57 protein-coding genes (1 of these 57 running past the window's edge) are annotated in these 54419 nt (G+C 66.6%); 26 read left to right on the top strand and 31 right to left on the bottom strand.

Annotation, left to right across the window (positions count from 1 at the left end; all coding sequences use genetic code 11):
- From ACFQ4E_RS12340 to ACFQ4E_RS12315, 6 genes are all read right to left on the bottom strand, one after another.
- Window positions 1-630: the 5' portion of an acetyl-CoA C-acetyltransferase gene (locus ACFQ4E_RS12340; RefSeq protein ID WP_386803972.1), read on the bottom strand. The gene continues 582 nt to the left of window position 1, outside the view; 630 of the gene's 1212 nt are visible here — the first part of the coding sequence; the start codon lies at window positions 628-630; the stop codon falls past the left edge of the window.
- Between the two features lie 13 nt (window positions 631-643).
- Window positions 644-1282, bottom strand: a complete 639-nt coding sequence (locus ACFQ4E_RS12335) for a glutathione S-transferase family protein (protein WP_386803970.1) — start codon at window positions 1280-1282, stop codon at window positions 644-646.
- A gap of 381 nt (window positions 1283-1663) precedes the next feature.
- Window positions 1664-1876 (bottom strand): hypothetical protein, encoded by a 213-nt coding sequence (locus tag ACFQ4E_RS12330; protein ID WP_386803968.1) that lies wholly within the window; start codon window positions 1874-1876, stop codon window positions 1664-1666.
- A gap of 52 nt (window positions 1877-1928) precedes the next feature.
- A complete protein-coding gene (locus ACFQ4E_RS12325; RefSeq protein ID WP_386803966.1) occupies window positions 1929-3710 on the bottom strand; it encodes an acyl-CoA dehydrogenase C-terminal domain-containing protein in 1782 nt (593 codons plus the stop codon).
- Window positions 3711-3729: 19 nt separating this feature from the next.
- Window positions 3730-4158: a MerR family transcriptional regulator gene (locus tag ACFQ4E_RS12320; RefSeq protein WP_386803964.1), complete on the bottom strand. Its 429-nt coding sequence runs from the start codon at window positions 4156-4158 to the stop codon at window positions 3730-3732.
- 195 nt (window positions 4159-4353) lie between these two features.
- Entirely contained in the window at window positions 4354-4725 is a 372-nt protein-coding gene (locus tag ACFQ4E_RS12315) for a MerR family transcriptional regulator (RefSeq protein WP_386803962.1), read from the bottom strand.
- A 126-nt stretch (window positions 4726-4851) separates the two neighbouring features.
- On the opposite strand from ACFQ4E_RS12315, the gene ACFQ4E_RS12310 reads away from it, so the two are divergent.
- The 3 genes from ACFQ4E_RS12310 to ACFQ4E_RS12300 are packed head-to-tail and all read left to right on the top strand — an operon-like array spanning window position 4852 to window position 7101.
- Window positions 4852-5277 carry a PaaI family thioesterase gene (locus ACFQ4E_RS12310; RefSeq protein ID WP_386803960.1) on the top strand — a complete coding sequence of 142 codons (426 nt, stop codon included), beginning with the start codon at window positions 4852-4854 and terminating at the stop codon, window positions 5275-5277.
- Window positions 5274-5783, top strand: a complete 510-nt coding sequence (locus tag ACFQ4E_RS12305; protein ID WP_386803958.1) for a PaaI family thioesterase — start codon at window positions 5274-5276, stop codon at window positions 5781-5783. Before ACFQ4E_RS12310 ends, ACFQ4E_RS12305 begins: the two co-directional genes overlap by 4 nt.
- 4 nt (window positions 5784-5787) lie before the next feature.
- Window positions 5788-7101 (top strand): MATE family efflux transporter, encoded by a 1314-nt coding sequence (locus ACFQ4E_RS12300; RefSeq protein WP_386803956.1) that lies wholly within the window; start codon window positions 5788-5790, stop codon window positions 7099-7101.
- A gap of 2 nt (window positions 7102-7103) precedes the next feature.
- Here the strand turns inward: ACFQ4E_RS12300 and ACFQ4E_RS12295 are convergent, their stop codons facing one another.
- From ACFQ4E_RS12295 to ACFQ4E_RS12285, 3 genes are read right to left on the bottom strand one after another with little or no spacing between them, the layout of a single operon-like run.
- Window positions 7104-8072, bottom strand: a complete 969-nt coding sequence (locus ACFQ4E_RS12295; protein WP_386803954.1) for a threonine ammonia-lyase — start codon at window positions 8070-8072, stop codon at window positions 7104-7106.
- Window positions 8073-8086: 14 nt separating this feature from the next.
- Entirely contained in the window at window positions 8087-8905 is an 819-nt protein-coding gene (locus tag ACFQ4E_RS12290; protein WP_386803952.1) for an alpha/beta fold hydrolase, read from the bottom strand.
- Entirely contained in the window at window positions 8905-9588 is a 684-nt protein-coding gene (locus ACFQ4E_RS12285; protein ID WP_386803949.1) for a haloacid dehalogenase type II, read from the bottom strand. Before ACFQ4E_RS12285 ends, ACFQ4E_RS12290 begins: the two co-directional genes overlap by 1 nt.
- Window positions 9589-9710: 122 nt before the next feature.
- Here ACFQ4E_RS12285 and ACFQ4E_RS12280 point away from each other — a divergent pair, with 122 nt between their 5' ends.
- Window positions 9711-10193 (top strand): hypothetical protein, encoded by a 483-nt coding sequence (locus ACFQ4E_RS12280; RefSeq protein ID WP_386803947.1) that lies wholly within the window; start codon window positions 9711-9713, stop codon window positions 10191-10193.
- Window positions 10194-10210: 17 nt separating this feature from the next.
- Here the strand turns inward: ACFQ4E_RS12280 and ACFQ4E_RS12275 are convergent, their stop codons facing one another.
- From ACFQ4E_RS12275 to ACFQ4E_RS12265, 3 genes are read right to left on the bottom strand one after another with little or no spacing between them, the layout of a single operon-like run.
- A complete protein-coding gene (locus ACFQ4E_RS12275) occupies window positions 10211-10930 on the bottom strand; it encodes a TadE/TadG family type IV pilus assembly protein (protein WP_386803944.1) in 720 nt (239 codons plus the stop codon).
- Window positions 10931-10940: 10 nt separating this feature from the next.
- Entirely contained in the window at window positions 10941-11477 is a 537-nt protein-coding gene (locus ACFQ4E_RS12270; RefSeq protein ID WP_386803942.1) for a TadE/TadG family type IV pilus assembly protein, read from the bottom strand.
- On the bottom strand, window positions 11474-12913 hold the full coding sequence (locus ACFQ4E_RS12265; protein WP_386803939.1) for a Tad domain-containing protein: 1440 nt from the start codon (window positions 12911-12913) through the stop codon (window positions 11474-11476). The genes ACFQ4E_RS12270 and ACFQ4E_RS12265 overlap by 4 nt, the downstream gene beginning before the upstream one ends.
- Before the next feature lie 333 nt (window positions 12914-13246).
- On the opposite strand from ACFQ4E_RS12265, the gene ACFQ4E_RS12260 reads away from it, so the two are divergent.
- The 7 genes from ACFQ4E_RS12260 (at window position 13247) to ACFQ4E_RS12230 (ending at window position 21691) form a co-directional block, all read left to right on the top strand.
- Window positions 13247-14683, top strand: coding sequence for a Glu/Leu/Phe/Val family dehydrogenase (locus ACFQ4E_RS12260; protein ID WP_386803937.1), 1437 nt, complete (start codon window positions 13247-13249; stop codon window positions 14681-14683).
- Between the two features lie 161 nt (window positions 14684-14844).
- Window positions 14845-15246 carry a TadE/TadG family type IV pilus assembly protein gene (locus ACFQ4E_RS12255; protein WP_386803935.1) on the top strand — a complete coding sequence of 134 codons (402 nt, stop codon included), beginning with the start codon at window positions 14845-14847 and terminating at the stop codon, window positions 15244-15246.
- A gap of 3 nt (window positions 15247-15249) precedes the next feature.
- The gene (locus tag ACFQ4E_RS12250) at window positions 15250-16551 is read left to right on the top strand and encodes a TadE/TadG family type IV pilus assembly protein (protein WP_386803933.1); all 1302 of its coding nucleotides are present in this window, start codon (window positions 15250-15252) and stop codon (window positions 16549-16551) included.
- A gap of 88 nt (window positions 16552-16639) precedes the next feature.
- A complete protein-coding gene (locus ACFQ4E_RS12245; RefSeq protein ID WP_386803931.1) occupies window positions 16640-16957 on the top strand; it encodes a hypothetical protein in 318 nt (105 codons plus the stop codon).
- A gap of 77 nt (window positions 16958-17034) precedes the next feature.
- Complete coding sequence (gene dnaG, locus ACFQ4E_RS12240; RefSeq protein ID WP_386803929.1) at window positions 17035-19005, top strand: DNA primase; 1971 nt, start codon at window positions 17035-17037, stop codon at window positions 19003-19005.
- 134 nt (window positions 19006-19139) lie between these two features.
- Complete coding sequence (gene rpoD / locus ACFQ4E_RS12235) at window positions 19140-21122, top strand: RNA polymerase sigma factor RpoD (protein WP_386803928.1); 1983 nt, start codon at window positions 19140-19142, stop codon at window positions 21120-21122.
- A 65-nt stretch (window positions 21123-21187) separates the two neighbouring features.
- Complete coding sequence (locus ACFQ4E_RS12230; RefSeq protein WP_386803926.1) at window positions 21188-21691, top strand: hypothetical protein; 504 nt, start codon at window positions 21188-21190, stop codon at window positions 21689-21691.
- Window positions 21692-21695: 4 nt separating this feature from the next.
- On the opposite strand, the gene ACFQ4E_RS12225 is transcribed toward ACFQ4E_RS12230, so the two are convergent.
- The gene (locus ACFQ4E_RS12225) at window positions 21696-22253 is read right to left on the bottom strand and encodes a DedA family protein (RefSeq protein ID WP_386803924.1); all 558 of its coding nucleotides are present in this window, start codon (window positions 22251-22253) and stop codon (window positions 21696-21698) included.
- 68 nt (window positions 22254-22321) lie between these two features.
- Here ACFQ4E_RS12225 and ACFQ4E_RS12220 point away from each other — a divergent pair, with 68 nt between their 5' ends.
- Window positions 22322-22711 carry a hypothetical protein gene (locus ACFQ4E_RS12220; protein ID WP_386803922.1) on the top strand — a complete coding sequence of 130 codons (390 nt, stop codon included), beginning with the start codon at window positions 22322-22324 and terminating at the stop codon, window positions 22709-22711.
- A 12-nt stretch (window positions 22712-22723) separates the two neighbouring features.
- Here the strand turns inward: ACFQ4E_RS12220 and ACFQ4E_RS12215 are convergent, their stop codons facing one another.
- On the bottom strand, window positions 22724-23401 hold the full coding sequence (locus ACFQ4E_RS12215) for an SDR family oxidoreductase (RefSeq protein ID WP_386803920.1): 678 nt from the start codon (window positions 23399-23401) through the stop codon (window positions 22724-22726).
- 164 nt (window positions 23402-23565) lie between these two features.
- Between ACFQ4E_RS12215 and ACFQ4E_RS12210 the strand changes: the two genes are divergently transcribed.
- Together ACFQ4E_RS12210 and ACFQ4E_RS12205 are read left to right on the top strand one after the other, a co-directional pair.
- Complete coding sequence (locus ACFQ4E_RS12210) at window positions 23566-23817, top strand: hypothetical protein (RefSeq protein ID WP_386803918.1); 252 nt, start codon at window positions 23566-23568, stop codon at window positions 23815-23817.
- Between the two features lie 146 nt (window positions 23818-23963).
- Entirely contained in the window at window positions 23964-24875 is a 912-nt protein-coding gene (locus ACFQ4E_RS12205; RefSeq protein ID WP_386803916.1) for a formate/nitrite transporter family protein, read from the top strand.
- 86 nt (window positions 24876-24961) lie between these two features.
- Here ACFQ4E_RS12205 and ACFQ4E_RS12200 read toward each other — a convergent pair whose 3' ends face one another.
- From ACFQ4E_RS12200 to ACFQ4E_RS12170, 7 genes are all read right to left on the bottom strand, one after another.
- On the bottom strand, window positions 24962-25435 hold the full coding sequence (locus tag ACFQ4E_RS12200) for a hemerythrin domain-containing protein (protein WP_386803914.1): 474 nt from the start codon (window positions 25433-25435) through the stop codon (window positions 24962-24964).
- Between the two features lie 284 nt (window positions 25436-25719).
- Window positions 25720-26649: an AEC family transporter gene (locus ACFQ4E_RS12195; RefSeq protein ID WP_386803911.1), complete on the bottom strand. Its 930-nt coding sequence runs from the start codon at window positions 26647-26649 to the stop codon at window positions 25720-25722.
- Between the two features lie 182 nt (window positions 26650-26831).
- Window positions 26832-27632: an MBL fold metallo-hydrolase gene (locus tag ACFQ4E_RS12190; RefSeq protein ID WP_386803909.1), complete on the bottom strand. Its 801-nt coding sequence runs from the start codon at window positions 27630-27632 to the stop codon at window positions 26832-26834.
- On the bottom strand, window positions 27629-28429 hold the full coding sequence (locus ACFQ4E_RS12185; protein WP_386803907.1) for a TatD family hydrolase: 801 nt from the start codon (window positions 28427-28429) through the stop codon (window positions 27629-27631). Before ACFQ4E_RS12185 ends, ACFQ4E_RS12190 begins: the two co-directional genes overlap by 4 nt.
- A 60-nt stretch (window positions 28430-28489) precedes the next feature.
- Entirely contained in the window at window positions 28490-29362 is an 873-nt protein-coding gene (gene mmsB, locus ACFQ4E_RS12180; protein ID WP_386803905.1) for a 3-hydroxyisobutyrate dehydrogenase, read from the bottom strand.
- Complete coding sequence (locus ACFQ4E_RS12175; RefSeq protein ID WP_386803904.1) at window positions 29359-30417, bottom strand: enoyl-CoA hydratase/isomerase family protein; 1059 nt, start codon at window positions 30415-30417, stop codon at window positions 29359-29361. The genes mmsB and ACFQ4E_RS12175 overlap by 4 nt, the downstream gene beginning before the upstream one ends.
- Window positions 30414-31556 carry an acyl-CoA dehydrogenase family protein gene (locus tag ACFQ4E_RS12170; protein ID WP_386803902.1) on the bottom strand — a complete coding sequence of 381 codons (1143 nt, stop codon included), beginning with the start codon at window positions 31554-31556 and terminating at the stop codon, window positions 30414-30416. Before ACFQ4E_RS12170 ends, ACFQ4E_RS12175 begins: the two co-directional genes overlap by 4 nt.
- A 115-nt stretch (window positions 31557-31671) precedes the next feature.
- Here ACFQ4E_RS12170 and ACFQ4E_RS12165 point away from each other — a divergent pair, with 115 nt between their 5' ends.
- A complete protein-coding gene (locus ACFQ4E_RS12165; RefSeq protein ID WP_386803900.1) occupies window positions 31672-32652 on the top strand; it encodes a glycosyltransferase in 981 nt (326 codons plus the stop codon).
- Here the strand turns inward: ACFQ4E_RS12165 and ACFQ4E_RS12160 are convergent.
- The 3 genes from ACFQ4E_RS12160 to ACFQ4E_RS12150 are packed head-to-tail and all read right to left on the bottom strand — an operon-like array spanning window position 32637 to window position 35804.
- The gene (locus ACFQ4E_RS12160) at window positions 32637-33764 is read right to left on the bottom strand and encodes a carboxylate-amine ligase (RefSeq protein WP_386803898.1); all 1128 of its coding nucleotides are present in this window, start codon (window positions 33762-33764) and stop codon (window positions 32637-32639) included. The two genes, ACFQ4E_RS12165 and ACFQ4E_RS12160, sit on opposite strands and share 16 nt — an antisense overlap.
- Before the next feature lie 46 nt (window positions 33765-33810).
- A complete protein-coding gene (locus tag ACFQ4E_RS12155; protein WP_386803895.1) occupies window positions 33811-34251 on the bottom strand; it encodes a hypothetical protein in 441 nt (146 codons plus the stop codon).
- 53 nt (window positions 34252-34304) lie between these two features.
- Window positions 34305-35804 (bottom strand): CoA-acylating methylmalonate-semialdehyde dehydrogenase, encoded by a 1500-nt coding sequence (locus ACFQ4E_RS12150; RefSeq protein ID WP_386803893.1) that lies wholly within the window; start codon window positions 35802-35804, stop codon window positions 34305-34307.
- Window positions 35805-35918: 114 nt separating this feature from the next.
- Here ACFQ4E_RS12150 and ACFQ4E_RS12145 point away from each other — a divergent pair, with 114 nt between their 5' ends.
- The 3 genes from ACFQ4E_RS12145 (at window position 35919) to coaD (ending at window position 37900) form a co-directional block, all read left to right on the top strand.
- Window positions 35919-36812 (top strand): LysR family transcriptional regulator, encoded by an 894-nt coding sequence (locus tag ACFQ4E_RS12145; RefSeq protein ID WP_386803891.1) that lies wholly within the window; start codon window positions 35919-35921, stop codon window positions 36810-36812.
- Between the two features lie 67 nt (window positions 36813-36879).
- On the top strand, window positions 36880-37317 hold the full coding sequence (locus tag ACFQ4E_RS12140) for a CBS domain-containing protein (protein WP_386803888.1): 438 nt from the start codon (window positions 36880-36882) through the stop codon (window positions 37315-37317).
- A gap of 91 nt (window positions 37318-37408) precedes the next feature.
- Window positions 37409-37900: a pantetheine-phosphate adenylyltransferase gene (gene coaD / locus ACFQ4E_RS12135; RefSeq protein ID WP_386803886.1), complete on the top strand. Its 492-nt coding sequence runs from the start codon at window positions 37409-37411 to the stop codon at window positions 37898-37900.
- A gap of 83 nt (window positions 37901-37983) precedes the next feature.
- Here the strand turns inward: coaD and ACFQ4E_RS12130 are convergent, their stop codons facing one another.
- From ACFQ4E_RS12130 to ACFQ4E_RS12120, 3 genes are all read right to left on the bottom strand, one after another.
- The gene (locus ACFQ4E_RS12130) at window positions 37984-39231 is read right to left on the bottom strand and encodes a saccharopine dehydrogenase family protein (RefSeq protein WP_386803884.1); all 1248 of its coding nucleotides are present in this window, start codon (window positions 39229-39231) and stop codon (window positions 37984-37986) included.
- A 33-nt stretch (window positions 39232-39264) separates the two neighbouring features.
- Entirely contained in the window at window positions 39265-40359 is a 1095-nt protein-coding gene (locus ACFQ4E_RS12125; RefSeq protein ID WP_386803998.1) for a carboxynorspermidine decarboxylase, read from the bottom strand.
- 76 nt (window positions 40360-40435) lie between these two features.
- Window positions 40436-41203 (bottom strand): M48 family metallopeptidase, encoded by a 768-nt coding sequence (locus tag ACFQ4E_RS12120; RefSeq protein WP_386803882.1) that lies wholly within the window; start codon window positions 41201-41203, stop codon window positions 40436-40438.
- Window positions 41204-41320: 117 nt separating this feature from the next.
- Between ACFQ4E_RS12120 and ACFQ4E_RS12115 the strand changes: the two genes are divergently transcribed.
- Both ACFQ4E_RS12115 and ACFQ4E_RS12110 read left to right on the top strand, forming a co-directional pair.
- A complete protein-coding gene (locus tag ACFQ4E_RS12115) occupies window positions 41321-42091 on the top strand; it encodes an SDR family NAD(P)-dependent oxidoreductase (RefSeq protein WP_386803880.1) in 771 nt (256 codons plus the stop codon).
- Window positions 42092-42228: 137 nt separating this feature from the next.
- Window positions 42229-42618: a response regulator gene (locus ACFQ4E_RS12110; protein WP_386803877.1), complete on the top strand. Its 390-nt coding sequence runs from the start codon at window positions 42229-42231 to the stop codon at window positions 42616-42618.
- A 387-nt stretch (window positions 42619-43005) separates the two neighbouring features.
- Here ACFQ4E_RS12110 and ACFQ4E_RS12105 read toward each other — a convergent pair whose 3' ends face one another.
- A complete protein-coding gene (locus ACFQ4E_RS12105; protein ID WP_386803875.1) occupies window positions 43006-43407 on the bottom strand; it encodes a response regulator in 402 nt (133 codons plus the stop codon).
- A gap of 52 nt (window positions 43408-43459) precedes the next feature.
- Complete coding sequence (locus ACFQ4E_RS12100; protein ID WP_386803873.1) at window positions 43460-45397, bottom strand: ATP-binding protein; 1938 nt, start codon at window positions 45395-45397, stop codon at window positions 43460-43462.
- Window positions 45398-45482: 85 nt separating this feature from the next.
- Here ACFQ4E_RS12100 and ACFQ4E_RS12095 point away from each other — a divergent pair, with 85 nt between their 5' ends.
- Complete coding sequence (locus ACFQ4E_RS12095) at window positions 45483-46838, top strand: ABC transporter substrate-binding protein (protein ID WP_386803871.1); 1356 nt, start codon at window positions 45483-45485, stop codon at window positions 46836-46838.
- Between the two features lie 112 nt (window positions 46839-46950).
- Window positions 46951-48060 carry a TRAP transporter substrate-binding protein gene (locus ACFQ4E_RS12090; protein WP_386803869.1) on the top strand — a complete coding sequence of 370 codons (1110 nt, stop codon included), beginning with the start codon at window positions 46951-46953 and terminating at the stop codon, window positions 48058-48060.
- Between the two features lie 77 nt (window positions 48061-48137).
- On the opposite strand, the gene ACFQ4E_RS12085 is transcribed toward ACFQ4E_RS12090, so the two are convergent.
- Both ACFQ4E_RS12085 and ACFQ4E_RS12080 read right to left on the bottom strand, forming a co-directional pair.
- Window positions 48138-50165: a TRAP transporter large permease gene (locus ACFQ4E_RS12085; protein WP_386803867.1), complete on the bottom strand. Its 2028-nt coding sequence runs from the start codon at window positions 50163-50165 to the stop codon at window positions 48138-48140.
- Window position 50166: 1 nt separating this feature from the next.
- Window positions 50167-50733 carry a TRAP transporter small permease subunit gene (locus ACFQ4E_RS12080; protein WP_386803865.1) on the bottom strand — a complete coding sequence of 189 codons (567 nt, stop codon included), beginning with the start codon at window positions 50731-50733 and terminating at the stop codon, window positions 50167-50169.
- Window positions 50734-50978: 245 nt separating this feature from the next.
- Here ACFQ4E_RS12080 and ACFQ4E_RS12075 point away from each other — a divergent pair, with 245 nt between their 5' ends.
- The 4 genes from ACFQ4E_RS12075 to ACFQ4E_RS12060 form a co-directional block, all read left to right on the top strand.
- Complete coding sequence (locus ACFQ4E_RS12075; protein WP_386803863.1) at window positions 50979-52112, top strand: ABC transporter substrate-binding protein; 1134 nt, start codon at window positions 50979-50981, stop codon at window positions 52110-52112.
- A 42-nt stretch (window positions 52113-52154) separates the two neighbouring features.
- The gene (locus tag ACFQ4E_RS12070; protein WP_386803861.1) at window positions 52155-53075 is read left to right on the top strand and encodes a branched-chain amino acid ABC transporter permease; all 921 of its coding nucleotides are present in this window, start codon (window positions 52155-52157) and stop codon (window positions 53073-53075) included.
- Complete coding sequence (locus tag ACFQ4E_RS12065; protein WP_386803859.1) at window positions 53072-54052, top strand: branched-chain amino acid ABC transporter permease; 981 nt, start codon at window positions 53072-53074, stop codon at window positions 54050-54052. The genes ACFQ4E_RS12070 and ACFQ4E_RS12065 overlap by 4 nt, the downstream gene beginning before the upstream one ends.
- A partial coding sequence (locus ACFQ4E_RS12060) for an ATP-binding cassette domain-containing protein (RefSeq protein WP_386803858.1) occupies window positions 54045-54419 on the top strand: 375 nt, incomplete at its 3' end. The genes ACFQ4E_RS12065 and ACFQ4E_RS12060, both read left to right, overlap by 8 nt.

Genomic DNA, 54419 nt, shown 5'->3' with positions numbered 1-54419 from the left:
GGGGCGCATGTATTCGTCGCGCTCGAGGATCGGCAGGCCGTTGATGTCGCGCACCACATGGATCGACTTCTCGAACCGGTTGTCGGCCCAGGCCGCGGCGGCGCGCTTCTGGCTTTCGACCGCGAAGGCGTCGGCGTCGTCGCGCGAGATGCCGTATTCGGTGGCGATGATGTCGGCCGAGATGCCCTGCGGCACGAAATAGCGCTCCATCGCGACCGACGGATCGACCGCGACGGCGGCGCCGTCCGAGCCCATGGCGACGCGGCTCATCATCTCGACGCCGCCCGCGATATAGGCCTCGCCGCCGCCGCCCCGGACCTGGTTCGCCGCGAGGTTCACGGCTTCCATGCCGGAGGCACAGAAGCGGTTGATCGAGAGGCCCGGAATGCGCTCGTCGAGATCGGAGGCGAGGACCGCGGTGCGCGCAAGGCAGCCGCCCTGTTCGCCGACCTGCGTGGCATTGCCCCAGATCACGTCCTCGACCGCATGGCCCTCGAGCCCGTTGCGGGCCTTGAGACCGTTCAGGATCTCGGCCGAGAGCCGCACGCTCGTCACCTCGTGCAGGCTGCCGTCCTTGCGGCCCTTGCCGCGCGGCGTGCGGATGGCGTCGTAGATATAGGCGTCGGTCATGTCGTCTCCTTCCTCAGGCCCGGTCGGCGGGGGAGCCGGGCATCAGCTCGTAGGGGTGTTTCCAGCCGGGCTGCTGCGAGAGCCGCGTCAGCCAGGCGTCGATATGGGGCCAGTCCTTGCGGTCGAAGCCGAAGGGTTCCGGGTAGTAGAGGTAGCCGCAGCAGGAGAGATCCGCATTCGTGACGCTGCGGCCAACGATCCAGTCACGTCCCGTCAGATGCTGGTCGAGCACCTTGTAGGCGGCATTGAGCCGGCCCTGCATGAACTCGATCACCGGCTGCGGGCGCTTCTCCTCGGGCAGGAAATTCATCAGGAAGCGGGTCATGCCCGCCTGGCTCGAGAGCTTGTGGTTGTCCCAGAACATCCAGCGTAGAACGTCGCGGCGCTCGGCCGCGTCGGCGCCGCCGAACCGGCCGGTCTTCTCGGTCACGTAGGTCTGGATCACCCCGGACTGGGTGAGGCGCAAATCGCCGTCGACCATGACCGGCACTTCGCCCATCGCGTTCAGATCGCGGCGATACGCGTCGGTGCGGGTCGCGCCGTTGAAGAAATCGACGAACACGGGCACCCAGTCGAGACCGGAAAACTCCAGCGCCAGCGCCGCCTTGTAGGCGTTGCCGCTCTCGCCGAAGCAGTGAAGCTGGATGGTCATGAGCGCCTGCCTTTCGTTGCGGGATTTGGGTCGCGTCGGGATGCGTATTTGGAAAAAGAAGAAACGCAGAGAGGGCGCGGCTGGTAACCGAGGATTAATGCGCCGCCATTTAGGCTGGTTCCGCGGTACAGGCTGGCGAGCCGATGACCGCAAAAGGAGAAGCGGCGCGCCGCCCGGTCACAGGGTAAATCCCGCGACGGCCCGGCATCGTGCGCACGTATCGGGGCAGGCCGGGACGCGACCCGTTGGGCGCACCCCGGTGCTGCTTCTTCTTTTTCCAAATACGCAGCACGCGCTCTGCCCTGGGCACGGCGCCGGGCAAAAGCGGTCGCGGTTCGGGTTGCCTGTCGCATCGCTCCTCCCAAAGCGCCGCGCGTCGTCTCAGCGCTTGCGGCTGTCGAGCTCGGCATTGAAGAGCCGCAGCCGGTGTCCCAGCGCCTCGTCATCGGTGACGCTGTCGAAATGTTCGAAAAGAAAGCTCAGCGCCTCGCCCTCGTCGAGACCCGCCTCCGCCGCGAAGCGCTTGAGGCGGCGGTAGCCGTCCTCGGTCATCGCGACGGGAAATCGGCGGGTCAGGCGGAAGCGTTTCGGCATGGGCTCTCTCTTCGGACAGGGTGGGGTGCGCGGTCTCCCGCGCACCTTCCGCTCAGAAGTTGGCCGCGTCCAGTTCCATCACCGGCTCGGCACCCGACTCGATGCGCTTGAGATGCATCCCGGTCGCGGGCAGCTGGCGCGCCATGTAGTAGCGTCCGGTGGCGATCTTGGTGCGGTAGAAAGCTTCGTCCGATGCGCCGGCCTCCAGCGACTTCCGCGCCGCGCGCGCCATCTGCGCCCACATCAGGCCAAGGCAGACATGGCCGAAGAGGTGCAGGAAGTCGTAGCTGCCCGAGAGCGCCGCGTTGGGGTTCTTCATGCCTTGCTGCATGAAGAACATCCCCGCCGCCTGCAGGTCCTTCGACGCGGCCTTCAGCGGTTCGCGGAAATCGCGGTCGAACGCCTCGTCCTCGCCTTTGGTCTCGGCGATGAAGGTTTTCACCAGCTCGAAGAAGGCCATCACATGCTTGCCGCCATCGGCGCCGAGCTTGCGGCCCACGAGGTCGAGCGACTGGATGCCGTTGGTGCCCTCGTAAATCATGGTGATCCGGGCGTCGCGGACGAACTGCTCCAGACCCCATTCGGTGGTGAAGCCCGAGCCGCCGAGCGTCTGCTGCGCGAGCACCGTGGTCTCGAAGCCCTTGTCGGTCAGGAAGCCCTTGATGACCGGCGTCAGGAGCGAGATCAGGCCTTCGGCCGCGGCATCCTCGTTGCGATGCGCGCGGTCGATCATCATCGCGCCCCAGAAGGCGAAGGCGCGGGCGCCCTCGATGAAGCTCTTCTGGTGCAGGAGGTTCCGACGCACGTCGGGATGCACGATGATCGGGTCGGCGGGCTTGTCGGGTGCCGCGACGCCGGTGACGGCCCGGCCCTGCAGGCGCTCCTGGGCGAAGGCCAGCGCGTTCTGATAGGCGACGACGCCCTGCGCGTAGCCCTGGAGGCCGACGCCCAGACGGGCTTCGTTCATCATCGTGAACATCGCGCGCATGCCCTTGTGCAGCTCGCCCACGAGGAAGCCCTTGGCGCCGTCATAGTTCATCACGCAGGTGGCGTTGCCGTGGATGCCCATCTTGCTCTCGAGGCCGCCGCAGGACACCGCGTTGCGGTCGCCGAGGCTGCCATCCTCGTTCACCATGAATTTCGGCACGATGAAGAGGGAGATGCCCTTCACGCCCTCGGGGCCGCCGGGGACCTTGGCGAGCACCAGGTGGATGATGTTCTTCGACAGGTCATGCTCGCCCGCCGAGATCCAGATCTTCGAGCCGGTGATGGCGTAAGAGCCGTCGTCCTGCGGCTCGGCCTTGGTGCGGATGAGGCCCAGATCGGTGCCGCAATGGGGCTCGGTCAGGTTCATGGTGCCCGACCATTCGCCGTCGATCATCTTCGGCAGGTAGACGGCCTTGAGCTCGTCGGAGGCATGCGCATGGATCGCCGAATAGGCGCCGTGGGTCAGGCCCTGGTACATGTTGAAGGCCATGTTCGAGCTGACGAACATCTCGCCGGTGGCGCAGTTCATCAGGTAGGGCATGCCCTGGCCGCCATATTCGGGATCGGCATCGAGGCCCATCCAGCCGCCTGCGCGCATCTGCTCGTAGGCGTCGTCGAAGCCCTCGGGCGTGCGGACGACGCCGTTCTCGAGCGAGCACCCCTGTTCGTCGCCGACCTTGTTCAGCGGCGCCAGCACCTGCTCGGAGAGCTTGCCGGCCTCTTCGAGGATCGCCTGAGTGGTCTCGCGGTCGAGCTCGTCATAGCCGGGGATGTCGGTCTCGGCGATCTTGAGAAGATCGTGCAGAACGAACTGCATGTCCTTCACGGGGGCATTGTAGATCGGCATGTCGGGGGTCCTCCTGGGATTATTCTGCGGCGTTCTGGGTCTCGGCGGGGGCGTTCAGGATACGCTCGACCCAGGCGATCTGATCCTCAAGCTCGGAGATCGCGGAATTGAGCTCGTCGCGCTGGGCGATCATCTCGCCGAGCCGGTCCTTGGCCATGTCGTAGGTACGGGCGAGCTGCGTGCGCTGCTGGTCGCCCATGTGGTAGAGATCGAGCAGCTGGCGGATGTCCTCGAGGCTGAAGCCGAAGCGCTTGCCGCGCAGGATCAGCGTCAGCCGGGCGCGGTCGCGCCGGGTGAAGAGACGGCGCTGGCCCCGGCGGATCGGGAACAGCAATTCCTTCTGCTCGTAGAAGCGCAGCGTGCGCGGCGTGACGTCGAACGCATCGCACATTTCGCGGATGCTCAACGTCTCTTCGGTCTGGTCAGTCATGTCGGTCATGTCGGTCATGTCATCAAGCCCTCATCGCGGATGCGCTGCATGTCCGCGCTGCAGGGTCGATTTACAAGAATGGATTACGTTTACGTAACTCATACGTCGCGTCACTTTTGCGCTGACGTAAGATCACCCAAGCTGACGCAGGGTCATCGGTAATTTTCTGACGCGGAAAAGCCGGTCGGGGAGGGCGCTCGCGGTGCCCGGAGATCACTCTCCGAGGGTGGTGGCGACCTCTTCACGGAGCTTCGAGAGCTCGTCCATCGCCGCGTCGAGCTGGCGGCGCTGCTCGCGCAGCTCGTCCATCTGGCGGTCGGCAAGCTCGATCCACGCCCGCATCTGGGCCTCGTTGCCCTCGTGCTCGTAGATCAGCAGCCACTGGCGAATATCCTCGAGCTGGAAGCCAAACTTGCGGCCCCTGAGGATCAGGGTCATCCGCGCCACCTCGCGCGGGCCGTACCAGCGCGCGCGCCCGTCGCGCTCCGGTTGCAGAAGCTCGATATACTCGTAATACCGCAGGGTTCTCGGAGTGACGTCGAACTTGGCGCACATCTCCTTGAAGCTGAGGCGTCGCTCACTCATGGGGGTGTCCTCCGCAGGGGCCTGACACAGACAATAGGCTGGGCTCCGGGCGTCGGCAACACCGCCCGGCTTGCACCCGTCCGGCAGCCGGGCGCATAAAGGCGCCGAACAATGCAGGAGGTGCCGATGGCCGCCGACAAGACCCGGATCGCGGAGCAGTTCATCCAGTCGATCCCCCACGCCCGGGCCCTCGGCATGTCGATCGAGGAGATCGGCGACGGGTACGCGCGGATCGCGATGCCCTACGATCCGCGCCTGATCGGCGATCCGCAGACGGGCGTGATCCATGGCGGCGCGGTCTCGGCGCTGATGGACACCTGCGGCGGGGCCTGCGTGATGAGCCATCCCGACGCGCCGGGCGGCACCGCCACGATCGACCTGCGCATCGACTACATGCGCGCGGCCCGGCCTGGCCAGACGATCCTCGCCGAGGCGCGCTGCACCCATATCACCCGCACCGTCGCCTTCGTGCGCGCCACCGCCTTCGACGACGACCGCGAAAATCCGGTCGCCACCGCGACCGGCGCCTTCACCGTGGAGCAGCCGCGATGAGCCGTCCGACCCCGGAACCCGTCGCCGTCGTCAAGCAACGCCGCGACGCCGCGCTGCGCGCCCTGGCCGAGGGCGTGCCCTATATCGCCTTCATGGGCATCCAGTTCGATCGCCGGGGCGACGAGCTGACCGCCGTTCTGCCGTTTCGCGACGACCTGATCGGCAATCCGATCCTGCCCGCGATCCATGGCGGGGTGACGGCGGCCTTTCTCGAGGTCACGGCGCTGGTGTCGCTGAGCTACCAGTGGCTCTGGGAGGATATCGAGTCGGGCGCGCTGGAACTGGCCTCGCTCGAGGCCGGAAAGCTGCCGCGCCTGCCGAAGACCATCGACTTCACCACCGATTACCTCCGCTCGGGCCTGCCGCGCGATGCCTATGCGCGCGCGCATGTCACCCGCTCGGGCCGCCGCTACGCCAGCGTCAAGGTCACGGCGTGGCAGGACAACCGCGACCGGCCCATCGCCGAGGCCTCGGCGCATTTCCTGATGCCGTCGCGCGACCAGTAACCGCGTGAGCCAGCCCGTCACCCACCGCCGGGTGCTCGCCATCGCGCTGCCGGTGGTGCTGAGCCACGCCACGGTGCCGATCCTCGGCATCGTCGATACCGGCGTGGTCGGGCAGCTGGGCGAGGCCGCGCCCATCGCCGCCGTCGGCCTCGGCTCGGTGATCCTGACGGCGATCTACTGGGTGTTCGGTTTCCTGCGGATGGGCACGACCGGGCTCGCGGCGCAGGCGCGGGGCGAGGGCAACCGTGCCGAGGTCGCCGCGATCCTGACGCGGGTCATCCTGATCGGTCTCGCCGCGGGACTCGCGCTGATCGCGCTGCAGACGCTCCTCTTTCGCGCGGCCTTCGCGGTCTCGCCCGCGAGCGACGAGGTCGAGGGGCTGGCCCGCGCCTACATGACCATCCGCGTCTGGTCCGCGCCCGCGGCCATCGCGCTTTACGGCATCATCGGCTGGCTGATCGCCGCCGAGCGCACCCGCGCGGTGCTTGTCCTGCAGCTCTGGATGAACGGGCTGAACATGGGGCTCGACCTGTGGTTCGTCCTCGGGCTCGACTGGGGGATCGAGGGTGTCGCCGCGGCCACCTTCCTTGCCGAGTGGACGGCGCTGGCGCTCGGCCTCTGGCTCTGCCGGAGCGCCTTCCGGCACCCGTCCTGGCGGGACTGGCCGCGCGTCATGGACCGGGTGCGGCTGATCCGCATGGCGCAGGTGAACGGCGACATCCTGATCCGCACCGCCGCGCTGCAGTCGATCTTCCTGTCCTTCATGATGTTCGGCGCGCGCTTCGGCGACGTGTCGCTGGCGGCGAACCAGATCCTGCTGCAATTCCTCTACGTGACCGGCTACGCGCTCGACGGCTTCGCCTTTGCCGCCGAGGCGCTGGTCGGCGGTGCGATCGGCGCCCGCGACCGTGCCGCGCTCCGCCGCTCGGCGCTTCTGACCTCGGGCTGGGGGCTCGCCTGCAATCTCCTCTTGAGCCTCAGCTTTCTGCTCTTCGGGCCGCTCGCCATCGAGATCATGTCCGAGGCCCGGGAGGTGAACGCCGCCGCGCGCGCCTTCCTGCCCTGGATGGTGATCGCGCCCTTGGCGGGGCTCGCGTCCTGGATGCTCGACGGCATCTTCATCGGCGCCACGCGCACCGGCGACATGCGCAACATGATGATCCTCTCGGCCATCGCCTATTTCGCGACCGCCGCGCTCCTGATGCCGCTTTACGGCAATCACGGGCTCTGGGCGGCGCTGATCCTGAGCTTTCTCTATCGCGGCGCGCTTCTCGGCTGGCGCTACCCGGCGCTCGAACGCGCGGCGGGACCGGCCTGAGATCAGAGCGTCGCGAGCGCGCGGGCAAAGACCGCCTGGTCGATATTGCCGCCCGACACCGTGACGATCACATCATCGCCCTCGATCCGATCGCCGTGAAAGAGCGCCGCCGCGAGCGCCACCGCGCCACCGGGTTCGGCGACGATCTTCAGCCGCTGCCAGGCAAGCGCCACGGCGCGCAGCGCGTCCTCGTCCGAGACGACAAGCCCGGGACCGGCGAGGCGCGAAAGGATGGGAAAGGTCAGCTCGCCGGGGGAGGGCGTGAGGATCGCATCGCAGAGCGATCCGGTCGTCTTTGCATTGCGTTCCCGCGTGCCGCTGGCGAGCGACCGGGCGACATCGTCGAACCCCTCCGGCTCGACCGTGCGCAGGCGCAAACCCGGAGCGTCCGCTTCGAGCGCCAGCGCGATCCCGGCCGAGAGCCCACCACCGCCGCAGCAGACCAGGACATCGGCCTCCGCGATCCCCAGCGCCGCCGTCTGGTCCGCGATCTCCAGCCCGCAGCTCGCCTGGCCCGCGATCACCTGCGGATCGTCATAGGGCTTCACCAGCGCAAGGCCCCGCTCGGCGGCAAGCCGCGCGCCGATCGCCTCGCGGTCCTCCGAGGTCCGGTCGTAGAGAACGACCTCGGCTCCGAGCGCCCGGGTATTGGCGATCTTCAGGGCGGGCGCGTCCGTGGGCATCACGATCACCGACGGAACACCCAGCCGCCGCGCGGCCTCGGCCACGCCTTGCGCATGATTGCCCGAGGAATAGGCGAGGATGCCCCGGGCGCGGGTCTCCTCGTCGAGGGCGGTCAGGGCCGACCATGCGCCGCGGAACTTGAAGCTGCCGGTATGCTGGAGACATTCGGCCTTCACATGCACTCGCCGTCCCGCGATCTCGTCGAGAAAGGGCGAGGACAGGAGCGGGGTGCGGCGGACCACGCCGTCAAGCCGCTCCGCCGCCCTGCGGACCGTGGCGATATCCACCGCGCCGGTCCTTCTCAGCGCATCAGGGCGAGCCAGCGCTGGAGCGCGTCCAGCGCCTCGGGCTCGTCGAGGAAGGGGATGTGGCCGCGGTCGGGAACGGTCGCCGCGATCATGTCGGGACGGCGTGCCTGCATCGCGGCGAAGGTCGCCTCGCTCAGAAGGTTCGAATTGGCCCCGCGAATGGTGCAGAGCGGCAGCTCGGCCAGCGCATCGAAGAGCGGCCAGAGATCCGGCGCGGGCTGCGCCCCGGCCTCGAGCACAGCATCGCGGAGCTTCGGATCGTAGGGGATGACGAGCCCGTCCTGTCCCTCGCGGTAGAGCTTCCGCGCTTCCTCGTCCCAGCGCTCGGGCGGGACATTGGCGAAGCCGGGCAGGCGCGCGCCACCCCCGGCGGCCTCTTCATAGCTTTTCCACGGTGGGTTCTTGCCGATGTAGTCGCGGATCACCTTGAGACCGGCCTCGGCGATCTCGGGGCCGATATCGTTCAGCGCCACGCCCATCAGCCGGTCCTTGACCGTCGCCGCCAGCACCATCGAGATCAGGCCGCCGCGCGAGGTCCCGAGCACCGCCGCGCGCTCGAGCCCGAGATGGTTCAGAAGCTCCACCGCGTCGCGGCCCTCGACCGGGATGGTGTAGGTGCCGTGATCGCCCCAGTCCGACTGGCCGCGCCCGCGATAGTCGAGCCGGATCAGCCGGACTCCTGAGAGATGCGGCGCGACATATTCGAAATCCCGCCCGTCGCGGGTGAGACCGGCCAGGCAGAGAAGCGGCAGGCCGGTGCCCTCGTCGGTGTAATGCAGCGACAGGCCATCGGAGGTGGTGAAATTGGGCATCAGGACGCGATCTCCGGAATGGCGGTGAGGTCTGTGAGCTGGTGATGCGGCCGGGCGGGCATCCGGTCGACCGGCTCGCCCGCGCGATTGACCCAGGCGGTGGTGAAGCCGTAGCCCGCGGCCCCCGCCGCGTCCCAACCGTTCGAGGAGACGAAGAGCACCTCGTCGCGGGCGCAGCCGAAACGCGCCTCCACCAGATCGTAGACCGCCGAGGCCGGTTTGAAGATGCCGCAGTCCTCGACCGAGAGCACGTCGTCCAGAAGCTCGCCCAGCCCGGCCGACGAGACCGCGCCGTCGAGCATCTCGGGATTGCCGTTCGACAGGATCGCGCAGGTCTTGCCCGCGTCCTTCAGCGCGGTCAGCATCCCCGGCACCTCCGGGTAGGCCTCGAGCTCCCAGTAAAGCGCCAGGAGCCGTTCGCGCAGCTCCGCGTCGCCGTCGAGGCCCTGGTTTTCCAAGGCCCAGTCGAGTCCGTCCTTGGTGACCTCCCAGAACGTCGTGTGATCGCCGGTGACCGCGCGGAGCCAGGTGTATTGCAGCTGCTTCAGCCGCCAGTCCTGCGAGAGCGCGGCCAGTTTGTCGGCCAGCGCCTCGCGGCCCGGTTCCGAGGCGGCGGTGCGGGCGGCCGAAGAGACGTCAAAGAGCGTGCCATAGGCGTCGAAGATGCAGGTGGTGATGGGCATGGGTGCTTGTGTCCTTTCGCGGGCGAGACTGTCATGGGGCGACGGGACTGGAAAGGCCCCGGGCGTGGCTTTCCTCGGCGCGGGCACCGGTCTATGGGGAAGGCCGGGAGAGGGAGGATGCCATGACCGACACGGAGCCCACCATCATCGCGCGGATGCGGCCTTCGGCGCCCCGGGTGCTTCTGGGCATGGCGGCGCTGATCGCGACCGCGGTGTTCTGCGCGGGCGTGGCGCTGGTCGACGAGGCCCCGGCGCTGACGCGCGCGGCGATGCTCGCGGTCGCGGGCGGCCTCGGCTGGCTCTGCCTCGGCATGTGGCGGGCCGGGCGGGGCGAGCTGATCCTGACCGAGGACGCGCTGATGGACGAGCGCGGCACGGTCCTGGCGCGACGCGACGAGATCGTCCGGGTCGACCGCGGCGCGTTTTCGTTCAAACCCTCAAACGGCTTCCTTCTGCGCACGGAAAAGCCGGGTCCGCGGGGAATGCGGCCCGGCTTGTGGTGGCGGATCGGTCGCCGGATCGGGGTCGGGGGGCTGGTCCCGGCCTACCGGACAAAGCCCGTGGCCGAGGCGCTCGAGGCCGAGCTGGCGGGCCGGATGCTCTAGGCGCCCGGCCTCGGGCCTTAGCCCTTCTTGCCCTTCTCGTGATTGTTGCCGCCGGTCTCGTTGGTGAGACACTCGTCGGCAGCCGCGCCTTCGTCAGCGTTCTCGGCGTTGTTGTTGCACAGCGAGTTGCCGGTCGCGTCCTGGTCGCCGTTACCCCAGCCGTTGTTGCCGTCGGATTCGGAGTTGGTCCCGTCGAAGATCACCTGAGGCGCGAAACGCGGGCGGGTGAAGGAGTAGGTCTTGATCTCGAACGCATCGAGACCGGCCTCCAGCGCGGGGACGTAGTCTTCCCAAGTTTCGACCAGGATCACCTCGTCGCCATTGGCCATGATCGGCAGGCGCGATTCGTAGCGGGTCAAATCGCCCTTCGCCAGCGCGGCGTAGGCACCGCGGGCCTCGGACCACTCCAGACGGTAACTCTTGGAGTTGCCGTCGTAATAGACCACCGAGATCCGCATGTCCGCCGTGGCGGCATCCGAGTCGGTCAGCGTGTGGAACAGGCTGAAGGTGTTGTCGATATAGGCGTCGTTCAGCGGATCGGTCTCGCGCGAGATCATGTCGCCGATCGTGTAGTTGGCCTTCTGGTTCAGCGACTGCTGGCGCGAGACGTCGAACCAGACCCAGGTTCCGCCGAAGAGCCAGAGCAGCATCGGGAACATGATGACCGCTTCGACCGTGATGTAGCCGTCTTCGGCGGCACGGAAGCTGCGGAGGCGGGATAAAAGGGAACTCAGCATGGCGATGTCCTCAGCTCGGTTCCTGGACGAAGGCGGCCTTCGACACGATTGCGGTGTAACCGGCGCCGTCCTTGCGGAGGGCATTGCCCATCCAGGTGGCCGGCGAGATCGGCTTGTACTTGAAGCAGGCGCGCAGGAGCATCAGCTCGTTGTCGCGGCCGTATTCGAAGCTCACGACCGGCGCGACGTTGTCGCTGTGATCGACGCAGCGCGCGGTGTCCGAGGGATCGGTCCAGTCGCGGATTTTCATGCGCACCATCTCGAGCTGCAGGTTGTCGACGCAGCCGGGCAGCACCGCGGCGCGATCGCAGATCGACTGCTTCAGGCTCGCGTGGTTGTAGAGCGTACCGGTCCCGAGGCGCACGTCGCGGACGGTTTCGTCCAGTGCGCGCTCCAGCGCGGTGTGTCGCATGGTGGTCGCCGACAGCTCGATGCCCGAGAGGATCACACCGACGAAGACGGGGGTCCAGAGCGCGAAGGGGATGACGGCGCTGCCGCTCTCGGACGCCCGGAAGCGCCGCAGCAGGTTGAGCGTTGCACGGATCATTGGGTCAGCCTCAGTTGGTTGATGGCGCGGGCGATCGAATAGAACGCGTCCTCGATCTCGGTGCCATCGACGTCGAAATAATGGGCGGGCGAGGAGGCACAGTCCTTCATCGCGGCGTTGCCCTCGACTGTGGTCTCGAAGCCGATGGCCCAGATCACGATGCCCGAGTCCTTGGCCGCCTCGCAGACGTTGTGCAGGAGCGTGTCGCCCATGGTGGCGTTGTACTTCTGCCAGTAGAAGACCGGCCATTTGTTCACGGCCACGTTGCGTTCGAGATAGTACCAGAGGTTGTTGGCCGCCCAGTGCGAGACCTCGGACGCGGTGTCATAGGCGAAGCTCGACAGACGGTAGGACGAGTCGTGCTGGCCGTCGGTCATGAGAACGATGGTCTTCAGCGTCTGGACGTCGTCAAGCGCGGCCGGACGGTTCAGGAAGGCCACGTCGCCGCCCTTCTTCTGGTTGATGATCGCGTTGTTGATCGAGCGGGTCGACGGGTGCAGGAGCGCGGAGGCCCATTTCATCCCGAGGAAGATCGAGGTGCCCGCACGCGGCTGCAGGTCGAGCACCTGCTTCTTCAGCCCCGCGAGATCCTGGCTCCAGGCATTGATCCGCTCGTAGTCGTAGCGCGGACAGACGGTGTCAGTGAGGTCGTTGCCGCCGTAGTAGTTCCACTGGAAGTGCTGCATCTGGTCGTAGAACATCGTCGTGTCGAGCGCAGCGGTGTCGAAGCTTTCCGAGGGAAATTCCAGGCAGTGGGAATAGCCGTGCTTCCAGTTGACGTTCATCTGCTCGGTGAGCAGCGGCCCGGCGTTCACCTGTTCGGAATAGGGAACGAGGTTGATCGACACGAGGTCCTGGTTGTCGGCGGTCAGAACCGTGTCGAGAAAGACGTTGGCGGCCGATTGCATGTTGGTCAGGCGGCTGTTGTCGGCCATGGAGCCCGAGATATCGAGGACCAGCGACACTTCGACCTTGCGCACACGCTCTTCCGCGGTGCTGACCCCGTCGGCCTTCATCTGGTCGATGCCGATGAGCTTGGTGAAGTTCGACTTCTCCGATGTGTAGGCCGTGCCTTCCACCCGACGGTAGTTCAGGCTTTCGGTGACCTTCACCGACGTCAGCGCGTCAGGCATCAGCATCTTGTCGAAATAGTCCTGCATCACCGCCTTGGGATCGACCTCCTGTTCGAGGTCGGCGGCGGCCAGAACCGCGCGGTCGAGGGTGTTCTGGACCTTGTTGCGCTTCAGTTCGGCATGCATGACGTCGATCCCGACACCGCCGAAGGCGATCAGGATCAGCGATCCGCCGACACCGAAGAGCGACATGTTTCCACGTTCATCGAGGCGTAGCGCCTCAAAGGTCCGGCCAATGGGACGCAGCGCCTTGGCAACGCGACCACCGACCTTTCGTCCCGGCAGGGTCTTTTTCGCACACATCTCGTACCTTTCCTCGAGCGCGAGGCCCGTCTTTCTGACCGGATTACCGGTTCACTATTCTTTGGAGATCTCGGTCTCCGACAGCGAGGATATGCCGAAAGACAGCGGCCAAATTTAGGCGAATTTTTATTTAATTACAGTGGATTATCTACGCGTGTTGGACAGTCGCCGGGTCGCGGCCAAGATTGTCGATGAAACCGAAGCCAATTCGCGCTTTAACAGCGGTGCCGGGGCTTAAGTTTCGCCCCGATTGCCGTGTCGTCCCGGAAACAGGGCGGCGCGGCCGAAAGCGGCGCCTGAGGACGCCGCCACTTTAGGGAGAAGAGAACACGGATGGCAAAATCTCCGTCAAACGAGCCGACATTCCGCGAGAGTGTCGATCTGATGTACAAGCGGGCGGTCGACATGATGGACCTCGGCCCCGGTCTCAAAGAGAAGATCAGGGTCTGCAATTCGACCTACACCGTCCGTTTCGGGGTGCGCCTGCGCGGCGAGATCCACACCTTTACCGGCTATCGCTCCGTGCATTCCGAGCACATGGAGCCGGTCAAGGGCGGCATCCGCTACGCGCCGAACGTGGACCAGGACGAGGTCGAGGCGCTGGCGGCGCTGATGACCTACAAATGCGCCCTGGTCGAGGCGCCGTTCGGCGGCTCCAAGGGGGGTCTCTGCATCGACCCGCGCGATTACGACGAGCGCGAGCTCGAGATGATCACCCGCCGCTTCGCCTACGAGCTGATCAAGCGCGATCTCATTAACCCTAGCCAGAACGTTCCGGCCCCGGATATGGGCACCTCCGAGCGCGAGATGGCCTGGATCGCCGACCAGTACGCGCGGATGAACACCACCGACATCAACTCGCGCGCCTGCGTCACCGGCAAGCCGCTCAATTCGGGCGGCATCGCGGGCCGGGTCGAGGCGACGGGCCGCGGCGTGCAATACGCGCTGCGCGAGTTCTTCCGCCACAGCGAGGACGCCAAGCGCGCCCGGATGGAAGGCAAGCTCGACGGCAAGAAGGTCATCGTGCAGGGCCTCGGCAATGTGGGCTACCACGCGGCCAAGTTCCTCAGCGAAGAGGATGGCGCGCTGATCGTCGGCCTGATCGAGCGCGACGGCGCGCTGCTCGACCCCAAGGGGCTCGATATCGAAGCGGTCCACGGCCATATCCGCGAGACCGGCGGGGTGAAGGGCTACAAGGACGCCGAATATGTCGAGGACGGCTCCAAGGTGCTCGAAGAGGAATGCGACATCCTCATTCCGGCCGCGCTCGAAGGCGTCATCAACCTCTCGAACGTCCATCGCATCAAGGCCAAGCTGATCATCGAAGCCGCGAACGGGCCGGTGACCGCGGGCGCCGACGAGGTCCTGCGCGACAAGGAGGTGGTGATCATCCCGGACATGTATGCCAACGCGGGCGGCGTCACGGTCTCCTATTTCGAATGGGTCAAGAACCTCAGCCATATCCGCTTCGGACGGATGCAGCGCCGGCAGGAGGAAAGCCGTCACCAGCTGCTCCTCGACGAGCTGGAGCGGCTCGACCGCTATCTCGGAGACGCGTGGTCGCTCCGGCCCGACTTCAAGGAGCGCTATCTGCGCGGCGCGGACGAGCTGGAGCTGGTGCGCTCGGGTCTCGATGACACGATGCGCATCGCCTACCAGGCGATCAGCGAGACCTGGAAGACGCATAAGGGCGTTACCGACCTGCGCACGGCGGCCTATATCACCGCGATCGAGCGGGTCGCCGCGAGCTACCGCGCCAAGGGGCTCTGAGCCGCCGGTCCGCCGGGCGCGATGGTTAACATCTCGCTGTTAATCATCGTTAAAAGACATGGCCCCGCCGCAATCCGCCGCGGGGTCATGCCGTATTCGGGGCGCATCTTGATCGGTGACGCGGGCCGTTCCGACCCGCCTGAGACCAGCAAGGTGACGCCATGACAACGCTATGCGATCTTCTCCAGCGCTTCCGCCGCGACGAGCGCGGCAGCCAGACCGTCGAGGCGGTGATCTGGGTGCCGTTCTTCACGATGTTCCTGCTCTTCGTCGTGGATGTCTCGATGGTCTTCAACCGCCAGTCCGAAATGCACCGCATCGTCCAGGACGCCAACCGCGCCCTGTCGACCGGCCGGATCGAGACCACCGCCGAGGCCGAAAGCTTCGTGCGCACGCGCCTCGCCTATCTCGAGGTGACCCCCGACATCCGGACCACGGTCGACAAAGGCGTGATCAACACGCGCATCTCCGTGCCCGCGAGTGCGCTGATGCCGCTCGACGGGTTCGCGTTCTTTCGCGACAAGACCGTCGTGGTGTCGAACCAGCACCTGTCGGAGTTCTGAGCCATGCGCGACCTGATCACCCGCTTTCGCCGGGACGAAGACGGCGCGATGACCGCCATGTCGCTCTACTTCGTCGCCATCGCCGCGATGGTCGGCGGGCTCGCCGTCGATTTCGCCCAACGCACCGAGCGCGAGACCTGGCTCCAGACCGCGACCGATGCCGCGGGCCATGCCGCGCTCCAGTCCCGCACCACCAAGAGCGCGAGCGCGGCGCTCTCGGACGCGCTGTCGGTCGCGGCCGCCAACCTGCCGGTCTCGGTCCACGGGCTCGCCATCCTGCCCTCGGACATCACCTTCGGCAGCTGGGACGCCGACACAAGGACCTTCTCGGCCGATGCCACCGCGCGCGACGCCGTGCGTGTGACCGGAGAGCGCAGCGCGGCGCGGGGCAATTACGTGTCGAACCTGCTCCTGCACACGCTCGGCTATCGCGGCTTCGAGCTCGACACCGACGCGGTCTTCGCGCGCCAGACCCCGCCCTGCTTCCGCGAGGGCTTCGTCGCCGAGGCCCGCGTCGACCTGCAATCCAACAATGCCTTCGGCGCCAATTTCTGCATCCACGGCAATGACGGTGTGAAACTCAGCTCCAACAGCAGCTTTGCAGACGGCTCGGTGGTCTCCATGCTCGACCCCGCGACGCTCGAGTTGCCGTCGAGCGGCATGACCAGCAACCCGGGCCTCGCCGAGGCGCTGCGCTACACCCATTACCCGTTCCACGCCATCGACAGCGTGCCGGACACCATCGCCGATCTCCTTGCGGGCGGGGCGTCGGTGCCGGGCTATATCTCGGGTCTTGCCGGTGTGACGCTGCCCGACCGCAGGCTCACGCCCGAGCTTGTCATTCCGGGCCGGATGCATATCGCGCTGACCTGTTCGGGCAACCAGAAGCTGGCGATCGAGGCGGGGCATTACGACAAGTTCCTCCTCGTCACCAACTGCAAGGTGAAGTTCAACCAGGGCGTCCACCTGACCGACAGCGTGATCGCGACCACCAATCCCGACCCGAAATCGCTGAACGCGCCCTCCGGGCTGATCCTCGGCCTCGACGACTCCTGTGCCAAGGGCGGCGGCGTGACGCTTCTGAGCGCGGGCGGGATGGAGGTGGCCTCGGATCTCGAGATCTACGGCAGCCAGGTCGTCGCGATGGGGGACGTCACCTTTTCGGCCAACGCGACGGGCATCGAAGGGGCTTCGATCATCTCCGGGGGCACGATAAACTCGACCAGCCGGATCGAGATGGACGGCTGTCCCGAGGACACCAATGACGGGATCGTGACCGAGAAAATCGTGCGTATGGTGCAATGAAGGGTCGGCACTCGCCGTCAGAATAGGTGACAGCCGAAGCGCCTTTGCCTATTTCTTTTGCATCGATCACCTCTCTTCGGAGCCCATGATGTCGCCCTTCCGTTCGTTTTCCCTGGTCTGCCTCGTCGCAACCGCACCGCTCGTCGCCGCTGCTCCCGTTCTGGCTCAGGACAAGGCTGCGGAATGCGCATTGCAGGCCGAGATGGTCATGGCCGTCGTCGCGGAGCGCACGGGCGGGGCCTCGGCCGGCGATGCGGTCGGGACGGTGCAGGCGGGGCTCGAAGGCGATGTCGCGAAATATGCCTCGGTCGTGCCGGCCGTGGCGGACTGGGTCTATTCGCTGCCCGAAAAGCAACTTGGCGACAGCGTCGGCACCAGCTGGACCGAGGCCTGCATGGCGCGCTGAGAGGCGCGTCACTCCAATCCCTTCTCACGGACTGCGCCCGCTGGACTCCTCCGGGGCCAGAGGCGATATTTCAGACCATGAGTCTGCCCCCCGGTTTTCTGGATGAACTGAAGACCCGCACGAGCCTGAGCCAGGTCGTGGGGCGCAAGGTCATGTGGGACCAGCGCAAGTCGAACCAGGCCAAGGGCGATCTCTGGGCGCCGTGCCCCTTCCACCAGGAAAAAAGTGCGTCTTTCCACGTCGATGACCGCAAGGGCTACTATTACTGCTTCGGCTGCCACGCCAAGGGCGACGCGCTGAGCTTCGTCCGCGAGACCGAGAATGTCGGCTTCATGGAGGCGGTCGAGATCCTCGCCCAGGAGGCCGGTCTGCCGATGCCGGCGCGCGATCCGCGCGCGCAGGAAAAATCCGACCGGATGAGCGAGCTCGCCAAGGCCAACGAAGCCGCGCTGCGCTTCTTCCGGATGCAGCTCAAGACCGGTGCCGCAAGCGCGGCGCGCGCCTATCTCGCCAAGCGCGGCCTGACCGAGCCGGTGCAGGACCGCTTCGAGCTGGGCTTTGCGCCCGACGGCTGGCAGGGGCTCTGGGATCATCTGAAGGGGCAGGGGATCGCGCCCGACCTGATCCTCGAGGCGGGGCTGGCGCGTCCCTCCAACAAGGGGCGCGAGCCTTACGACACCTTCCGCAACCGGATCATCTTTCCGATCCGCGATCCGCGCGGGCGTGCGATCGCCTTCGGGGGCCGCGCGATGGACCCGAACGACAACGCCAAATACCTGAACTCGCCCGACAGCCCGCTCTTCGACAAGGGCCGCACGCTCTACAACCACGGTCCTTCCCGCGAGGCGGCCGGGAAGGGCCAGCGCCTGATCGTGGCCGAGGGCTATATGGACGTGATCGCGCTCTCGGAGGCGGGCTTCACCGCCGCGGTGGCCCCGCTCGGCACGGCCGTGACCGAGCACCAGTTGGCGCATCTCTGGCGGATCAGCGACGAGCCGATCATCGCGCTCGACGGCGACAAGGCGGGGCTCAACGCCGCCTACCGGGTGATCGACCTGGCGCTGCCGCTTCTCGAGGCCGGGAAGTCGCTGCGCTTCGCGCTGATGCCCGAGGGCAAGGACCCCGACGATCTCTTGCGCGCCGACGGGCCCGAGGCGGTCGCCGCGGTGCTCGATGGCGCGCTGCCGATGGTCAAGCTTCTCTGGAAGCGCGAAACCGAAGGCCGGGTCTTCGACAGCCCCGAGCGCAAGGCGGCGCTCGACAAGGCGCTGCGCGACAAGCTCAAGCTGATCCGCGATGCCTCGCTCCGCGGCCATTACGGCCAGGACATCAAGGACCTGCGCTACGACCTGTTCCGCGGCGGGCGACCGGATACCCGTGCAGGGCAGGGCGGCGGAGGCCGCGCGCGCGGTCCCTGGCGGCCCAAGGGCGCGCCACTGCCGCCGCAGCCGGTCACCAAGGCCTCGCTCCTGGTCGCCGCCGGGGACGAGGCGCAGACGCGGCTCCGCGAGTCGGTGATCCTGGCCGCGGTGCTGACCTGCCCGGCTCTCATCGAGGAGTTCGAGGGCGATCTCGAAGCGATGACCTGCTCCGATCCCGACCACGCCAGCCTGCGCGACGCCTTTCTGCGGCACGCGCCCAAGGACGCGCCGAGCGCCCGGGAGGTCGCGGAGGCCGCGATCGGACCGGGTGGGGTTGAAAGCTTGCTCGCCGCACGCCATGTGGCGGTGGTGCCATGCATCCGTCGCTCCGGCGACACGTCCATGGCGCGCATGACCGTCGCCGAGGAATTCGCAAAGCTCGAAGCCGCCCGCGGGCTCGAGGCCGAGATCCGCGAGGCGGTCGAGGATTTCGAGGCGCTCCCCGAAGAGCATCTCACCTGGCGCCTCGGTGAGGCTGCCGAAACCCGCAACCGCGCGCTCCGCGCCCAGCAGGGCGAGGACGCAGATTTCGACACCGGTGCCAATGGCGCCCATATCGATCGCGACGAACGCAAGCTTCTCGACGCGATGATTGAAACCATCGACTTCGCACGGAAGCGAAGATGAGTCTTTCCGTCCATGACAGGCGGAAAAGTGCATGTTTACTAGCTGGACGGGTGGCCGAATCACACTACTTCGCCCATGATTCGTCGCTAACGAATCGCCCGCCCACGGGGACCGCCCCCTGAGAGGAGCTTTTGATGGCAGCCAAGGACACCGAAGACGCGAAGCCCGAGGATCGCGACGACGAGGTCTCGCTCGATTTGAGCCAGGCCAAGGTCAAGAAGATGATCGCCGAGGCACGCGAACGCGGCTACATCACCTATGACCAGTTGAACGAGGTTCTTCCCCCCGATCAGGTCTCCTCCGACCAGATCGAGGACGTGATGTCGATGCTCTCCGAAATGGGCATCCAAGTCACCGAAGACGACGAAGAGGCCGAGGAAGAAGAGAACAAGGGCTCGACCGAACTGGTCGAGACCAAGCGCGGCGATGTCGCGATCTCGAGCGGCGGCGCCGAGAAGCTGGACCGGACCGATGATCCGGTGCGGATGTATCTGCGCGAGATGGGCTCGGTCGAGCTTCTGAGCCGCGAGGGCGAGATCGCCATCGCCAAGCGGATCGAGGCCGGACGGAACACCATGATCGCGGGGCTCTGCGAAAGCCCGCTGACCTTCCAGGCGATCACCATCTGGCGCGAGGAACTTCTGTCCGAGGACATCCTCCTGCGCGACGTGATCGACCTCGAGACGACCTTCGGCAACCAGATGGGCGACGACGAGGAGATCGGCGAGACCGTCGTCGATTCCGACGCGTCCTCTTCCTCCCGCAAAAGCTCGGACGAGCCGGACTACGACGCGGATGGCAACCCGATCCGCAGCGACGACGACGATGACGAGGACGATCAGGCCAACATGTCGCTGGCCGCGATGGAAGCGGCGCTGAAGCCGCGCGTTCTCGAGACGCTCGACCAGATCGCGCAGGATTACGAGACGCTGGCCAGCATGCAGGACAGCCGCATCTCGGCCACGCTGAACGAGGACGGCTCGTTCAGCGACGAGGACGAGGCGCTCTACCAGAAGCTCCGCTCCGAGATCGTGCTCCTGGTGAACGAGCTTCACCTGCACAACAACCGGATCGAGGCGCTGATCGACCAGCTCTACGGCATCAACAAGCGCATCATGTCCATCGACAGCGCGATGGTGAAGCTGGCCGACCAGGCCCGCATCAACCGCCGCGAGTTTATCGACGAGTATCGCGGCCGCGAGCTCGATCCGAACTGGATGGACCGGATGGCCGAGAAGCCGGGCCGGGGCTGGCAGATGTTCATCGAGCGCTCCGCCGACAAGGTCGAGGAACTGCGCGCGGACATGGCCCAGGTCGGCCAGTATGTCGGTCTCGACATCTCCGAGTTCCGCCGCATCGTCCAGCAGGTCCAGAAGGGCGAGAAAGAGGCGCGTCAGGCCAAGAAGGAAATGGTCGAGGCGAACCTGCGCCTGGTGATTTCCATCGCCAAGAAATACACGAACCGCGGCCTGCAATTCCTTGATCTTATTCAGGAAGGTAATATCGGCCTGATGAAGGCCGTGGACAAGTTCGAGTATCGTCGCGGCTACAAGTTCTCGACCTACGCGACCTGGTGGATCCGCCAGGCTATCACCCGCTCGATCGCGGACCAGGCCCGCACGATCCGTATCCCAGTCCACATGATCGAGACGATCAACAAGCTCGTGCGCACCGGTCGCCAGATGCTGCACGAGATCGGTCGCGAGCCCACGCCCGAGGAGCTGGCCGAGAAGCTGCAGATGCCTCTCGAGAAGGTCCGCAAGGTGATGAAGATCGCCAAGGAGCCGATCTCTCTCGAAACGCCCATCGGGGACGAGGAAGACAGCCAGCTCGGCGATTTCATCGAGGACAAGAACGCGATCCTGCCGCTCGACAGCGCGATCCAGGAGAACCTCAAGGAAACTACCACGCGGGTTCTCTCGTCGCTCACCCCGCGCGAGGAGCGGGTGCTGCGGATGCGCTTTGGCATCGGCATGAACACCGACCACACGCTCGAAGAGGTCGGCCAGCAGTTCAGCGTGACCCGCGAACGGATCCGCCAGATCGAGGCCAAGGCGCTGCGGAAGTTGAAGCATCCGAGCCGGTCCCGGAAGCTCAGAAGCTTCCTCGATCAGTGATTGCGAAAGGCGGCCCTCGGGGCCGCCTTTTTCGTTACTGCCCAAGTGCTTTTCGGAAGACTTTCATGCATCACGTGAAGTGCGCTCTGGCGGCTCTCGCTACGGTCGCAGCGGGGCCTGTCACCGCTGCCTGTTTCGGACCCGGCACCGATCTCTTCCACTGCACCACGACCAAAGGCGAGAAAGCGCTCGACATCTGCTTGCAGGACGCCGTCGCCTATTACCGGTTCGGAGCGGTCTCCGGACCCGCGGAGCTGCTTCTGGCGGATGCGGCCACTGACGTCGCCATGGCGCCGTGGCCGGGCATCGGGAGGACGATCTGGGAAGAGCTCACCTTTGCCAACGGTCACTATTCCTACACCGTGCATTACGGGATCGAGCGCACACCCGACGCGCCGCCACCGATGGGCGGCGTGATCGTCCGAAAAGGCGACGAGGTCATCGCCTCTGTCGACTGCGACCCGGGCAGTCTGACCAGCCATGATTTCTACCCGCTGTTTCAGGCAAAGGAGGCCGCAGGCCAGGTCTGGTGCCGCGACGACGGCACGTGGCGCGCAGGTTGCGACTGAGCGCTCAGGCGTTCCGGATGAAGCGGATGATTGCGCGGAGGCCAAAGAGCATCAGGATGCCCGCCGCGATCAACAGGACGATCTCGACCCGGGTCAGTTCGCCGAAGAAGCGGCTGAACAGCGCGCCGATTTCCTGCCCGGCCCCGACCAGCAGGAATCCCCAAAGCGCCGCCGAGATCATTGTGATCGGCGTGTAGATGCGCCCCCGGATCTGTGTCGCGGTGGCCAGCATCACCGGAGCGATGGTCCGCGCGCCGGGAATGAACCGGAAGATCGCCGCCAGAAGGATCGGACGGGCGAGGAAATGCCGCGTCAGCTTCTGCGCCCAAGGATGCGAGACCGCGCGCAGGACCCGCGGGTGGTCCTTGAAATACCGTCCGAGCCAGAAGGTCACCGTATCGGTCGTGAAGCCCCCGGCCGCCGCGGCGGCGACGGTGCCCCAGAAGGGCAGAAGGCCGCGATGGGCAAGCACGCCACCGGTCAGGGCGGCGGTGTCGCCCTCGAACATGCAGCCCAGAAAGACCGCGATCAGCCCGTATTCGACGATCAGTTCTTCGATCATGGCCTTTCTCTCCGGCGATAGGGTGCACGCGCGATTGACGCCGCAGCCACAGCCGCTAGCTCACTGGCATGCCTGATTTTCGCACGACCTGCCAGATCCACGCCGCGGTCTTCGCCGCGCTCTTCCTGTCATACCTGCTGTTGCCGGGATTGCCGCTCGCGGCCTTCACGCTGGACGCGCCCCCCGAGGCGCGGTTCCTGGCGCGCCGCGCGGCCTTTGTGTTCCTGGGGCTCGCGGCGCTTTTGATGCTCACCCGGAACGCGCCGAAATCGGACGCGCGACAGGCCATCGCGATCGGGCTCGTGGTGATTTGGGTCGGGCTGGCGATCTCGGGCATTCAGGGCATCCTTCGGGGCATCGCGGGCTGGACGGGCTGGTTCACGGTGGTGGTCGAGCTTGGTCTCGCCGCGCTGTTCCTGCCGCATCTGGGCTCGGGGCGCCACGACGACAGGCCGTGACGCCAAAGCCGGTCAGTTGACGGGCATCACGAAGACTTCCTGCACATTGGCGCGCGGGTCGGCCCCAAGCGCGAACAGCACCGAGCGCGCGATGTCCTCGGGCTGGAGCTTGTCGGGCTTGCCTTCGTCGAAGAACGGCGTGTCGACCATTCCGGGCGCGATCACCGTGCAGCGTCCGCCGAACTCGCGCATTTCCTCGGCCAGGTTGCCGCCATAGCCGTGCACGAACCACTTGGTGGCCGAGTAGACCGACCCCTTGATGTGGCGCCGTCCGGCGGCCGAGCCGGTCAGAAGCAGGTGGCCCTTGCTCTCCTTGAGATGCGGCATCGCGGCCTTCACGGTCCAGAGCACGCCCATGACGTTGATCCGGATCAGCATCTCCCATTCCTCGGGGTCACCCGCATCGGTGCCGCCCGCCGAGAGCCCGGTGCCCGCGTTCGCGAACACCGCATCGATCCCGCCATTGATCTCGGCGAAGGCCGCCATCGCCTTTTGCACCTCACCCAGGTCGGTCACATCGCCGGGCAGGGCGGCGGCGTTGCCATCGCCCAGCTCCGAGACGAGCGCGTCGAGCTTGTCCTTGGAACGCGCGAAGAGGCCAACCTGCCAGCCTTCGGCGACTGCCTGACGCGCGGTCTCTGCGCCGATGCCGCTCGATGCGCCGGTTATGAAAAGTGCCTTTTTCGCCATCGTGATGCTCCAATGCTCGGGTTCTCTATCCCAACGCCGCGAGACCGGGATTTGTGCCATCGGGGTGAAATTGACGTTTTCGCAATGTCGGGATTTTGAAGATGTTAAGGGAACTCAGATATAATCGCCGGGTTGTGTCCACACTGCCAACAAGGATCACACCCATGCGTCGCCTCTTTCTTTTCGCCGGTCTGCTCAGCTCAGTCGCTGCCGCTGCCTACGGGGCGGTCGGCATCCTGGCACCGGTCGAACCGACCATCATCCGCATCGAAGTCAGCGCCGATCGCCTGGCCGAATGTCGCGAAACGCTGGCGCAGGTGGCCAGCATGCCGGTCGTCGCAGACAATGGTACGCCCGCGCTCTTCGACATCTCTCCCGATCTTCCGCAGGTCGCCTGCGTTCTCGAAGGTAGCTGATCGCACCGTTTTCGCCTTAGCTCGCGCGTCGGAAACCGAATGAAAGCGCGCGGTAACATGCGAAGACTGGCGGAACTTCACGCGCGCTCCATGTATTCGACATGAGAGGACCCGACTGACCGGGTCGCAGCAAAGGCGTGATCGAGATGAGTGAGACCCGGGAAGACACCGGAGATGATGGCTATCGGGAAGCGGAGGAAAGCTCCGAACCGGATCGCAAACTCTATTCCCGCGAAGAGGCGATGCAGATCCGCAAGCATCGCTCGCTCTCGCCACGGGCGGTTTACGAGGTCGTCAATCTGGAGGGCCGCGAAGAGATCGGCCGCCCCCTAAGCTCGCTCTGGTGGTCGGGGATCGCGGCGGGCATTGGCATTTCCGCCTCGGTGCTGGCGGAAGGCATCCTTCACGTGTCCTTCGAAGGCAGCCCCTACCAGGTGCCGATCGAGAATATCGGCTACACGATCGGCTTCATCCTCGTGATCCTCTGCCGGGTCCAGCTTTTTACCGAGAACACCATCACGGTCGTCCTGCCGGTCCTCAAGGATCGGTCCTGGGCGATGCTCGGCTGCGCCGCGCGTCTCTGGGCCATCGTCTTCGCGGCCAACATGGTCGGCACCTTCGGCACCTCCATCCTGACCGCGCATGGCGGCACGGTGCCTCCGGAGTTTGTCGAGGGCATGCTGGCGATCTCCCATCACTACGCGGACTACAACGCGTGGGAGGCGTTCAAATACGGCATCCCGGCCGGGTTCTTCATCGCCGCGATCGTCTGGATGATGCCGTCCTCCGAAGGGTTCGAGATCTTCCTGATCTTCGTCTTCACCTATCTCATCGCGATGGGCGAGTTCACCCACGTGGTCGCGGGCTCGAAAGAGGCGTTCCTCTTGGTCATAACGGGCGACATCACCTGGGCGAAATGCATCTTCGGGCTGATCCTGCCGACCTTCGTCGGCAACGTCCTGGGCGGCACGGGCCTCTTCGCGCTCCTGGCCTACGGGCAGGTCGCGCAGGAGATCGACCCCCAGCAGAAAGCCCGCGAGCGCACGCAGCGTTCCTGATGCCGCAGCGCTCCTGATCGCGAAAAAAAGCGCCCCCGAGAGACTCGGGGGCGCTTTTTCTATCTCTTGGCGTCGTTTGCGCGGCGTCAGTCCTCGAGGTGGTCGGCGCGCTTCTTCTCGACCAGGCCCAGCTCTTCGGATTTGCGCGCCTTGAAGCGCTCGCCATAGCCTTCGATCTCTTCCTCGGGGATGACCTCGCGGGCGCGACCGAACACGTCCTTCTCTTCCTCTTCCATGTGATGCTCGTATTCATGGCGGAGCGTGTTGAACTTGTTCAGCCAGCCGGACGAGGACATGTCCATCTCGTGCAGCTCCTCCATCAGGTCGTCGAGCTCGGCATGCTCCTCGACCGAGTGGCGGGCGGCATCCTGGCCCCAGGTCTTCGACATCAGCTTCGAATAAAAGGTCTCTTCTTCCGCGGCGGCGTGGCTCTTGACGTCGTTGAAGAACTCGGACCAAGCCGCGCGGCGCTCTTCGCTGTCACCGGTCGTCTCGGCGATCTTCTTGAGAAGCGCGCGGTGGGTGTCGTGGTCGGCCTTGATGGCATCGTAGATGGACATTGGAATCTCCGTAGAACTGCACTCCCGACGCCGGGTTCGGCGACCGAGCGCTCCTCTTCGGCACATCGCAGCTGCGGCTGTCGATGCGGGTGAGGGAGACCCGGAACGGTGAGCAGAAGGATGGGCCATCGAGACGCGGCGTCCGGCATGCGGGGCTCGGGCACGAGGTAAGAGCCCCTCACCCCGCATGCGGCGCTGAGCACCAAACGTGTGGCGCCCGATAAGGTTCCGGGCGGATGGGCGTTTTTCTGTGCGGCGCGGTCTCAGGCCCGGATCGGGCCGGATCAGGGAAGCGTGGCGAGCCAGAGCCAGGTGGTGAAGACCGACAGCCCGGTCGCGATCAGGACCGAGGAGGCCGCGACGCGCTTGGCGCAGCCATACATGTTGGCGAAGACATAGGCGTTCACCCCGGGCGCCATCGCGGCGGTGATGACCGCCGAGCGGAAGGGCTGCGGCGCCAGCCCGAAGCTGTGGCCCAGGGTCCAGGTGATCGCCGGATGGACCACCAGCGTGACCACGCAGACGAAGCCGATGATGCGGAAATCCCCGTCCGGGCGATAGCGGAAGAGCACGCCTCCGAGCCCGAAGAGCGCGGCGGGGAGTGCGGCGCGCACCATCATGTCGAGCGCCGCCTCGACGGGCGCGGGCAGGCCGAGGCTCAGGATGTTGAACGCGGCGCCCAGGAGGATGCCGATCACCAGCGCGTTCATCAGCATGGTCTTCAGGACCTGCTGCACGAGCTTGATGCCGCCGGTGCCGCGGGCGCGCACGATCTCCATCGCGGTGATGCCGATGCCGTAGCAGATGGGGGAGTGCAGGGCGATGATGGCGAAATTCGCCTCGAGCGCGCTCTCGCCATAGGCGCGCTCGGTGATCGGCAGGCCGAGAAGGACGGAGTTGGCGAAGAGGCAGCAGAAGCCGATGGCGACGGAATCCTCCCAAGGTCTGCCGAAGAGGAACCGTCCGGCCAAAAGACCCAGCGTGAAGCCGGTGACCGAGCCGGTGTAGAAGCTGACGAGGAGCGCGGGGTCGAACCCGGCGCTGAGGTCGAGCGACCAGATCGCCCGGAAAAGCAGGCAGGGGATGGCAAATTTCTGGGTGAAGACCATCAGCCCGTCGACCGCGCTGTCGGCGAAGAGCCCGCGCCAGACCGCGACATAGCCCGCTCCGATCAGGATGAAGACCGGCAGGATGACCTCGATCAGCGCCTGCACGGTAACCGGTCCGCGAGAGACGGGGTGCGCCGCGCCTTCTGCGCGTCGCCGGGGGGGCGCCGGTGCGGGGGCCCGGGCGGCGTCCCGGCGGGGCGCGTAGCGGAGAGCGGGGGAGGCGTATTTGGAAAAAGAAGAAGCGACCGGGGTGGGACGGGATGAGGGGCGTTCGGCGCGCATGGCCGTCACGCGCCGTGCACGATGACCATCCCGTCATAGGCGGGCGTGATATGGTCGGGGGTCTCGGCGTCGAGCGTGGCGTAGTCGAGATCGATGTGCATGTTCGTCAGCACCGCGCGGCGGGGAGCGACGCGGGCGATCCAGTCGAGCGATTGCGCCAGGTGCGAATGGGTCGGGTGCGGGTCGCGGCGGAGCGCGTCGAGGATCCAGCAATCGAGCCCGTCGAGCGCCGCCCAGCTCTCTTCGGGGATCTGCGCCACATCTGGAAGATAGGCGAGATCGCGGATGCGGAAGCCGAGCGCGTCGATGCTGCCGTGATGGACGAGAAAGGGCGTGAAGGTGATCTCGCCCCCGGCGCCGTCGACGGTGACCGGCCCGTCGATGCGGTTCATGTCGAGGATCGGCGGGTAGGAGCTGCCCTCGGGCTGGATGAAGGCGTAGCCGAAGCGCTCGTAGAGCGCGGCCTCGGTGGGGGCGTCGGCCCAGACCGGCAGGCGCTTGCGCATGTTGAAAACGATCATCCTCAGATCGTCGATGCCGTGCACGTGGTCGGCATGGGCATGGGTGTAGATCACCGCGTCGAGCCGTCCGACGCCCGCGTCGAGAAGCTGCGCGCGCAGGTCGGGCGAGGTGTCGATCAGGACCCGGGTGATCCCGTCCGCGCTTTCCTGTTCGACGAGGAGCGAGCAGCGGCGGCGCTGGTTCTTCGGGTCTTCGGGATCGCAGGCGCCCCAATGGCCGCCGAGCCGCGGCACGCCGCCCGAAGAGCCGCAGCCCAGGATGGTGACGCGCAGCTCGGGCGTCATGCGGCCTCCCAGGCGGCGGCCTTGGCGAAGAGCCGCTCGAAATTCGCCTCGGTGGCGGCGGCGAACGCGTCATAGGAGAGGCCGAAGACCTCGGCGCCGACCTTGGCGGTGTGGACCGTGTAGCCCGGCTCGTTGCGCTTGCCGCGATAGGGCGGCGGGGCGAGATAGGGGCTGTCGGTCTCGACCAGGATGCGCTCGAGCGGCGCGCGGGCGAAGATGTCGCGCAGCTCCTGCGATTTCGGGAAAGCGGCGATGCCGGACATCGACAGGTAGAAGCCCATCTCGAGCGCGGCCTCGGCCAGGCGCGCGCCCGAGGAGAAGCAGTGCATCACGCATGTGTAGGGCCTGGCGCGGTAGCCCTCGGCCAGGATCGCCTCCATATCCTCGTCCGCGGCGCGGGCATGGATGATGAGCGGCAGGCCGGTCTCCTGCGCCGCCTCGATATGGATGCGGAGCGAGCGCTGCTGCAGGTCAGCGCTTTCGGCGGTGTAGTGGTAGTCGAGACCGGTTTCACCGATGCCGACGAATTTCGGATGCGCGGCGAGGGCGACCAGCGCGTCGGCCGAGGCCATCGGTTCCTCGGCGGCGCTCATCGGGTGGGTGCCCGCGGCGTAGAAGACCGGGTCATGCGCCTCGGCGATAGCGCGGACCGCGGGTTCGGACCGGAGCCGCGTGCAGATCGTCACCATCCGGTGCACGCCGCCCTCGACGGCGCGGGCGATTACCTCGGCGCGCGTGTCGTCGAAATCGGGGAAATCGAGATGGCAGTGGCTGTCGGTGATCCGTGCGGTCATCATGGGGCCGAATGTTGGTTCGGCCCCGGTATCTAGGAGGCTCGGGGGAGAATCAAGCCGCGCTCAGCTGCGACCCCGGGACGCAAAGCGGGGCAGCATGGCCGAGAAGTCGCGGCCCTTGCCATCCTCTTCCTCGACAAAGCGTTCGTAGAGAGCGCGGGCGGCGGTGCCGAGCGGCGTGTCGGCATCGGCGGCCTCGGCCGCGGCTTCGGCGAGGCGGAGATCCTTCAGCATCAGCTCCGCGGCGAAGCCCGGCCGGTAGTCGTTATCGGCGGGGCTCTGGGGTCCGACGCCGGGGGCGGGGCAGTAGGTGTTCAGAGACCAGCTCTGGCCCGAGGAGGTGGAGGCCACGTCGAACATTGCCTGCCGGTCGAGGCCCAGCTTGTCGGCGAGCGCGAAGGCCTCGCAGGTGACGATCATGGTCGCGCCGAGGATCATGTTGTTGCAGATCTTCGCCGCCTGGCCGTTGCCCGCCGGGCCGCAATGCACGGCCTTCTGGCCCATGATGTCGAAGAGCGGCTTGGCGGTGTTGAAGGCGGTGACCTGACCGCCGACCATGAAGGTCAGCGTGCCCTTGTCGGCGCCGCCGATGCCGCCCGAGACCGGCGCGTCGAGCGCTTCGAGACCGGCGGCAGCGGCGTCTTCGGCGACGGCGCGCGCGGTCTCGACATCGACCGTCGAGCAGTCGAGAAGCACCGCGCCCTCGCGCATGGCCGGGATCACCTCGCGCGCGACGCGCGAGAGGATCTCGCCATTGGGCAGCATGGTGATGACCACGTCCGCGCCTGTCGCGACATCGGTCGCGCTCTGGCGCACGGAGACGCCCGCGACGGTGACCGAGGCGGTGTCGAAGCCCTCGACCTCGTGGCCCGCGGCGGCGAGGTTACGGGCCATCGGGCCGCCCATATTGCCAAGGCCGATGAATCCGATCTTCATGAGGGCGTCTCCTGTGTCAGGTCGTGAAATGCGAGCGAGGCCTCGCGCACCGGCTGGAGCAGGCGCGCTGTGTCGGTCATCGGCACCTTGTCGGCGGCGTGCCGCCAGGACGGCGACTGGTCCTTGTCGATGATGCGGGCGCGGATGCCTTCGAGGAAATCGCCGTGCTCCATCGCGCGATGGGTGAAGCGATATTCGAGGTCGAGCGCCTTGCGGATCGTGGGCGTGCCCGCGCGCAGGCGGTGGATCGTCTCAAGCGCGACGGCCATCGAAAGCGGCGCGTTGCGCGAGAGCGCCTTTTCGGCGCTGCGCGCGAACTCGGTGTCCGAGGCCTTCAGCGCGTTCAGGACGTCGCGCAGGGTCTCGCCCCCGAACAGCGCGTCGATCTCGGGGCGCTCCACGGCCAGCGTGCCCTCGGGGGGCGCCTCGGCGGCGGCGGCCAGCGCGTCGGTATCGCCGGTCTCGATCAGCGCCGCGGTGACCGCGTCCCAGCGGTCGCGTGGCACGAAGACATCGGCGAAGCCCGCAAGGATCGCGTCGGCGGGTCCCATGCGCGCGGCGGTGAGGCCCAGATATTCTCCGAGCCGCCCGGGCGCGCGGGCCAGCAGGTAGCTGCCGCCCACATCCGGCACGAGACCGATCGAGCATTCCGGCATCGAGATCTGCGAGCTTTCGCAGACCACGCGATGCGAGCCGTGGCAGCCGACACCGACGCCGCCGCCCATGGTGAAGCCGTGAAGCAGGCTGACGACGGGCTTCGGGTAATCCGCGATCAGCGCGTTCAGCCGGTATTCGTCGCGCCAGAACCGCCGCCCGTATTCGTAATCGCCCTTGGTGCCGGTCGCGTACATCTCGGCGATGTCGCCGCCCGCGCAGAAGGCCTTGTCGCCCGCGCCATCGAGGATCACCAGTGAGACCGTGTTGTCCTCGAGCCAGCCGAGGAGCGCCTCTTCTATGGCGAGGCACATCTCGTAGGTGAGCGCGTTCAGCGCCTTCGGGCGGTCGAGCGTGATGCGGCCCGCGCGGCCCTCGGTCCGGATCGAGATGTCGCTCATGCGGCCTCCAGAAGCTTGCGGGCGACGATCAGGCGCATGATCTCGTTGGTGCCTTCGAGGATCTGGTGGACCCGCAGGTCCCGCACGATCTTCTCGATGCCGTAATCGGCGAGATAGCCGTAGCCGCCATGCAGCTGCAGGCAGTGATCGGCGACGCGGCTCCCGGCCTCGGTCACGAATTTCTTGGCCATGGCGCAGAAGCGCGTGGCGTCCGGCGCGCCCTGGTCGAGCTTCCAGGCGGCCTGCCGCAGGAAGGTTCGCGCCGCCTGCAGCTCGATCTCCATATCGGCCAGGCGGAACTGCAGCGCCTGGAACTGGTCGAGGCTCTGGCCGAAGGCGCGGCGTTCGCCCATGTAGTCGAGCGTCGCGTCGAGCGCCGCCTGCGCCGCGCCGAGCGAGCAGGCCGAGATATTGAGCCGCCCGCCATCGAGGCCCGCCATGGCATAGGAAAACCCGCGCCCCTCTTCGCCGAGCAGGTTCTCGGCCGGGACCGGGCAGGCGTCCATCTGCACCTGCCGGGTCGGCTGCGCGCGCCAGCCCATCTTGTCTTCGAGACCGCCAAAGCTCAGCCCCTCGGCGCCGTCCTCGACCAAGAAGGCAGAGACGCCCTTGGGCCCGTCGCCGCCGGAGCGCGCCATCACCACATAGGCGTCCGCATACCCGCCGCCCGAGATGAAGGCCTTGGTCCCGGTCAGCCGCCACCCCTCATTGGTGCGCTCGGCGCGGGTCTTCAGCGCCGCCGCGTCCGAGCCCGAGCCCGGCTCGGTCAGGCAATAGGCGCAGAAGGTCTCCATCGACACGAGACCGGGCAGGGCGCGCGCCTTCATCTCGGCCGAGCCGAAGCGGTCGATCATCGCCGCGCACATGTTGTGGATCGAGAGGAACGCCGCGACCGACGGGCAGGCCATCGACAGCGCCTCGAAGACCAGCGTGCCGTCGAGACGGCTGAGCCCGCTGCCGCCTGCCTCTTCCGAGACGAAGAGCCCGCCGAAGCCGAGCGCGGCCAGCTTGCCCCAGAGTTCGCGGGGGATGGTGCCCTCGGTTTCCCATGTGCGGGCGTGGGGTGCGATCTCGGCCGTGCCGAACTCGCGTGCCATGTCAAAGATCGCGGCGCTTTCCTCGCTCAGCGCGAAATCCATGTGTCTCCTCCCAGAACCGTCGGCGTCGGGACAGGACCATGGCCGCGCCCGCGTTGCAAGTTGTACTGCGATGGCGCAGAACCAAGGTCACCTGCCTCGCGATAGGAGGGACGCGATGAAAATCGGCATCGGAGCGATCACCCGGCGACGTCCGGCGATGTTCGCGCGACTTCTGACAAGCTTCGAGGGGCTGGAGCGCCCCGACGGCGCGGAGCTGGTCTTCCTTTTCGCCGAGAATGACAGCGCGCTTACCGTAGAGGAGATCGTGGCCGGATTCCGCGGGCGGGTGCCCGAGGAGGTCGCGCTCGAGCTGGAGCCCGAGCCGGGCATTCCCTTCGCGCGCAACAAGGTGCTCGACATGGCGCTGGCGCGGGACTGCGATTTCCTGACCTTCGTCGACGACGACGAGATGGTGACGCCCGGCTGGCTCAAGGCGCTTCTGGGCGCGGCCGAAAGCCGGGGTCTCGACCTGGTCGGAGGGCCGATCCGGCTGGTGGCGCCCGAGGACGCGCTCGATTTCTGGGAACGTGCGGCGCTCGATCACGCGGTCGAGCGCATGGAAAAGCGCGCGTCTTCGCGTGCGAAGGAGGTGAAGAGCGGGCGGGAAGGCCGCTCGCCGGTCTACACCAACAACTGGCTCGGGCGGCTGTCGACGGTGCGCGCAAAGGGGCTGAGGTTCGACGAGACCCTGCGCTACACCGGCGGCTCGGACACCCGCTTCAGCCGCGACATGACGGCGGCCGGTGGCAAGGTCGGCTGGGCGCCGGACGCCTGGACCATCCAGCCCGAGCCGAAAAAGCGATTGGGGCTGCGCTACATCTACGACCGGGCGCGCGATCAGGCGATCAACGCCATCCGCCTGCGCGACCGGCCCGCCTGGCGGGTTCTGGCGACCGTGCCCTTCCGTCTCCTGGATTTCCCGCTCCTGCTCATCGCCGCGCCGGTCCTGCGGGGGCGGGCGGCGGCCAAGGCGGCCTACAAGGCGGGCGTCATGGTGGGCCGCATCCGCGCCGTGACGGGTGCGCGCTCGGCGCATTACGCCCCGGGCACCGAGGCGGTCCATACCGAAGAGACGGACCGTCAAAGCCCGTCGTGAAACTCCTCGATCAGGCTTTCGACCACGGCGCGCATCTGCCCGTCATGGTCTTCGCCACGCTCGCGCGCCGCGGCCAGGACCGCGCGCTGGCGGGTGGTCGAGGTGCCGACATGGGCGACCTCCGAGGCGCGCTCCAGCTCGGCGCGGCAGTCCAGCGCCTCGGCATCCTCCTCGACGAGCTCGATCAGCTCCTCGGTGAGGCGCCGGAAGGGCACGATGGCCTGCGCGCCGAAATCGATGAGGCCGCGCTCGGTGCCGTAGCGCTGCGCGCGCCAGCGGTTCTCGGCGATCAGGAACGGATCGTAGACGCGCCAGCGCTGGTTGCGTGACCGGAGCCGCCAGAGCATCCGCAGGATGCACTGGTTCAGCGCCGCGAGCATCAGCGTGTCCTCGATCCGCGGCTGCACATCCATGATCCGCGTCTCGAGCGTCGGGAAGCGGGCCGAAGGGCGCAGGTCCCACCAGATCTTCGAGCTGTCCTCGATCAGCTCCAGGTCGATCAGGATCTGCACCGTGCGGCGGTAATCCTCCCAGTTCTGGAACTGCGGCGGCAGGCCGGTGCGGGGCAGGTTGTCGAAGACCGAGATCCGGTAGGACGCCATGCCGGTGTCGTCGCCCTGCCAGAACGGCGAGGAGGCCGAGAGCGCCAGGAGATGCGGCAGGAAATAGGTCATCTGCCGCATCAGGTCGGCGCGCAGCGTGTCGCTGTCGAGCCCGACATGGACATGCATCCCGCAGATCAGCATCCGCCGCACGATCGAGCCGAGATCGCGGTTCAGCGTCTCGTAGCGATCCTTCTGGGTGTGGCGCTGCTGCTTCCAATCCGCAAGCGGGTGGCAGGAGGCGGCGATGGGCGCCACGCCGAATTCGCGGGCGCAACGGGCCACCGTGGCGCGGAGATGCTTCAGCTCGCCCCGCGCCTCGCCCACGGTCGCGCAGACCTTGGTGCCGATCTCGATCTGGCATTTGAGGAATTCCGGGCTGACCTGATCCTCGAGCTCGGCGCTGCACGCCTCCATCAGCCCGTCAGGCGCCTCGCACAAGGCCATCGTCTCGAGATCGACGAGAAGGTATTCCTCCTCGATCCCGATGGAGAAACTGGGATCGCTCATGGCCCCAGACTGGCAGACCCGGGGCCGCCGGTCCATGCCCGAGGTCTCAGGCGGCGGTTTCCAGCAGATCCTCGATGGTCCGCTCGGGCTGGCCGAGGATATCGAGCAGCGCCGCCGGGTCCTCCTGCACGGTCACCAGCATCTCCGGGACCGACGACCAGTAGCGCTCGTAGAACTCGGCCAGCTGGCGGCCGGGCTTCGACGCCACGAGAATGCCCGCGATCATCTCGGCATGGCTGCGCGGCATCAGGCTCGCGACCCGGGTGTGGAAGCTCATCAGCTCGGCATAGGAGATGCGGTGATCGGTGACGTCGCGCATGTCGAGAAGCTGCGTCTGCCCGGGCCGGAAATCGGGATGCGCGAGATAGGCTTCGAAGACGCGCGCGATCTCGGCAATCTCGAGACTGCCGTGGTGGCGCACGTAGCACAGCCCGCGACGGGCGAGGATACGGAACTCGGTCGGCACGCAGACAAGTCCAGCGGTCATGAAAAAGGGGCGCCCGACTGAACGGACGCCCCGGTTTTACCAAACGGTAAGATTTAGTCCATGGCCTTGAAGTTGAACGCCGCCCCGTCCTTGATCCCCGAGAACCACCGCGCCGTCACGGTCTTGGTCTTGGTGTAGAAGCGGAAGGCGTCGGGGCCGTACTGGTTCAGGTCGCCGAAGGCCGATTTCTTCCAGCCGCCGAAGGTGTGGTAGCTGAGCGGCACCGGGATCGGGAAGTTGATGCCGACCATGCCGACATTGACCCGGTGCGCAAAGTCGCGCGCAGTGTCGCCATCGGCGGTGAAGATCGCCGTGCCGTTGCCATAGGGGTTGTCCATGGTCAGCTTCAGCGCGTCCTCGTAGGTTTCGGCGCGCACCTGGCTCAGGACCGGGCCGAAGATCTCTTCCTTGTAGATCTCCATGTCCGGCGTGACGTGGTCGAAGAAGGACGGACCGACGAAGAAGCCGTTCTCGTAGCCCTGCAGCGAGAAGCCGCGCCCGTCGACCACGAGATCCGCGCCCTGGTCCACGCCCGAGCCGATCAGCTTCTCGATGCGCTCCTTGGCGGCGGCGGTGATGACCGGGCCGTAATCGACCTCTTCCTCGGCGGTGTAGGGGCCGACCTTGAGCTTCTCGATCTTCGGGATCAGCCGCTCGCGCAGAACCTCGGCGGTCTCCTCGCCCACCGGCACGGCGACCGAGATCGCCATGCAGCGCTCGCCCGCGGCGCCGAAGCCCGCCCCCACGAGAGCGTCCGCGGCCTTGTCCATATCCGCGTCGGGCATGATGATCATGTGGTTCTTGGCGCCGCCGAAGCACTGGGCGCGCTTGCCGTTAGTCGCCGCGCGTCCGTAGATATACTGCGCGATCGGCGTCGAGCCCACGAAGCCCACCGCCTGGATGGTCTCGTTGTCGAGGATCGCGTCGACGACCTCCTTGTCGCCGTTGACGACCTGCAACACGCCATCGGGCAGACCGGCCTCTTTCAGTAGCTCGGCGAGCCTGAGCGCGGTCGAGGGGCAGCGCTCGGAAGGCTTCAGGATCATCGCGTTGCCGCAGGCCAGCGCCGGGGCCATCTTCCAGAGCGGGATCATTGCGGGGAAGTTGAAGGGCGTGATGCCCGCCACGACGCCCAAGGGCTGGCGCATCGAGTAGAGATCGATCCCCGGGCCGCCATCGTCGGTGAACTCGCCCTTGAGCATCGCCGGCGCGCCCATGCAGACCTCGACCACCTCGAGACCGCGCTGCACGTCGCCGCGCCCATCGGGCAGCGTCTTGCCGTGCTCGCGGCTGACCAGCTCGGCCAGCTCGTCCATGTGCTCGTTGATGAGCTGGCCGAACTTCATCATCACCCGCGCGCGGCGCTGCGGGTTGGTCGCGGCCCAGCCCTTCTGGGCCTCGGCGGCGCGCGCGACCGCGTCGTTCAGCTCGTCCACGGTGGCCAGCGGAACCTTCGCCTGCACTTCGCCGGTGGCGGGGTTCATCACGTCCGCGAAGCGGCCCGAGCCGCCCTTGACCTGCTGGCCGTCGATATAATGCGTCAGTTCCTTCATGGCGGTCTCCTCCATCCGAAGATTGATCGTTGGGGGGCAACCTAGTCTTGCAGCGGTGCAGGGAACAGGGGCATGTTCTCAAAAAGGCTTTGCAGGAATTCAGGTGCCGGCAGGATGCAGGACTGGGACGACATGCGGATTTTCCTCGCCACCGCGCGCGGAGAGAGCCTGTCGGCCGCCGGTCGGGCGCTCCGGCTCGACCCGGCCACGGTCGGCCGCCGCATCCAGCGGCTGGAGCACGCGGTCGGCGCGCCGCTCTTCGCCAAGTCGCCGCAGGGATACGCGCTGACCGAAGCGGGGGCGCGGCTTTTGTCCCATGCCGAAGAGGCCGAGCAGGCGATGCAGGCGGCGACCGATGCCGTCGCCGGGGTGGACGAGGGGCTCTCGGGCCAGATCCGCATCGGCGCGCCCGATGGCTGCGCGAATTTCCTACTGACGCAGGTCTGCGCGCGCATCGCCGCCGCCAATCCCGGGCTCGACATCCAGATCCTCGCCCTGCCGCGCGTGGTGAACCTCTCGAAACGCGAGGCCGACATGGCCGTCGCCGTCTCGGCGCCCACCGCCGGTCGGCTGACCGTGCAGCGGCTCACCGACTACAAGCTGCATCTCGCTGCCCACCGCACCTATCTCGAGGCCCATCCCCCCATCGCCACGCTCGCCGATCTCTCGGCCCATGCGATCGTCGGCTACATCCCCGACATGATCTTCGACAAGGAGCTCGATTACCTCGCCGATCTCGGGCTCGACCGGGTGCGGCTCGCGTCGAACTCGGTCTCGGTGCAGCTCCAGATGCTGCGCGCCGAGGCCGGGGTGGGGATCGTGCATGATTTCGCGCTGCCCGCCGCGCCCGAGCTGGTCCGCATCCTGCCCGAGGCGCTGTCGCTCAGCCGCAGTTTCTACCTCGTGCGCCATGCCGACGACCGGCGGCTCGACCGGATGAACCGCTTCGCCGCGCTCCTGACCGAGGAGATCCGCCGGGAGGTCGCGAGACTCGAAGGTCTGACTTGACAGATCGGCCCGCTCCCGCCGACCTTTCAAGTAAGACAGGTTGAATTCACGCACGGGAGGGCTCGACATGCAGGTCCATCACATTCTCAAGAACAAGGCCGATGACGGCGTCGTCACGGTTCCGCCGGGCACCAGCCTGCGCGAGGCCGCCAAGATCCTCTCAGAGCGCCGGATCGGTACCGTCGTCATTTCGGCGGACGGGATCGAGGCGCAGGGCATCCTGTCCGAGCGCGACATTGTGCGCGTCCTGTCGATGCGCGGTGCGGCCTGCCTCGATACCAATGTCGACGACGTGATGACCAAGAGCCTGCAGACCTGCACCCGGACAGATCAGGCCGACGCGGTGCTCCAGCGCATGACCGATGGCCGCTTCCGCCACATGCCGGTGGTCGAGGACGGCAAGCTCGTGGGGCTGATCACGCTCGGCGACGCGGTCAAGGCCCGCCTGACCGAACTGGCGGCCGAGAAGGACGCGCTCGAGAGCATGGTGTCCAACTCCTGGTAACCCCGTGGCAGGCCCGGAAAATCTTCGGGCTTGCACTGCCTTGCGCAATATTGTTGCGTTACGCCCAACTTGAAAGGGAGGGCGCCGCCCCATGCGTATCGGTCTCTATCCGGGCACGTTCGATCCGATCACGCACGGGCATATCGACATCATCCGGCGCGCCACGGTCCTTGTCGACCGGCTCGTGATCGGGGTTGCGATCAACCGCGACAAGGGCCCGCTCTTCGATCTCGAAGAGCGCGTGGCGATGATCGAAGCCGAATGCGTTAGCCTGTCCGAGCAGACCGGCACCGAGTTGGTGGTGACCCCGTTCGAGGGGCTTCTCGTCGAGACCGCCCGCGATCTCGGCGCGCAGATCATCATCCGCGGCCTGCGCGCGGTCGCGGATTTCGAATACGAGTTTCAGATGGTCGGCATGAACCGTGCGCTCGATACCAAGATCGAGACCGTCTTCCTGATGGCCGAGGCCCGGCACCAGGCCATCGCCTCGCGGCTGGTGAAAGAGGTCGCGCGGCTCGGCGGAGACGTGTCGAAATTCGTCACGCCACCGGTCCGCGCGGCGCTCAAGAAGAAATACGGCTGAACGGCAAAACGCGGCACCGTTTCCGATGCCGCGCCAATCCTTGAGTGAGCGCGCGATTGTATCGCGCCGCGTGCCAATCGCCTTTACGCGTTCCAGGCCTTGTCCGTGCCGCCCAGACCGCCCTCGAGCACACGCGTCGGCAGACCGATCCGGTCGAGCACGGTGAAGAAGGGCTTGGGATCCAGTTCCTCGACATTCTTCATGGTCTTGGCGTCCCAGTCGCCTTCAGCGATCAGGATCGCGGCGGCGACCGGCGGCACGCCCGCGGTGTAGGAGATGCCCTGGCTGCCCACCTCTTCGTAGGCTTCCTTGTGGTCGGCGACGTTGTAGACGAAGACCTCGACCTCTTCGCCGTCCTTCACGCCCTTCACCAGATCGCCGATGCAGGTCTTGCCGGTGTAGTTCGGCGCGAGGCTCGCGGGATCGGGCAGGCAGGCCTTCACCACTTTCAGCGGCACGACCTCTTGCCCCTCGGCGGTGGTGACCGGCTGCTCGGAGAGAAGGCCGATATTCTTCAGGACGGTGAAGACGTTGATGTAGTGATCGCCGAAGCCCATCCAGAAGCGCACGTCGGCCTCCGGGTAGTTCGTCGCCAGCGAATGCACCTCGTCATGGCCGGACTGGTAGGCGCGCTGGCTGCCCACGACCGGCAGGTCCCAGTCGCGGCCCGAGGCGAACATCGTGGTTTCCTTCCACTGGCCGTCTTCCCAGTAATAGACGACGCCGGTGAACTCGCGGAAATTGATCTCCGGGTCGAAATTCGTCGCGAAATACTTGCCGTGTGACCCTGCGTTGATGTCGACGATGTCGATGCTCTTCACCTCGTCCATGTACTCGTCGATGGCGAAGCGGGCGAAGGCGTTCACCACGCCCGGATCGAAGCCCGCGCCGAGGATCGCGGTCACGCCCTTTTCCGCGCAGAGATCGCGCTTCTTCCACTCGTAATTGGCATACCAGGGCGGGGTTTCGCAGATCTTGTCGGGCTCTTCGTGGATCGCGGTGTCGATATAGGCCGCGCCGGTGGCGATGCAGCCGTCGAGCACATGCATGTTCACGAAGGCCGTGCCCACGTTGATGACGATCTCGGCGCCGGTCTTGCGGATCAGCTCGGCCACGGCGTCGCTGTCGGTCGCGTCGACCGCATGGGCCTGGAACGGGCCGTCGACCTTCATCGCGCCCTTCTCGTGAACGCTGGCGATGATGTCGTCGCATTTCGACTTGGTCCGCGAGGCGATGTGCAGATCGCCCAGGATGTCGTTGTTCTGCGCGCATTTATGCGCGACGACCTGCGCGACGCCACCGGCGCCGATGATGAGCACGTTCTTCTTCAAGGCAGACTCTCCCTTCTGTTCAGGCACCGCGGCTCAGGAGAGCGCCGCGGCGAAATCTTCGTAACCGAAATCGCGGACCAGCCGCTCGGTCCCGTCCTCTTCGCGGATCGCGATGGCGGGCATCTTCACACCGTTGAACCAGTTCTTCTTGACCATCGTGTAACCGGCCGCGTCCTGCATGCTCAGCCGGTCGCCGGGTTTCAGCGCCTCGGGAAAGCGGAACTCGCCGAAGATATCGCCCGCGAGGCAGGACTTGCCGCAGACCATCCACTCCTCGGGACCGTCATTGGGCGCCATCTTGGCGCTCTCGCGGTAGATTAGGAGATCGAGCATATGCGCCTCGATCGAGCTGTCGACGATGGCGAGGTTCTTGCCGTTGAAGAGCGTGTCGAGAACCGTGACCTCGAGCGTGGTCGAGCGGGTGATCGCCGCCTCGCCGGGTTCGAGGTAGACCTGCACCTCGTTCTGACCGGCAAAGCGCTTCAGCCGCTCGGCGAGCCTCTCGAGCGGGTAGCCCTCGCCGGTGAAATGGATGCCGCCGCCGAGGCTGATCCACTCCATCTTCCGGATCAGGTGCCCGAAGCGCTGCTCGATCATGCCGAGCATCGCGTCGAAGCGCTCGAAATCGGCGTTCTCGCAGTTGTTGTGGAACATGAAGCCGGTGACGAGATCGGCGACCGGCTCGATATCCTCGGGCGCGTGCTCGCCCAGCCGCGAGAAGGGGCGCGCCGGATCGGCCAGGTCGAAGCCCGAGGTCGAGACGCCGGGATTGACCCTGAGCCCGCGCACATGGCCCTGGCTGACGCCCTCGAAGCGGCGCAGCTGACCGGCGGTGTTGAAGATCACCTTGTCCGAGTTCGCGAGGACCTCGTCGATCTCGTGATCGGCCCAGGCCACGGAATAGGCATGGGTCTCGCCGGGAAACTTCTCGCGCCCGAGCTTCACCTCGAAGAGCGAGGAGGACGTGGTGCCGTCCATGTAGTCGGACATGAAATCGAAGACCGACCAGGTGGCGAAGCACTTCAGCGCCAGAAGCGCCTTGGCGCCGGATTCCTCGCGGAGCCAGGCGATCTTTTCCATGTTGGGACGAAGCCGCGCCTTGTCGATCAGGTAGTAGGGGGTCTGCAGCATGGGCCAACCTCCGGGGGCGTGCGTGTTGAACGGGTGGTATAGGGATTAGCGCCGGTGGTCACAAGCCGCGCGCTCAGGTCTCCTGCAACTCCGGCAGCATCGCCCGGATCTCGCGGATGCGCGAGGCCGGGGCGGGATGGGTGCCGAGGATCTCGGGGCCCCGGTCACCGGCCACGTCCTCCATCCTCTGCCAGAAGACCGCCGCCTCTTCGGGGTCGAACCCGGCCTCGGTCATGGTCACGAGCCCGAGCCGGTCCGCCTCGAGTTCCTGGTTGCGCGAATAGGGCAGGGCGAGCCCATAGCGCAGGCCGAGCCCCAGCGCCGCCATGATCTCGCGGTCGAACTGGATGTCGGATTGCGCAAGAAAGAAGGCCACCAGCGTCTCGATGATCCCCTGCGCGCGGGCATTGCCCATCCTCTCGCGCGGATGGTCGGCCTGAAGATGGCCGATCTCGTGACCGATCACCGCCGCAAGCTGCGCCTCGGTTTCGGCCACCTCGTAGATGCCGCGGAAGATGCCGATCTTGTTGCCGGGAAGCGCGAAGGCGTTGATCCGGTCGGTCTCGAACGCGGCGACCTCCCAGGCGTCGGGGTTCTGCCCCGCGGCCCGGAGCATCTCGGCCGAGAGCTCCTGCACCACCCGCGCAAAACGCGCATCCTGCGTGACCGGCGTCTCACTGTGCACCTCGGCCCAGGCCTGTTCTCCCATCGCCGCCGCCTCGGCCTCGGACACCAAGACCGCCGCCTCGTCGCAGCCCGCCGTTCCGAGCGGCAAGGCGAGGGCCGCGCCCTGCAGGAGAAAGCGGCGGCGTCCCATCGGCGCATGGCAGAGGCAGGGCAAGGGCAGTTCCTTTCGCAGCGGTTCACAGCCGAACCCGCGCGGGCCATGCGGAGTTCCGGCTTGTCTCTCGCCGCGGCTCCGAAGAGGGTGGGCAAAAGCGGTTCTGGAGGCATCGAGATGACGGCGAAGAAAGTGGTGGTGACGGGCGCGGCGCAGGGTCTTGGACTGGCCTGCGCCGAGAGGTTTCACGCCGATGGCGCAGAGGTCGTGCTGGTCGATATCGACGAGGCGCGTCTCGCGCAGGAGGCCGAGCGCCTCGGCGCACGCGCGACGCCGCTCGTCTCCGACCTCGCGCGCATGGACGCCGCCTCGGCCGAGGCGCTCATCGCCGCTGCCGAGGTCGCGATGGGCGGGATCGACGTGCTGATCAACAACGCGGGCGTCATCCACCAGGCCGATTTCGTCGATTTCCCCGAAGAGGCCTTCGACCGCACCCTCGCGGTCAATCTCAAGGCGCCCTTCCTTCTGGGCCAGGCGGCGGCGCGCGCGATGATCGCGGCAGGCAAAGGCGGGGCGATCATCAACATGTCCTCGGTCAATGCCGAGCTCGCGATCCCGAACGCCGTGGCCTATGCCTGCTCGAAGGGCGGCATGAAGCAGTTGACCGCCGTCATGGCCGTCGGACTGATCCGCCACGGCATCCGCGTCAACGCGATCGGCCCGGGCACCATCGCCACCGACATGGTGTCGCGCTCGGTCGCGCAATCGGACGAGGCGCGCCGAACGATCCTCTCGCGCACGCCCGCGGGCCGCATGGGCGAACCCTCCGAGATCGCCTCGGTCGCGGCCTTCCTCGCCTCGGACGACGCCTCCTACATCGTCGGCCAGACGATCTATCCCGATGGCGGCCGGATGATCCTGAACTACACGATGCCGGTCGAGGAGTAGTCTGCGCCGCCCTCATGGTTGCCGCAGACGGCGCCGCATTAGCCCTTCGTCAACCGCGTTCACGTTTTCCGGCCCGGTTTTACCGGCAGTTAAGCCTTTGCCGCCAGACTGCTCCCACGTGGAAGAGGGACAGTGATGTGCAGGCTTTGATCGTCGAAGATAATCCGGGATTGGCGTTCCTCTGGTCTGAGACCCTGGAGGACGCGGGCTTCGCCTGCGACAGCGTCGATGATTGCGAAAGCGCGATGCCTTTGGTCCTGCGCAAGCGCTACGACGTGGTGATCCTCGATCTGATCGTCAAAGACGGCAACACGCTTAGCCTGTCGGACTGGATCTCGATGCGGTCGCCGGACACCGCGGTGATCATGCTGACCGGAGCGGCGGTGTTCCGCAACGGCGAGCACACGACCGAAGCCAGCGGCGTCGACTGGTTCCTGCGCAAACCGGTCCCGCCGTCGGACCTCCGGGCGATGGCGCTCTATCTCAGCGAGCGCAAGACCGACGGCGCCCGCGTCGCGACCGCTTGATCGAGACAACGGTTGGTTGCCGATGGGCGCGACCGTCTCGAGGGTTCGGCACTTGATCTCTCGGGAACGTCATCTGAAGAGGATCCGAGGGACTGTCTGCAGAGAAGTGTCGATCACACAAGCGATCCGAGCTCTCGATCGTCCTTGTGATTTGCGCATTGAGGCTGTCGCCTGATCTCCTCTCTCAGCGGCTCAGCGGCTCAGCGGCTCAGCGGCTCAGCGGCTCAGCGGCTCAGCGGCTCAGCAGATCATCGCACATTCTGCGAAAACACTCAGGGAGCATCGGACCTAGATTGGCATCCGATCCATCGCCGAGGCCTGCATCAAGACAAGTCCCAACGCCGAGCTACTCGGCAAATCGCAACGCAACGGACCGCCATCGTTTCGTCAGAGCGCTTGGACCGCGTCTCGGATACGCGCGAAGCTGACCGGTTTCGGGATCACGTCGTTGAACCCCCGGGCACGGACGAGCTCCGGGTCATGCAGCGCCTGGTCGGCGGTGACCGCAATGATCCGCATTTGCCGCGGCGGATCGTCGGGAGAGGACCGGATCGCCGCGATTGCCTCGAGCCCCGTCATCGGACGCATATGGATATCCATCAGCACGAGATCGATCCTGTCAGCTTCGTCCGCGAGCCGTTCGAGACAGCGACGCCCGTCTTCGGCCTCGATGCACTCGACGCCAAGCTCTTCCAGCATCTCGCTCATCATAAAGCGCGTTGCTCCATCGTCTTCGACAAGGAGAATACGTTTTCGGGCCGATCCACGGTCCACGGTACAGAGTGTCATCGCGTGCCCTTTCGAACCTCTTGGATTGATCGCGCGCCGCAGCATCCCCAGATCATGCCGCCCGGTGCTCCAGCGCCGACGCCTGGCGAGGCTCGAGCGGAATCTCGACAGAAAAGCTCGCGCCCTCGCCAAGTGCGCTGACAAGCGTGATCCGACCGCCCAGAAGATCGACCAGCTTCCGGGTGATCGCGAGGCCAAGACCGCTCCCTCCGACCGCGCGGCTCATCGATCCGTCGACTTGGCGGAACTGCTCGAAAATCCGGGTGTGATCGGCCGGATCGATGCCGATCCCGCTGTCCTGCACCGAAAAGATCACCGACGGCGCTCCGTCGAGGCTCCCACGCCGAAGTGACAGCACCACGTCGCCCTCGGGGGTGAACCGGACCGCGTTGTCGATCAGATTGATCATCACCTGGCGGAGGCGCGCCGGGTCGGTCACCAGGGTCTCCGGAAGATCGGGATCGAGCTCGATCCGCGTCCAAACCGCGTTCCCGGATTTGCGCGCGGCACCACCCAGGGCGACATCGAGCGTCTCGACCAGGTCCGGCAGAGACGTCTCGGCCATGCGCGCTTCCAGCCGTCGCGCTTCGAGGCGCGAGGCGTCGAGCACCTTGCTCAACAGCTCAAAGAGCCCCTCGGCAACTTCGCGCCCGTGCCGCGCGCGAGTTTTCTGCCGCTCCGGCACCTCGGCATTCTCGATCAGTTCGAAAATCCCTATGATCGCATTGAGCGGCGTGCGCACCTCGTGGCTCATCATCGACAGAAACTCGGATTTCGAGCGCGCCAATGTTTCGGCCTCCTCGGTGGCGTCGCGCAGGCCGCGTTCGAGATCGAGCCGCATGGAGGTCATCTCTCTCAGCCCCTCCACGGCGCGGCTGAGGGCAGCGATGTCGTCGTCGCCGTCCAGCGGCACGACCGGCGCCAAATCCCCGTCTCGCAGCGCCTGCGCCTGAGTTTCGAGCCGCGCAAGACGTTGCGCAAGCTGGCGTTCGACCACGAAATAGATCACCGCGGCGGCCAGCGCGGCGGCCAGCGCAGCACTTACCGCCAGGATCACGACCGCCCGGGCGTTCGCGGCCACCGCATCGCTTCGCACGCGTTCGACCCGTGCCTGCTGAGCGCGCACGAGGCCTGAGATCGTGTCGCTGATCGAGCGCGCGTCGGCCATAAGCCGCTCCGCGGAGGCGCGTATCTCCGACGTCGCAGCCAGCGCCGCGCGCTTCAGGTCCAATCCCTCCGGCGCGCGGATCATGCTATGGAACGCCCGCAAGGTCGGTGCAAAGGCGCCGGTGTCGACCAGCGGCTCGATCCGCGAAAGGCTCGCGAAAAACTCCGCGGAGCGTACCTGAAGAAGGGCAAGCGCGCGATCGTAGACCGCCACGCTCTCGGCGCGTTCCAGCGCATCGAGCGCAGTCGTGAGCCCTTGAAGCTCCGCGATGGTTTTCGTCAGTCGCGGCAAGAGGCTCCGTTCATCCGCGCCTCGGTCGGGTGCGGCCAGCGCGGAATTCTGCGCCAGAACCAGTGCTTCGCGGATCTCCTGCAGACCGGCGGCCGTCGAACGGAACACCGCCGGTACGGAGGCTTCGGCCGCGCGTCGCGCGCGGTCGTGCCCCTGGAGCGCGGTTATATGCGGCATGAGCCGCTCGACCCGTTGCGACAGCGCGTCCATTGCGCCGTCCAAGGGCTCCTGGCCCGAGGAGATCCGGGCCGAGAGCGACGCGCTGCGGTCGGCGATCTCGTCGATCTCGGCCTGCGTGTCGGGCCCCGCCGGGTTCGACAGAAGCGCCGCGACCGGCCCGCTCAGCGAAAACGCGTCGGCGCTGACCCGTTCGAGCTGCACGAGCACCGGCAGCGCATCCTGCGCGACCTCGTCGAAGCGCCGCTCCATCTGCCGTAGAGACAAGACGGCAACCCCGACGAGCGCCACGGCGAGCGCGGTGATGCAGCCGATCCCGAGGCGGAGGCGATGGGCGGTGCTGCGGCGGTTCATGGGCATGTCGTCCGGGATTAACGCGATCTTAGAGACTCGACCCTACGCTGCCTGACTTAATGGACGGTAAACGGAGGCAGGCGCGATGCATCGAAGAAGGGTCCTCGCGGGGGCGAGCGCGGTGCTTCTGTCGGCGGGGGCAGGGTGGTCGCTGCCGCAGGGGCTTGGTGCGGCCGTGTCCGGGCGAGCCGCGAAGAACCCGTTGCGCGGCCTGGTTCCCGAGGGGTGCGCGGCCAATCTCGCGCCGGTCCAGGCGGCCTGGTCGGAGCTGACCGGACAGCCGGTCGAGTTGCAGGTCGCCGATCTCGACGGAATCACGACGCAGATGATGCTCGACCGGATTTCGGGCCTCTCGGACTACGATTTCGCGCTCCCGGCCACTTTCGGTCTGCCCGATCTGGTCGCGGCGCGCGCGATCCAGCCCTTTGCGCCCTTGGCGCAGGCCACCGGCATCGGTTTCGATGCCGTGGCGTCGGGACATCTTTATACCAAGGGCGATGTGTTCGAGGGCGCGCGCTATGGTGCCCAGACCGACGGCGATGTCTACCTGATGTTCTACCGCCGCGATCTTGCCGATCAGCTCGAGCAGGCGACGGGGACGCGTTTCGCGATCCCCTCGGACTGGCCGACGCTCGATGGGCAGATGGAAGCGCTTCACCGTCCCGATCAGGAGCAATATGGCGGCGTCCTGTTCCGCGTCCCGGGCTATCTCGGCTGGGAGTATCTTGCGCGCCTCGATGCCGAGGGGCATCGGCCCTTCGACGAGGATTTCGAGCCGCAGTTCAACTCCGAGGCGGCCTTTGGCGTGCTCGAGGCGATGCGCCGGAGCCAGGACCATCTGCATCCGGCCTCGCTCAAGGCCGGGCTTTTCGAGAATTGGGAGGTCTACCGGAGCGAAAAGATCTTCGCGAATATCGGCTGGGGCGGCTCGCAAAAGGCTTTCAACGCGCCCGGTTCTCCCCTGCGCGGCAAGCTCCTCCATGGCGCGCTTCCGCCCGGCGCCGGTCGGGGCGGGGGGTATTTCAACTGGGGCTGGTCCTATGTGGTGCCGACCCATGCCGCACAGCCCGAGGCCGCCTATCTCTTCGCGATGCTCGCGATGACCGACGAGGTGTCGACCCGCGCGATCCGCGAGAGCGCGGGCTTTTTCGATCCGTTCCTGCCGGTGCATTACGGTGACGACGCGGTGCGCGCGGCCTATTCCGACCCCTTTCTCGAGGTGCATCGCGCCGCAATGGCGCGCGCCGCGCCCGATCTCTACCTGCCGGGGCATATCAACTACATGTCGCGGCTGAACGCCCATCTCGCCGCCGCGATGGATGGCAGCGAAAGCCCCCGGACGGCCTTGGCGCTCATCGCGTCCGAATGGCGCGTGATCACGGTGGAAATGGGGGCCGCCGCGCAGAAACGCCGCTGGCGGGCGCTGATCGGAACCGGCTGACACGGATGGTATCTGCAAGACCTGTTTTCGCACCCTCCGCCGCTCGCACTGTGGCAATGCGCGCGCGTCGCTCTAGCTCTGCCGCACAGACTGACGAAACGTGGAGGACATGATGGATCGTCGAAATTTCTTGCGAAATGCAGCGCTTGGCGGTGCGGGAACCGCGGCCCTGGCCGCTCCGGCGCTGGCACAATCGAGCCCGCAGGTGCAGTGGCGCTGCACCTCCTCCTTCCCGCAATCGCTGGACACGATCTTCGGCGGTGCGCAGGACGTGGCGACCTATGTGCGCGAAGCGACCGATGGCGCCTTCGACATCCAGGTCTTCGCCGGCGGCGAGATCGTGCCGGGCCTGCAGGCCGCCGACGCGGTCCAGAACGGCACCGTCGAGATGTGCCATACCGCGGCCTATTACTATGTCGGCAAATCGCCGACCTGGGCCCTGGGCGCGGTGATCCCCTACGGCCTCAACAATCGGGGCATGAACGCCTGGCTCTATTACGGTGACGGCCTGAATCTCTTGAACGAGTTCTACAACGCGCAAGGCCTGCACTACCTGCCCGCGGGCAATACCGGCACGCAGATGGGCGGATGGTTCCGCAACGAGATCGGCGGCCTGGCGGATATGGAAGGTCTGCAGATGCGGATCGCGGGTCTCGCGGGCCGGATCATGGAGCGGATCGGCGTGGTCAGCCAGCAGATCGCGGGCGGCGACATCTATCCCGCGCTCGAGCGCGGCACCATCGACGCGGCCGAATGGATCGGCCCCTATGACGACGAGAAGCTCGGCTTCTACCAGGTCGCGCCCTATTACTATTATCCCGGCTGGTGGGAGGGGAACCTGACCCTCAACTGCTTCGTCAACCGCGAAAGCTGGGAAGGGCTGCCCGACGCGTACAAGAGCCTTCTCTCGACCGCTTGCCGCGCGGCCAATACCGAGATGATGGCCGAGTACGACTACAAGAACCCGACCGCGCTGCGCTCGCTGGTGTCGAACGGCGCGCAGCTGCGCGCCTATCCGCAGGACGTGCTGGACGCGACCTATGACGCGGCGATGTCGCTCTATTCCGAGCTCTCCGAAAGCGATCCGGAATGGAAGAAGATCTATGACAGCATGATGGCGTTCCAGGCCGAGCACTTCCTGTGGCAGCAGGTGGCGGAATCGACCTTCGCGCAGTTCATGCAGGACAAGCAGCGCAACAACCAGCTGCCCGCCCAGCAGTAAGCGGCTGAGCTTTTCAAAAGAGACGGGCCCGGGGAACATCTCCCCGGGCCCGTTTTTTCATGCGGTGTCTGGCGGTCTCAGTTGCCGAAATTGAATCCGCCGGAGCCGCCGCCGCTGTCCGAGCCGCCCCCATCGGAGGCTCCACCGTCGCTGGCGGGCTCTTCGGTCTCGGGCGCGTCGCTTTCGGGCGCGGCCGTGTCCTGGCTGTCCGACCCGAAGTTCAGACCCCCGGAGCCGCCCGATCCCGCGTCCGAGCCAGAGCTTTCGCCCTCCGACGGTGCCGCGTCGGATCCGCCCGAGCCACCGAAGTTGAAGCCGCCGCCGCCGGACGCGCCTTCCCCGGAGCCGGAGCCGGAGCCGGAGCCGCCGTCGGACGAACCGCTCTCATCGCCGCCGCCGAAATTGAACCCGCCCGAGCTGCCCGAGCCAGAGCTCGACCCCGAGCTCTCCGATCCGCCGCCGCCGAAGTTCAGGCCCGGGGACGAGCCGCCCTCTGCCGGAGCGGTGGCCGCCGGACGGTTGGCGCGCTGCGCCTCGCGGTCGGCCTTGTAATGGGTCACGAGCGAGGGCACCGCGATCACCAGGAGGATCAGCACGAACTGGATCGCGATATAGGGCAGGACGCCGCGATAGATCTGCGGCGTGCGGATGCGCGGCATGGTCCGCCCGGTCTGCTCGTCTTTCCAGTCCTCGGAGGGCGCCACCGAGCGCAGGTAGAACAGCGCGAAGCCGAAGGGTGGCGTCAGGAAGGAGGTCTGCAGGTTCATCGACAAGATCACGCCGAACCAGACGAGGTCGATCCCAAGCGTCTCGGCCACCGGCGCGAGGAGCGGCACCAGGATGAAGGCGATCTCGAAGAAGTCGAGGAAGCAGCCGAGGATGAAGATCACGATCGTGACCACGACGAGGAAGCCGAACTGTCCGCCGGGCAGGCCCAAGAGCAGCTCTTCGAGCCAGATCTGCCCGTTCACGCCGTAGAAGGTCAGGCCGAAGACCCGCGCGCCGATCAGGATGAACATCACGAAGGCCGAGAGTTTCGCCGTCGCCTCGACCGCCGAGCAGGTGGTCTTGAAGTCGAGCCGTCCCTTGGCGATGGCGAGGATCAGCGCGCCGACCGCGCCCATCGCGCCGCCCTCGGTGGGGGTGGCGATGCCGAGGAAGATCGTGCCCAGCACCAGGAAGATCAGTGCCAGCGGCGGGATCAGGACGATCACCACCTCTTCGGTCAGCTTCGACAGGAGGCCGAGCTTCATGTAGCGGTTGGCCAGCGCGATGCCGAGGCAGATCAGCACCGTCGTCGCCGCGGCGAAGACCGTGCGCGTCGCGGGGATCATGTCGGCGAAGAGCAGCTTCGCGGAGGCGAGGTAGATCACCACCGCCAGCACCGCCATCGCCACCAGCGACCAGACCCCGTCTCCGAGCGTGCGCTCTTCGGGCGGCAGCGCCGGGACGGCATCGGGACGCAGGAGCGTCAGGCCGAAGATGTAGAGACAGTAGACCGCGATGATGATGAGCGCGGGGTAGAGCGCGCCCAGATACATGTCGCCCACCGACACGCCGAGCTGGTCGGCCATGACGATCAGGACGAGCGACGGCGGCACGATCTGCGCCAGTGTGCCCGCCGCGGCGATCGTGCCCGTGGCGACCGAGGGGTCGTAATTGTAGCGCTGCATGATCGGCAAGGAGATCAGCCCCATCGCGATCACAGAGGCCGCGACGACGCCGGTCGTGGCGGCGAGAAGCGCGCCGACCAGGACGACCGCGAAGGCCACGCCGCCCCGGAGCGGTCCGAAGAGCTGGCCGACCGTGTCGAGCAGATCCTCGGCCATGCCGGATCGCTCCAAGATCAGCCCCATGAAGGTGAAGAATGGAATCGCCAGAAGCGTGTCGTTCGACATGATGCCGAAGACCCTCTCCGGCATGGCGCGAAGAAGCGGCCAGAAGAGGTTGATCTCGTTGGAATAGTCCGAGAGGCCAACGCCGATCACGAAGTAGAAGAGGCCGCCCGCCGCGAGCGTCAGCGCGACCGGGTAGCCCAGAAGCAGCATGCCCATCACCGAGATGAACATGATGGGGGCGAGGTTGTGGGCGATAAGCTCGATCATCTCAGCGCTCCCCGCCCGCGTTGCGTGTGGCCGGAGGTTCCGTCTCCTCGGCCTCGGGCATCGGCAGGTCGCCGGTCAGCCGCGCCGCGCTCTTGAAGATCTCCGAGAGCGCCTGCGCCAGAAGCAGCACGAACCCGACCAGCACCCAGAGCTTCGCGGGCCAGCGGATCAGGCCGCCGGCATTGCTCGACTGCTCGCCGGACATCAGCGACGACATGAAGAACGGCCAGGAGAGCCAGACCATCAGCGCCGCGAAGGGCAGCAGGAACAGGATATGGCAGAGGAAATCGACCCAGACGCGGCCGCGCGGCGACATCCGCGACGAGAGCACGTCGACCCGGACATGCTCGTCGTCGCGGAGTGTCCAGGCGGCGCAGAGCATGAAGACCGCGCCGAAAAGATACCATTGTGCCTCGAGCCAGGCGTTCGAGGACAGGTTCATCGCCTTGCGGATCACCGCGTTCCCGGCAGAGATCACCACCGCGGCCAGAAGAAGCCAGGCGGTGGCGCGTCCGATGACGCCGTTGATCTTGTCGATGAGGGCGGACAGGGACAGGAGACCACTCATGGTGCTGCTCTCCCATAGGGTGTGCAGGGCATCTGTCTCCTCCTTCCATGGCGGTGTTTGGTCGGTTTGTCCGGACCTTCTTGGAGCTTGAGATAGGCGCGCTCCGGGCCGGGGCGAGAGAAAATACTGGTTGCAGGCACGGGCTTGCGCCAGAGAATCGCGTTGCCCTCGGCGCGCGGCTGGCCAAGACTGCGCCGCGACGGGACGGGCCTCATCGCCCTCCGCGACGACAGGGAGAAACGACAATGAAGACGAAGACAGTTCTGGCGGCGGCGGCTCTGGCCGCGGTCGCGGGCGCGGCCTCGGCCGAGGTGAAGGTCGGCATGATCACCACGCTTTCGGGCGGCGGCGCGGGCCTCGGGATCGACACCCGTGACGGGTTCATGCTGGCCATCGGCCAGGCGGGGCGCGACGACATCGAGGTCGTGATCGAGGATGACGAGCGCAAGCCCGACGTCGCGGTGCAGATCGCCGACCGCATGATCCAGTCCGAGAAGGTGGACGTGCTGACCGGCATCGTCTGGTCGAACCTCGCGATGGCGGTGGTGCCCTCGGCCACGGGACAGGGGCTCTTCTACCTCTCGACCAACGCCGCTCCGGCGCAGCTGGCGGGCGCGGGCTGCAACCCCAACTATTTCTCGGTCTCCTACCAGAACGACAACCTGCACGAGGCCGCGGGCGCCTACGCGACCCAGGCGGGCTTCGGCAAGACCTTCATCATGGCGCCCAACTACCCCGCCGGTCAGGACAGCCTGAACGGCTTCAAGCGCTTCTACGAGGGCGAGCTGTCGGGCGAGCTCTATACCGAGCTCGGCCAGACCGACTACGCCGCCGAGATCGCGCAGATCCGCGCCTCGGACGCGGATTCGGTGTTCTTCTTCCTCCCCGGCGGCATGGGGATCAGCTTTCTCAAGCAATATGCCGATAGCGGGCTCGAACTGCCGCTCGTCGGCCCCGCCTTCTCCTTCGACCAGGGCATCCTGCAGGCCGTGGGCGAGGCCGCGATGGGGGTGAAGAACACCTCGCAATGGTCCAAGGATCTCGACAACGCCGCGAACGCCGCCTTCGTCGAGGCTTTCCAGGCCGAGTATGGCCGCCTGCCGTCGCTCTATGCGGCGCAGGGCTACGACACCGCGAACCTCCTGATCTCGGCGATCGACAAGGCCGATGTCAGCGATGACGAGGCCTTCCGCGCCGCCCTGGCCGAGGCCGATTTCGACAGCGTGCGCGGCGAGTTTTCCTTCACCTCCAACCAGCATCCCGTGCAGGACATCTATGTCCGCGAGGTCATCAAGGAGGGCGAGGTCTACACCAACAAGATCGTCGCCACCGCGATGGAGGATCGCGGCAACGCCTATGAGGGCGACTGCAAGATGTAAGCGGCGCGCGGCCCCGGCACGCCCGGGGCCGCGAGGTTCGAGATGACGCTCATTCTCCTCATCGAACAGGTCCTGAACGGGCTTCAGGCCGGGGTCATGCTGTTTCTCATGGCCGCCGGGCTGACGCTGATCTTCGGCGTCATGGGCCTGATCAACCTGGCGCATGGCTCGCTCTACATGGTCGGCGCCTTCGCCGCGGCGGCGGTCGCGGGCGCTACCGGCTCGTTCCTTCTGGCCCTCGTCGCCGCGCTCGCGGCGGCGGCGATGGCGGGCGCGCTGGTCGAGCGGCTGGTGATCCGGCGGCTCTACGGGCGCGACCATCTCGACCAGGTGCTGGCGACCTTCGCGCTGATCCTGATCTTCTCCGAGGGCACCCGCTGGGCCTTCGGCTCCTTCCCGCTCTTTCTCGACATCCCCGAGGCGCTCTCGGGTCCGGTCACGCTGCCGGGCGGCATCCTCTATCCGCTTTACCGGCTGGTGCTGATCGGCATCGGGCTCGCGGTGGCGGCGGGGCTCTACCTCCTGATCTTCCGCACCCGGATCGGCATCCGCATCCGCGCGGGCGAGAACGACCGCGAGATGATCGCCGCGCTCGGCGTCGATATCGGCCGGCTCTACACCGGCGTCTTCGCGCTCGGCGCGGCGCTCGCGGGGCTTGCGGGCGCGCTGGTCGGCGCGATCCAGTCGGTGCAGGTGGGCATGGGCGAGCCGGTCCTGATCCTCGCCTTCGTGGTGATCGTGATCGGCGGCATCGGCTCGATCCGCGGGGCGCTCGTGGGCGCGCTTCTGGTTGGTCTCACCGACACGCTCGGCGGCGTGCTCCTGCCGCAGCTCTTCGGTCTCTTCATGGAGACCTCCGCCGCCACCCGCACCGGCTCGGCGCTGGGCTCGATGGCGATCTACGTGCTGATGGCCGCCGTCCTGGTCTGGCGGCCCACCGGCCTCTTCGGAGCCCGCGCATGAGCCGCGAGAGCCTCTTCGGCGCGCTGATCCTCGCAGGTATCGGCGGGGTGGCGCTGGGCGCGCATCTCCTCGATGAGCCCTTCACCGTCACGCTTGCCACCCGCGCCGCGATCCTCGCGCTCGCGGCGGTGGGGCTCAACATCGCGCTTGGGATCGGCGGGCTGGTGAGCCTCGGCCACGCGGTCTTTTTCGGGCTCGGAGGCTACGCGATGGGCGTCCTCGCCTCGCATGCGCAAAGCTTCACGCCGCTCGAGATCGGGCCCTTGAGCCTTGCGGGCACAAAGTCCATGCCGGTGATCTGGCTGACCGCGACCCTCGCCGCGGCGCTCGCCGCGATCCCGATCGGCCTCCTCGCGCTTCGCACGTCGGGGGTCTATTTCATTATGATCACGCTGGCCTTCGGGCAGATGTTTTACTTCTTCTCGATCTCCTGGAGCGCCTATGGCGGCGAGGACGGCTTGTCCATTTATGTCCGGAACGGCTTTCCGGGGCTGAACACCCTGGTCCCGATCCAGTTCTTCTCGCTCTGCTTCGCGCTTCTCTCGGCCGCACTCATCTTCGCCTGGGCGCTCCGCGGCTCGCGCTTCGGTCTCGCGCTCAATGCCGCGCGGCAATCGCCCGACCGGGTCGCAGCGGAGGGGCACGATCCGCAGCGGCTGCAGCTTTGGGGCTTCGTCATTTCGGCGGCGCTGACCGGTCTTGCGGGCGCGCTCTTCGCCGATCTCAACCGCTTCGTCTCGCCCACCATGTTCAGCTGGCAGATGAGCGGCGAGATCATGGTCCTGGTGATCCTCGGAGGCGTCGGGCGGCTCATGGGCCCGGTCGCGGGCGCGGCGCTCTTCGTGACGCTCGAACATTGGCTGGGCGGGCTCTGGGACTATTGGCACATCCTTCTGGGCGCGCTTCTCCTCGTCGTGGTGCTCTTCGCGCGCGGCGGGGTGATGGGCTGGCTCGCCGGGGAGGGACGGGATGGCTGAGCCGGTCCTCGAACTCGACGGCCTGACCAAGCGCTTCGGCGCGCTCGTCGCCTCGGACGCGGTCACGCTCGATCTGCGACCGGGCGAGATCCACGCGCTGATCGGCCCGAACGGCGCGGGCAAGTCGACGCTCATCGCGCAGGCCTGCGGCGCGCTGTCCCCGGATGCAGGCCGTGTGCGGCTTGCGGGAGAGGACGTGACCGAGCTTTCCGTGCCCGAGCGCGCGCGGCGCGGGCTGGCGCGGACCTTCCAGGTCTCGGCCCTCGCGGGCGCGGATACGGTGCTGGAAAACGCGATGCTCGGCGCGGTCCGAAGCGGCTTCTGGCGCCGCACCAGAGCCCGCGACGCCGCCCGCGCCCGCGCCGAT

It is taken from the genome of Litorisediminicola beolgyonensis (genome assembly GCF_042679605.1).
Classification (GTDB): domain Bacteria; phylum Pseudomonadota; class Alphaproteobacteria; order Rhodobacterales; family Rhodobacteraceae; genus Litorisediminicola; species Litorisediminicola beolgyonensis.
The sequence above is the reverse complement of the archived record's forward strand: the minus strand, read 5'-3'. Positions and strand labels throughout refer to the sequence as shown.

Bases quoted from the DNA above. Each gene is read 5' to 3' on its own strand.
- ACFQ4E_RS12335 (WP_386803970.1), bottom strand. From the start codon at position 1,282: ATGACCATCCAGCTTCACTGCTTCGGCGAGAGCGGCAACGCCTACAAG.
- ACFQ4E_RS12330 (WP_386803968.1), bottom strand. From the start codon at position 1,876: ATGCCGAAACGCTTCCGCCTGACCCGCCGATTTCCCGTCGCGATGACC.
- ACFQ4E_RS12325 (WP_386803966.1), bottom strand. From the start codon at position 3,710: ATGCCGATCTACAATGCCCCCGTGAAGGACATGCAGTTCGTTCTGCAC.
- ACFQ4E_RS12320 (WP_386803964.1), bottom strand. From the start codon at position 4,158: ATGACCGACATGACCGACATGACTGACCAGACCGAAGAGACGTTGAGC.
- ACFQ4E_RS12315 (WP_386803962.1), bottom strand. From the start codon at position 4,725: ATGAGTGAGCGACGCCTCAGCTTCAAGGAGATGTGCGCCAAGTTCGAC.
- ACFQ4E_RS12310 (WP_386803960.1), top strand. From the start codon at position 4,852: ATGGCCGCCGACAAGACCCGGATCGCGGAGCAGTTCATCCAGTCGATC.
- ACFQ4E_RS12305 (WP_386803958.1), top strand. From the start codon at position 5,274: ATGAGCCGTCCGACCCCGGAACCCGTCGCCGTCGTCAAGCAACGCCGC.
- ACFQ4E_RS12290 (WP_386803952.1), bottom strand. From the start codon at position 8,905: ATGCCCAATTTCACCACCTCCGATGGCCTGTCGCTGCATTACACCGAC.
- ACFQ4E_RS12285 (WP_386803949.1), bottom strand. From the start codon at position 9,588: ATGCCCATCACCACCTGCATCTTCGACGCCTATGGCACGCTCTTTGAC.
- ACFQ4E_RS12280 (WP_386803947.1), top strand. From the start codon at position 9,711: ATGACCGACACGGAGCCCACCATCATCGCGCGGATGCGGCCTTCGGCG.
- ACFQ4E_RS12275 (WP_386803944.1), bottom strand. From the start codon at position 10,930: ATGCTGAGTTCCCTTTTATCCCGCCTCCGCAGCTTCCGTGCCGCCGAA.
- ACFQ4E_RS12270 (WP_386803942.1), bottom strand. From the start codon at position 11,477: ATGATCCGTGCAACGCTCAACCTGCTGCGGCGCTTCCGGGCGTCCGAG.
- ACFQ4E_RS12265 (WP_386803939.1), bottom strand. From the start codon at position 12,913: ATGTGTGCGAAAAAGACCCTGCCGGGACGAAAGGTCGGTGGTCGCGTT.
- ACFQ4E_RS12260 (WP_386803937.1), top strand. From the start codon at position 13,247: ATGGCAAAATCTCCGTCAAACGAGCCGACATTCCGCGAGAGTGTCGAT.
- ACFQ4E_RS12255 (WP_386803935.1), top strand. From the start codon at position 14,845: ATGACAACGCTATGCGATCTTCTCCAGCGCTTCCGCCGCGACGAGCGC.
- ACFQ4E_RS12250 (WP_386803933.1), top strand. From the start codon at position 15,250: ATGCGCGACCTGATCACCCGCTTTCGCCGGGACGAAGACGGCGCGATG.
- ACFQ4E_RS12245 (WP_386803931.1), top strand. From the start codon at position 16,640: ATGTCGCCCTTCCGTTCGTTTTCCCTGGTCTGCCTCGTCGCAACCGCA.
- dnaG (WP_386803929.1), top strand. From the start codon at position 17,035: ATGAGTCTGCCCCCCGGTTTTCTGGATGAACTGAAGACCCGCACGAGC.
- rpoD (WP_386803928.1), top strand. From the start codon at position 19,140: ATGGCAGCCAAGGACACCGAAGACGCGAAGCCCGAGGATCGCGACGAC.
- ACFQ4E_RS12230 (WP_386803926.1), top strand. From the start codon at position 21,188: ATGCATCACGTGAAGTGCGCTCTGGCGGCTCTCGCTACGGTCGCAGCG.
- ACFQ4E_RS12225 (WP_386803924.1), bottom strand. From the start codon at position 22,253: ATGATCGAAGAACTGATCGTCGAATACGGGCTGATCGCGGTCTTTCTG.
- ACFQ4E_RS12220 (WP_386803922.1), top strand. From the start codon at position 22,322: ATGCCTGATTTTCGCACGACCTGCCAGATCCACGCCGCGGTCTTCGCC.
- ACFQ4E_RS12215 (WP_386803920.1), bottom strand. From the start codon at position 23,401: ATGGCGAAAAAGGCACTTTTCATAACCGGCGCATCGAGCGGCATCGGC.
- ACFQ4E_RS12210 (WP_386803918.1), top strand. From the start codon at position 23,566: ATGCGTCGCCTCTTTCTTTTCGCCGGTCTGCTCAGCTCAGTCGCTGCC.
- ACFQ4E_RS12205 (WP_386803916.1), top strand. From the start codon at position 23,964: ATGAGTGAGACCCGGGAAGACACCGGAGATGATGGCTATCGGGAAGCG.
- ACFQ4E_RS12200 (WP_386803914.1), bottom strand. From the start codon at position 25,435: ATGTCCATCTACGATGCCATCAAGGCCGACCACGACACCCACCGCGCG.
- ACFQ4E_RS12190 (WP_386803909.1), bottom strand. From the start codon at position 27,632: ATGACGCCCGAGCTGCGCGTCACCATCCTGGGCTGCGGCTCTTCGGGC.
- ACFQ4E_RS12185 (WP_386803907.1), bottom strand. From the start codon at position 28,429: ATGATGACCGCACGGATCACCGACAGCCACTGCCATCTCGATTTCCCC.
- mmsB (WP_386803905.1), bottom strand. From the start codon at position 29,362: ATGAAGATCGGATTCATCGGCCTTGGCAATATGGGCGGCCCGATGGCC.
- ACFQ4E_RS12175 (WP_386803904.1), bottom strand. From the start codon at position 30,417: ATGAGCGACATCTCGATCCGGACCGAGGGCCGCGCGGGCCGCATCACG.
- ACFQ4E_RS12170 (WP_386803902.1), bottom strand. From the start codon at position 31,556: ATGGATTTCGCGCTGAGCGAGGAAAGCGCCGCGATCTTTGACATGGCA.
- ACFQ4E_RS12165 (WP_386803900.1), top strand. From the start codon at position 31,672: ATGAAAATCGGCATCGGAGCGATCACCCGGCGACGTCCGGCGATGTTC.
- ACFQ4E_RS12160 (WP_386803898.1), bottom strand. From the start codon at position 33,764: ATGAGCGATCCCAGTTTCTCCATCGGGATCGAGGAGGAATACCTTCTC.
- ACFQ4E_RS12155 (WP_386803895.1), bottom strand. From the start codon at position 34,251: ATGACCGCTGGACTTGTCTGCGTGCCGACCGAGTTCCGTATCCTCGCC.
- ACFQ4E_RS12150 (WP_386803893.1), bottom strand. From the start codon at position 35,804: ATGAAGGAACTGACGCATTATATCGACGGCCAGCAGGTCAAGGGCGGC.
- ACFQ4E_RS12145 (WP_386803891.1), top strand. From the start codon at position 35,919: ATGCAGGACTGGGACGACATGCGGATTTTCCTCGCCACCGCGCGCGGA.
- ACFQ4E_RS12140 (WP_386803888.1), top strand. From the start codon at position 36,880: ATGCAGGTCCATCACATTCTCAAGAACAAGGCCGATGACGGCGTCGTC.
- coaD (WP_386803886.1), top strand. From the start codon at position 37,409: ATGCGTATCGGTCTCTATCCGGGCACGTTCGATCCGATCACGCACGGG.
- ACFQ4E_RS12115 (WP_386803880.1), top strand. From the start codon at position 41,321: ATGACGGCGAAGAAAGTGGTGGTGACGGGCGCGGCGCAGGGTCTTGGA.
- ACFQ4E_RS12105 (WP_386803875.1), bottom strand. From the start codon at position 43,407: ATGACACTCTGTACCGTGGACCGTGGATCGGCCCGAAAACGTATTCTC.
- ACFQ4E_RS12100 (WP_386803873.1), bottom strand. From the start codon at position 45,397: ATGAACCGCCGCAGCACCGCCCATCGCCTCCGCCTCGGGATCGGCTGC.
- ACFQ4E_RS12095 (WP_386803871.1), top strand. From the start codon at position 45,483: ATGCATCGAAGAAGGGTCCTCGCGGGGGCGAGCGCGGTGCTTCTGTCG.
- ACFQ4E_RS12090 (WP_386803869.1), top strand. From the start codon at position 46,951: ATGGATCGTCGAAATTTCTTGCGAAATGCAGCGCTTGGCGGTGCGGGA.
- ACFQ4E_RS12085 (WP_386803867.1), bottom strand. From the start codon at position 50,165: ATGATCGAGCTTATCGCCCACAACCTCGCCCCCATCATGTTCATCTCG.
- ACFQ4E_RS12080 (WP_386803865.1), bottom strand. From the start codon at position 50,733: ATGAGTGGTCTCCTGTCCCTGTCCGCCCTCATCGACAAGATCAACGGC.
- ACFQ4E_RS12075 (WP_386803863.1), top strand. From the start codon at position 50,979: ATGAAGACGAAGACAGTTCTGGCGGCGGCGGCTCTGGCCGCGGTCGCG.
- ACFQ4E_RS12070 (WP_386803861.1), top strand. From the start codon at position 52,155: ATGACGCTCATTCTCCTCATCGAACAGGTCCTGAACGGGCTTCAGGCC.
- ACFQ4E_RS12065 (WP_386803859.1), top strand. From the start codon at position 53,072: ATGAGCCGCGAGAGCCTCTTCGGCGCGCTGATCCTCGCAGGTATCGGC.